At 72.5% G+C, this 55,506-nt stretch carries 52 protein-coding genes, 1 tRNA gene and 1 pseudogene (2 of these 54 cut by a window edge); 27 read left to right on the top strand and 27 right to left on the bottom strand.

Annotation, left to right across the window (positions count from 1 at the left end; all coding sequences use genetic code 11):
* Positions 1-584: the 5' portion of a PQQ-binding-like beta-propeller repeat protein gene (locus tag RAN62_RS10990; protein WP_305784453.1), read on the bottom strand. Its footprint begins 544 nt before the window's first position; the window shows 584 of its 1,128 coding nt (coding positions 1-584); it begins with the start codon at positions 582-584; its stop codon lies beyond the left edge, outside the window.
* A 45-nt stretch (positions 585-629) separates the two neighbouring features.
* Positions 630-1,343 carry an alpha/beta fold hydrolase gene (locus RAN62_RS10995; RefSeq protein WP_305784454.1) on the bottom strand — a complete coding sequence of 238 codons (714 nt, stop codon included), beginning with the start codon at positions 1,341-1,343 and terminating at the stop codon, positions 630-632.
* Between RAN62_RS10995 and RAN62_RS11000 the strand changes: the two genes are divergently transcribed.
* Complete coding sequence (locus tag RAN62_RS11000; protein ID WP_305784455.1) at positions 1,329-1,619, top strand: winged helix-turn-helix transcriptional regulator; 291 nt, start codon at positions 1,329-1,331, stop codon at positions 1,617-1,619. The genes RAN62_RS10995 and RAN62_RS11000 overlap by 15 nt on opposite strands.
* Here RAN62_RS11000 and RAN62_RS11005 read toward each other — a convergent pair.
* The 3 genes from RAN62_RS11005 to RAN62_RS11015 form a co-directional block, all read right to left on the bottom strand.
* Positions 1,585-2,028, bottom strand: a complete 444-nt coding sequence (locus RAN62_RS11005) for a cytidine/deoxycytidylate deaminase family protein (RefSeq protein WP_305784456.1) — start codon at positions 2,026-2,028, stop codon at positions 1,585-1,587. The two genes, RAN62_RS11000 and RAN62_RS11005, sit on opposite strands and share 35 nt — an antisense overlap.
* Before the next feature lie 128 nt (positions 2,029-2,156).
* The gene (locus RAN62_RS11010) at positions 2,157-2,894 is read right to left on the bottom strand and encodes an NADPH-dependent FMN reductase (protein ID WP_305784457.1); all 738 of its coding nucleotides are present in this window, start codon (positions 2,892-2,894) and stop codon (positions 2,157-2,159) included.
* Positions 2,895-2,929: 35 nt separating this feature from the next.
* The gene (locus RAN62_RS11015) at positions 2,930-3,340 is read right to left on the bottom strand and encodes a DUF1810 domain-containing protein (protein ID WP_305784458.1); all 411 of its coding nucleotides are present in this window, start codon (positions 3,338-3,340) and stop codon (positions 2,930-2,932) included.
* A gap of 81 nt (positions 3,341-3,421) precedes the next feature.
* Here RAN62_RS11015 and RAN62_RS11020 point away from each other — a divergent pair, with 81 nt between their 5' ends.
* The gene (locus tag RAN62_RS11020; protein ID WP_305784459.1) at positions 3,422-4,507 is read left to right on the top strand and encodes a sensor histidine kinase; all 1,086 of its coding nucleotides are present in this window, start codon (positions 3,422-3,424) and stop codon (positions 4,505-4,507) included.
* Between the two features lie 76 nt (positions 4,508-4,583).
* Positions 4,584-5,243, top strand: coding sequence for a response regulator (locus RAN62_RS11025; protein ID WP_305784460.1), 660 nt, complete (start codon positions 4,584-4,586; stop codon positions 5,241-5,243).
* Here RAN62_RS11025 and glgX read toward each other — a convergent pair.
* Both glgX and RAN62_RS11035 read right to left on the bottom strand, forming a co-directional pair.
* On the bottom strand, positions 5,234-7,348 hold the full coding sequence (gene glgX, locus RAN62_RS11030) for a glycogen debranching protein GlgX (RefSeq protein WP_305784461.1): 2,115 nt from the start codon (positions 7,346-7,348) through the stop codon (positions 5,234-5,236). The genes RAN62_RS11025 and glgX overlap by 10 nt on opposite strands.
* 252 nt (positions 7,349-7,600) lie before the next feature.
* On the bottom strand, positions 7,601-8,524 hold the full coding sequence (locus RAN62_RS11035) for a DUF2382 domain-containing protein (RefSeq protein ID WP_305784462.1): 924 nt from the start codon (positions 8,522-8,524) through the stop codon (positions 7,601-7,603).
* Positions 8,525-8,854: 330 nt separating this feature from the next.
* Between RAN62_RS11035 and RAN62_RS11040 the strand changes: the two genes are divergently transcribed.
* From RAN62_RS11040 to RAN62_RS11050, 3 genes are read left to right on the top strand one after another with little or no spacing between them, the layout of a single operon-like run.
* A complete protein-coding gene (locus RAN62_RS11040; protein WP_305784463.1) occupies positions 8,855-9,658 on the top strand; it encodes a hypothetical protein in 804 nt (267 codons plus the stop codon).
* Positions 9,655-9,978, top strand: a complete 324-nt coding sequence (locus tag RAN62_RS11045) for a type VII secretion target (RefSeq protein WP_305784464.1) — start codon at positions 9,655-9,657, stop codon at positions 9,976-9,978. The genes RAN62_RS11040 and RAN62_RS11045 overlap by 4 nt, the downstream gene beginning before the upstream one ends.
* Before the next feature lie 55 nt (positions 9,979-10,033).
* Positions 10,034-11,152, top strand: a complete 1,119-nt coding sequence (locus RAN62_RS11050; RefSeq protein WP_305784465.1) for a hypothetical protein — start codon at positions 10,034-10,036, stop codon at positions 11,150-11,152.
* Positions 11,153-11,164: 12 nt separating this feature from the next.
* On the opposite strand, the gene RAN62_RS11055 is transcribed toward RAN62_RS11050, so the two are convergent.
* A complete protein-coding gene (locus tag RAN62_RS11055) occupies positions 11,165-12,589 on the bottom strand; it encodes an MFS transporter (protein WP_305784466.1) in 1,425 nt (474 codons plus the stop codon).
* Between the two features lie 62 nt (positions 12,590-12,651).
* On the opposite strand from RAN62_RS11055, the gene RAN62_RS11060 reads away from it, so the two are divergent.
* Together RAN62_RS11060 and RAN62_RS11065 are read left to right on the top strand one after the other, a co-directional pair.
* Positions 12,652-14,064 (top strand): MFS transporter, encoded by a 1,413-nt coding sequence (locus RAN62_RS11060; protein ID WP_305784467.1) that lies wholly within the window; start codon positions 12,652-12,654, stop codon positions 14,062-14,064.
* The gene (locus RAN62_RS11065) at positions 14,061-15,119 is read left to right on the top strand and encodes a spore photoproduct lyase family protein (protein ID WP_305784468.1); all 1,059 of its coding nucleotides are present in this window, start codon (positions 14,061-14,063) and stop codon (positions 15,117-15,119) included. Before RAN62_RS11060 ends, RAN62_RS11065 begins: the two co-directional genes overlap by 4 nt.
* On the opposite strand, the gene RAN62_RS11070 is transcribed toward RAN62_RS11065, so the two are convergent.
* A complete protein-coding gene (locus tag RAN62_RS11070) occupies positions 15,107-15,856 on the bottom strand; it encodes an AfsR/SARP family transcriptional regulator (protein ID WP_305784469.1) in 750 nt (249 codons plus the stop codon). The two genes, RAN62_RS11065 and RAN62_RS11070, sit on opposite strands and share 13 nt — an antisense overlap.
* A 124-nt stretch (positions 15,857-15,980) precedes the next feature.
* Here RAN62_RS11070 and RAN62_RS11075 point away from each other — a divergent pair, with 124 nt between their 5' ends.
* Together RAN62_RS11075 and RAN62_RS11080 are read left to right on the top strand one after the other, a co-directional pair.
* Positions 15,981-16,388, top strand: coding sequence for a peptidase inhibitor family I36 protein (locus RAN62_RS11075; RefSeq protein WP_305784470.1), 408 nt, complete (start codon positions 15,981-15,983; stop codon positions 16,386-16,388).
* A complete protein-coding gene (locus RAN62_RS11080; protein ID WP_305784471.1) occupies positions 16,385-17,230 on the top strand; it encodes a hypothetical protein in 846 nt (281 codons plus the stop codon). The genes RAN62_RS11075 and RAN62_RS11080 overlap by 4 nt, the downstream gene beginning before the upstream one ends.
* On the opposite strand, the pseudogene RAN62_RS11085 reads toward RAN62_RS11080, so the two are convergent.
* From RAN62_RS11085 to RAN62_RS11095, 3 genes and pseudogenes are all read right to left on the bottom strand, one after another.
* Positions 17,220-17,363 (bottom strand): annotated as a pseudogene (locus tag RAN62_RS11085) (hypothetical protein); the annotation flags it as partial. The gene RAN62_RS11080 and the pseudogene RAN62_RS11085 overlap by 11 nt on opposite strands.
* 34 nt (positions 17,364-17,397) lie before the next feature.
* Complete coding sequence (locus tag RAN62_RS11090; protein ID WP_305784472.1) at positions 17,398-17,841, bottom strand: GNAT family N-acetyltransferase; 444 nt, start codon at positions 17,839-17,841, stop codon at positions 17,398-17,400.
* On the bottom strand, positions 17,825-18,802 hold the full coding sequence (locus RAN62_RS11095) for a glycoside hydrolase family 113 protein (protein ID WP_305784473.1): 978 nt from the start codon (positions 18,800-18,802) through the stop codon (positions 17,825-17,827). Before RAN62_RS11095 ends, RAN62_RS11090 begins: the two co-directional genes overlap by 17 nt.
* A gap of 62 nt (positions 18,803-18,864) precedes the next feature.
* Between RAN62_RS11095 and RAN62_RS11100 the strand changes: the two genes are divergently transcribed.
* Positions 18,865-19,440, top strand: a complete 576-nt coding sequence (locus tag RAN62_RS11100; RefSeq protein WP_305784474.1) for a TetR/AcrR family transcriptional regulator — start codon at positions 18,865-18,867, stop codon at positions 19,438-19,440.
* A gap of 10 nt (positions 19,441-19,450) precedes the next feature.
* Here RAN62_RS11100 and RAN62_RS11105 read toward each other — a convergent pair whose 3' ends face one another.
* Both RAN62_RS11105 and RAN62_RS11110 read right to left on the bottom strand, forming a co-directional pair.
* Complete coding sequence (locus RAN62_RS11105) at positions 19,451-22,222, bottom strand: AfsR/SARP family transcriptional regulator (RefSeq protein WP_305784475.1); 2,772 nt, start codon at positions 22,220-22,222, stop codon at positions 19,451-19,453.
* 77 nt (positions 22,223-22,299) lie between these two features.
* The gene (locus RAN62_RS11110) at positions 22,300-22,965 is read right to left on the bottom strand and encodes an NlpC/P60 family protein (RefSeq protein ID WP_305784476.1); all 666 of its coding nucleotides are present in this window, start codon (positions 22,963-22,965) and stop codon (positions 22,300-22,302) included.
* A 144-nt stretch (positions 22,966-23,109) separates the two neighbouring features.
* Here RAN62_RS11110 and RAN62_RS11115 point away from each other — a divergent pair, with 144 nt between their 5' ends.
* Entirely contained in the window at positions 23,110-24,186 is a 1,077-nt protein-coding gene (locus tag RAN62_RS11115; protein ID WP_305784477.1) for a S1 family peptidase, read from the top strand.
* A complete protein-coding gene (locus RAN62_RS11120; RefSeq protein WP_305784478.1) occupies positions 24,186-25,355 on the top strand; it encodes a sialidase family protein in 1,170 nt (389 codons plus the stop codon). Before RAN62_RS11115 ends, RAN62_RS11120 begins: the two co-directional genes overlap by 1 nt.
* Here the strand turns inward: RAN62_RS11120 and selB are convergent.
* Positions 25,345-27,075 (bottom strand): selenocysteine-specific translation elongation factor, encoded by a 1,731-nt coding sequence (gene selB / locus RAN62_RS11125; protein WP_305784479.1) that lies wholly within the window; start codon positions 27,073-27,075, stop codon positions 25,345-25,347. The genes RAN62_RS11120 and selB overlap by 11 nt on opposite strands.
* A 2-nt stretch (positions 27,076-27,077) precedes the next feature.
* On the bottom strand, positions 27,078-28,361 hold the full coding sequence (gene selA / locus RAN62_RS11130) for an L-seryl-tRNA(Sec) selenium transferase (protein ID WP_305784480.1): 1,284 nt from the start codon (positions 28,359-28,361) through the stop codon (positions 27,078-27,080).
* 68 nt (positions 28,362-28,429) lie between these two features.
* Between selA and RAN62_RS11135 the strand changes: the two genes are divergently transcribed.
* Together RAN62_RS11135 and RAN62_RS11140 are read left to right on the top strand one after the other, a co-directional pair.
* Positions 28,430-28,822 (top strand): nuclear transport factor 2 family protein, encoded by a 393-nt coding sequence (locus tag RAN62_RS11135; protein ID WP_305784481.1) that lies wholly within the window; start codon positions 28,430-28,432, stop codon positions 28,820-28,822.
* Positions 28,819-29,529, top strand: a complete 711-nt coding sequence (locus RAN62_RS11140) for a helix-turn-helix transcriptional regulator (protein WP_305784482.1) — start codon at positions 28,819-28,821, stop codon at positions 29,527-29,529. The genes RAN62_RS11135 and RAN62_RS11140 overlap by 4 nt, the downstream gene beginning before the upstream one ends.
* Positions 29,530-29,548: 19 nt before the next feature.
* Here the strand turns inward: RAN62_RS11140 and RAN62_RS11145 are convergent, their stop codons facing one another.
* The 4 genes from RAN62_RS11145 to RAN62_RS11160 form a co-directional block, all read right to left on the bottom strand.
* Entirely contained in the window at positions 29,549-30,583 is a 1,035-nt protein-coding gene (locus tag RAN62_RS11145) for a hypothetical protein (RefSeq protein ID WP_305784483.1), read from the bottom strand.
* Between the two features lie 211 nt (positions 30,584-30,794).
* Entirely contained in the window at positions 30,795-31,277 is a 483-nt protein-coding gene (locus RAN62_RS11150; RefSeq protein WP_305784484.1) for a hypothetical protein, read from the bottom strand.
* A gap of 43 nt (positions 31,278-31,320) precedes the next feature.
* Positions 31,321-31,416 (bottom strand) — tRNA-Sec (locus tag RAN62_RS11155).
* A gap of 207 nt (positions 31,417-31,623) precedes the next feature.
* Positions 31,624-31,815, bottom strand: coding sequence for a hypothetical protein (locus RAN62_RS11160; RefSeq protein WP_305784485.1), 192 nt, complete (start codon positions 31,813-31,815; stop codon positions 31,624-31,626).
* A gap of 132 nt (positions 31,816-31,947) precedes the next feature.
* Here RAN62_RS11160 and selD point away from each other — a divergent pair, with 132 nt between their 5' ends.
* Both selD and RAN62_RS11170 read left to right on the top strand, forming a co-directional pair.
* Positions 31,948-32,943 (top strand): selenide, water dikinase SelD, encoded by a 996-nt coding sequence (selD, locus tag RAN62_RS11165; RefSeq protein WP_305784792.1) that lies wholly within the window; start codon positions 31,948-31,950, stop codon positions 32,941-32,943.
* Complete coding sequence (locus RAN62_RS11170; RefSeq protein ID WP_305784486.1) at positions 32,943-33,833, top strand: DUF5996 family protein; 891 nt, start codon at positions 32,943-32,945, stop codon at positions 33,831-33,833. The genes selD and RAN62_RS11170 overlap by 1 nt, the downstream gene beginning before the upstream one ends.
* A 373-nt stretch (positions 33,834-34,206) precedes the next feature.
* On the opposite strand, the gene nrfD is transcribed toward RAN62_RS11170, so the two are convergent.
* Genes nrfD through fdh form a run of 3 tightly spaced genes read right to left on the bottom strand, consistent with a single transcriptional unit; the run spans position 34,207 to position 39,694 of the window.
* Positions 34,207-35,289, bottom strand: a complete 1,083-nt coding sequence (gene nrfD, locus RAN62_RS11175; RefSeq protein WP_438874484.1) for an NrfD/PsrC family molybdoenzyme membrane anchor subunit — start codon at positions 35,287-35,289, stop codon at positions 34,207-34,209.
* Positions 35,286-36,389 carry a 4Fe-4S dicluster domain-containing protein gene (locus RAN62_RS11180; protein ID WP_305784487.1) on the bottom strand — a complete coding sequence of 368 codons (1,104 nt, stop codon included), beginning with the start codon at positions 36,387-36,389 and terminating at the stop codon, positions 35,286-35,288. The genes nrfD and RAN62_RS11180 overlap by 4 nt, the downstream gene beginning before the upstream one ends.
* The gene (fdh, locus tag RAN62_RS11185; RefSeq protein WP_305784488.1) at positions 36,389-39,694 is read right to left on the bottom strand and encodes a formate dehydrogenase; all 3,306 of its coding nucleotides are present in this window, start codon (positions 39,692-39,694) and stop codon (positions 36,389-36,391) included. Before fdh ends, RAN62_RS11180 begins: the two co-directional genes overlap by 1 nt.
* Positions 39,695-39,853: 159 nt before the next feature.
* On the opposite strand from fdh, the gene RAN62_RS11190 reads away from it, so the two are divergent.
* Positions 39,854-40,690, top strand: coding sequence for an MEDS domain-containing protein (locus tag RAN62_RS11190; RefSeq protein WP_305784489.1), 837 nt, complete (start codon positions 39,854-39,856; stop codon positions 40,688-40,690).
* On the opposite strand, the gene RAN62_RS11195 is transcribed toward RAN62_RS11190, so the two are convergent.
* Genes RAN62_RS11195 through RAN62_RS11205 form a run of 3 tightly spaced genes read right to left on the bottom strand, consistent with a single transcriptional unit; the run spans position 40,650 to position 43,535 of the window.
* On the bottom strand, positions 40,650-41,375 hold the full coding sequence (locus RAN62_RS11195) for a DinB family protein (protein ID WP_305784490.1): 726 nt from the start codon (positions 41,373-41,375) through the stop codon (positions 40,650-40,652). The genes RAN62_RS11190 and RAN62_RS11195 overlap by 41 nt on opposite strands.
* A complete protein-coding gene (locus tag RAN62_RS11200; RefSeq protein WP_305784491.1) occupies positions 41,372-42,595 on the bottom strand; it encodes an erythromycin esterase family protein in 1,224 nt (407 codons plus the stop codon). The genes RAN62_RS11195 and RAN62_RS11200 overlap by 4 nt, the downstream gene beginning before the upstream one ends.
* 28 nt (positions 42,596-42,623) lie before the next feature.
* Positions 42,624-43,535 (bottom strand): NUDIX domain-containing protein, encoded by a 912-nt coding sequence (locus tag RAN62_RS11205; RefSeq protein WP_305784492.1) that lies wholly within the window; start codon positions 43,533-43,535, stop codon positions 42,624-42,626.
* 27 nt (positions 43,536-43,562) lie between these two features.
* Here RAN62_RS11205 and RAN62_RS11210 point away from each other — a divergent pair, with 27 nt between their 5' ends.
* The gene (locus RAN62_RS11210; protein WP_305784493.1) at positions 43,563-44,066 is read left to right on the top strand and encodes a GNAT family N-acetyltransferase; all 504 of its coding nucleotides are present in this window, start codon (positions 43,563-43,565) and stop codon (positions 44,064-44,066) included.
* A 963-nt stretch (positions 44,067-45,029) separates the two neighbouring features.
* Here RAN62_RS11210 and RAN62_RS11215 read toward each other — a convergent pair.
* On the bottom strand, positions 45,030-46,826 hold the full coding sequence (locus tag RAN62_RS11215) for a SpoIIE family protein phosphatase (protein WP_305784494.1): 1,797 nt from the start codon (positions 46,824-46,826) through the stop codon (positions 45,030-45,032).
* A 583-nt stretch (positions 46,827-47,409) separates the two neighbouring features.
* On the opposite strand from RAN62_RS11215, the gene RAN62_RS11220 reads away from it, so the two are divergent.
* The 8 genes from RAN62_RS11220 to RAN62_RS11255 all read left to right on the top strand — a co-directional run.
* The gene (locus RAN62_RS11220; protein ID WP_305784495.1) at positions 47,410-48,213 is read left to right on the top strand and encodes an ABC transporter ATP-binding protein; all 804 of its coding nucleotides are present in this window, start codon (positions 47,410-47,412) and stop codon (positions 48,211-48,213) included.
* A gap of 17 nt (positions 48,214-48,230) precedes the next feature.
* The gene (locus RAN62_RS11225; RefSeq protein ID WP_305784496.1) at positions 48,231-49,064 is read left to right on the top strand and encodes an ABC transporter permease; all 834 of its coding nucleotides are present in this window, start codon (positions 48,231-48,233) and stop codon (positions 49,062-49,064) included.
* A gap of 76 nt (positions 49,065-49,140) precedes the next feature.
* On the top strand, positions 49,141-50,238 hold the full coding sequence (locus RAN62_RS11230) for an ABC transporter substrate-binding protein (protein ID WP_305784497.1): 1,098 nt from the start codon (positions 49,141-49,143) through the stop codon (positions 50,236-50,238).
* A gap of 80 nt (positions 50,239-50,318) precedes the next feature.
* The gene (locus RAN62_RS11235) at positions 50,319-51,422 is read left to right on the top strand and encodes an ABC transporter substrate-binding protein (protein WP_305784498.1); all 1,104 of its coding nucleotides are present in this window, start codon (positions 50,319-50,321) and stop codon (positions 51,420-51,422) included.
* A gap of 41 nt (positions 51,423-51,463) precedes the next feature.
* The gene (locus RAN62_RS11240) at positions 51,464-52,519 is read left to right on the top strand and encodes an LLM class flavin-dependent oxidoreductase (RefSeq protein WP_305784499.1); all 1,056 of its coding nucleotides are present in this window, start codon (positions 51,464-51,466) and stop codon (positions 52,517-52,519) included.
* Positions 52,516-53,142 carry a cysteine hydrolase family protein gene (locus RAN62_RS11245; protein ID WP_305784500.1) on the top strand — a complete coding sequence of 209 codons (627 nt, stop codon included), beginning with the start codon at positions 52,516-52,518 and terminating at the stop codon, positions 53,140-53,142. Before RAN62_RS11240 ends, RAN62_RS11245 begins: the two co-directional genes overlap by 4 nt.
* Positions 53,139-54,473, top strand: coding sequence for an NtaA/DmoA family FMN-dependent monooxygenase (locus RAN62_RS11250; protein WP_305784501.1), 1,335 nt, complete (start codon positions 53,139-53,141; stop codon positions 54,471-54,473). The genes RAN62_RS11245 and RAN62_RS11250 overlap by 4 nt, the downstream gene beginning before the upstream one ends.
* 1 nt (position 54,474) lies before the next feature.
* Positions 54,475-55,506: the 5' portion of an MFS transporter gene (locus RAN62_RS11255; RefSeq protein WP_305784502.1), read on the top strand. The gene runs 171 nt beyond the window's last position; the window shows 1,032 of its 1,203 coding nt (coding positions 1-1,032); the start codon lies at positions 54,475-54,477; the stop codon falls past the right edge of the window.

The following is a 55,506-nucleotide window of genomic DNA, read 5'->3' on the forward strand; positions in this document are numbered from 1 at the left end:
ACGGGACCGGCGGTGTCCTGCCACGCCGTCGACCACGCCTCGGTGCCGTCGGCCACGCGGACGCCCTGCATCCGGTAGGCGATGTCGGAGATGCAGCCGGGGCAGTTCCCGCCGGTGACCAGGATGCCCCGGTCGAGGACGATGCCGGGCGTACGCCAGGAGCCGTACCGCTGCCACCGCAACGCCCCGGTGGCCACGTCGAGGGCGGCGACCCGGGTGTCCTCGTCCGACAGGTGGCAGGGCTCCTCGACCACAATCAGCAGGTCATCGGCGACCGCGAGCCGGGCGGCCCGGAAGTAGTACACACCCTGCCACGTCCACAATCGTGCCCCGGTGGCGGCGTCGTGCGCGGCGACGCCGTTCGTCGAACGGTCCAGCAGGAACAGCCGGCCGTCGGCGACCACGGGCGGCACAGCCGGCGCGGCGCAGTCGACGACACCGACCGGCGCCGGGATCGTCCACCGGTGGCGCAGCGTGCTGACGGCCGGCGCCGCAGGAGTCCATCCCGTGTTCGCGGGATCGTGTCCCGGCAGCGGCCACGGGGATCCAGCCAGCACCAGAGCGAGCAGCACAGACAGCGACATGCCGTCAGTCTCGCCGCGCTCCCGGCGCCCCGGCGGCGTTATGCCTCACAACAACCCGAGCAGCGCATCCGGCCGGTCCAGCGGGATGATGTGCCCGCACTCCGGGAACACGTGCCCGGCCAGATCGGCGGCGTGCGGTTGCAGCTGGCGGTGCAGGATGTCCCCGACCGGCCGCGCCCCGATCGCGGTCACCGGCACGCTGAGATCCGGCAACTCCGCCCCGAGCTGATCATTGGTCACGCTCATCGCGCGATAGTGCGCAAAGGCGCACCGCAGGCTTTCCTTCCCGCTGTACGCGGCCAGGAACGCACCGCGCACGTCGGCGTCGAGCCCCTTTCCGTCGTACGTGCCGGCGCGCCAGAAGAAGTCGAGGTACTCCGCCTCGTGGCCCGCCAGCACCTCCTCGGCCAGCCCGGGCACCTGGTGGAAGCCGAACCACCACGGGGTGAACCCGGCGGAACCCAGCATCGCCTCCATGACCACCAGCCGGCCGACCCGCTCCGGATACCGGCAGGCGAGCAGCACGGCCGGCGGCACCCCGAGGTCGAGCGCGACCACCTCCGCGCGCGCCACGCCGAGCGCGTCGAGCAGGGCCCGGGCGTCCTCGGCGAGACTGCCGGCGTCGTACCCGTCATCCGCGCGCGTGGTGCCGCCCAGCCCGCGCAGGTCCGGCGCGATCACCCGCCGGGTCTCCGCCAGCACCGGCATCACCCGCGACCAGACCTGCCATGTGTGCGGGAAGCCGTGCATCAGCAGCATCGCCGGCCCGTCGCCCGCGATTGCCACGTTCACGTCGAGGTCTCGTACGCGGATCGTGGTGGTCATGCCGTCTCCCAGACCCTGCGCGCCCTCACCGCCGACGGCCTGGTCACCCGGCGGGTCGAGGCCTCCGTGCCGCCGCGCGTCTTCTACGCGCTGACGCCGCTGGACCGCTCGCTCGACGAGCCCCTGGCCGCCCTGCGCGAGTGGGCCGAGCGCCACATGCCCGAGATCCGCGACTTCAGAGCGCAGGCGCCGCCAGCAGGTGGGCGTTGATCGCGCGGACGGCCGGGGCCAGCTCGGGCAGCTCGACGACCTCGACGCCGGCCGCGCGCAGCGACTCGACGCCGTGGCAGTCGGCGAAGAGGAGCGGTTCGCGCAGGGCGAGGACGACACGCCGGATGCCGGCGGCGAGGATCAGGTCGGTGCAGGGCCGCGGCCGGGAGCGGCGGAAGGTGCACGGCTCCAGGGACGTGTAGAGCGCGGCGCCCGCGCCGGCGAGTTTGGCCAGGGCCGCTTCCTCGGCGTGGAAGTGCTCGACCTCGCCGGTGTAGCCGGTGGCCAGCACGGTGCCGGCCAAGTCCGTGACGACGGCACCGACGGCGTAGTGGGTGGGCGCGGGCGGGGACAGCCGGGACAGGTCGACGGCGGCCTGCAGGAGGTCGCGGTCGGAACGCAGCGTCATGTCTGCAACGATCGGCCTCTTGACTTGAAACTTCAACCACGATCGCTGAGAGCTGCGTCACGCGCCGCCGCGGCAGCGCGCCGGAGCGGCGTGTTACGCCGGCATGGCCCGGCGCGACGGCTCGGAGATCAACTTCCCCAGGGGCCGCCGTCGCCGGGGAAGCGGGGCGGGCCCCACGGGCGGCGGACGGCCGGGCCCTGCGGACCGGGCGGTTGCGCGCGCGGGCCGCCGGGGTGACGACCGGCGGCGGGATAGGCATGCGAGCGGGGCGCCGACTGCGGGCTGATGACCGGGTAGACGCTGGAGACGGCGGTCCACGAGGGCTGCGCGGAGCCGTCGCTCATGGTGAGGACGCGGACCAGGGCGTGCACCATGTCCTGCAGCGCCTGGTGCAGCTGGGGGTCGGTGATCATGCCGCTCAGGTCGACCGCCGCCTGGGTGAGCGGGAGCCGGATGCATGCCGCGCGCAGCAGCCGGGCGCTCGCGTGCCCGAGCACGGTCTCGAGGGTCTCCCGGGCGCCGTCGTCCTGCCCGGCCGGGGCGACCGACAGCCACGCGACCGGCTTGGCCTGCAGGTCACCGCCGTCCACGAGCCAGTCGAGCAGGTTCTTGAGGCTGCCCGGCAGCGAGCCCGCGTACTCCGGTGTGCTGAAGAGCACCGCGTCCGCCGCGTGCACCGCTTCACGCAGCTCGGTGACGGACGCGGGCGGGCGCTGCTCCCCCGGGACGAAGGCCGGCAGCGCGCGCAGGCCGGTGTAGAACGTGGCCGAGATGCCCTCGGGGGCGAACCGGGCCGCCGTGCGCAGGGCGGCGGTGTGCAGGGACTCGTCGCGAGTGCTGCCCGGCACCAGCAGGATGCGCGTCATGGCGCCACACCTTAGTGCCTGTGGGCCCCGGCGCCTCAGAGGCGTTCGAGTGTCGCGGGATCGGGCTTGCCGTCGTAGTAGCGCTCGAGGACCGACTCGAAGAGCTCCGGCTCCCCGGCGGCGGCCGCGAACAGGGTCATGGAGGAGCGGAGTTTGAGGTCGTCGGGCGTACCCAGAATGTCGTAAGCCGTTTTGCCCGGCACGCCGAGCAGGGCCTCGGCGCACTCGGCGAGGCGCGGGCCGAGGACGGGGTCGGCCAGATAGGCCCGGGCCTCGTCGAGGTTCTTGATCGCGTAGCGCCGGGCCGTGGCGCTGAGGCCCAGACCGGCGATCTGCGGGAAGACGAACCACATCCAGTGCGAACGCTTGCTGCCGGCCCGCAGCTCGGCGAGCGCGCGGTCGTACGTGGTCAGCTGGGCGTCGTGGAACCGGGCGAGATCGCTCATGGACCCATCATCCCCCGGACCGACCAACCGACCAGTCTTGCGACGGATGCCCGCAGCGGCCCGGCTCCCTAGGCTCGCCTCATGACAGCGGGAAACCGGCTACGACAGATGGACACGGGCGTCGCGGGGGCGTTGTTCCTCGTCCTCACGCTGCTCGTGATCGTGACACCCGAGGGGCCGCGGGGGCCGCTCGGGCTCGGCGCGGCGATCGCGCTGGCGGGCGTCCAGGCCGGCTCGATCGTCGGCCTGCGGCACCGGCCGGAGGCGGGCATGGCGGTGGCGGTGGCCGCGGGCATCGGGCTCCAGCTCCTCGCGCCCGGCATCGGCTGGCTGGGGCAGGTGTCGGCGGTGCTGGCCTGCTACGCGCGGCTGCGCCCGCCCCGGCGCTCGCTGTGGGTCCTGGCGCTGCTGTCGGGCAGCGCCGTCATCGTCCTGCTGACCGGCGGCGGCACCACCGAGACCCTGCTCGCCGCGGCCGGGCCCGCGCTCGGGTGGACGCTGGGCGAGCTGGCCCGCACCCGCGAGCTGCGCCGCCACGAGGAGCGGCAGCGCATCGTCGCCCAGGAGCGCACCCGCATCGCCCGGGAGCTGCACGACGTGCTCGCCCACACGATCTCGGTCATCGTGGTGCAGGCCCAGGCCGCGGAGGACGTCTTCGAGCGCCGGCCCGAGCACGCCCGCAAGGCCCTGACCACCATAGGTACGGCGGCCCGCGGCACCCTGCAGGAGCTGCGTGTGCTGCTCCAGACGTTGTCCGACGACTCCGGCGGCACCGGACCGCAGCCCGGCCTCGCGCAGTTGCCGGAGCTGGCGGCCTCGCTGGGCACCACGGGGCTCCGGGTCGACCTGCGCGCCGAGCCGGTGGAGCTGCCGCCGGCCGTGGACCTGTCGGCGTACCGGATCGTGCAGGAGTCGTTGACCAACACGCTGCGGCACAGCCAGGCGACGCGGGCGCGCGTGGTCGTGAGCCGCTCGGGGTCGGCGGTCAGCGTGGAGGTCAGCGACGACGGGCCGCCGCGGGTGCAGGGACGGGTCACGGGCAGCCGGCACGGGCTGATCGGGATGCGGGAGCGGGCGCGGTTGCTGGGCGGCACGTTCGACGCGGGTCCCACCGCCGCGGGCGGCTTTCTGGTGCGCGCCGACCTGCCCCTGGAGGTGGCCGCGTGACGATGCTGGCGCAGCTCGGTTCTTCACAGGCGGCGGTGATCCGGGGGCTGATCAATTCTTCACGGGAGGCGGGCGCATGACGATCCGGGTGCTGATCGCGGATGATCAGGAGCTCGTGCGGGCCGGCTTCGCGCTCGTCGTGGACAGCCGGGACGACCTCGAGGTGGTGGGCGAAGCGGCGGACGGGGCCCAGGCGGTGGCCCTGGCCCGCGAGCACCGGCCCGATGTGGTGCTGATGGACGTACGGATGCCGGGGGTGGACGGGGTCGAGGCGGCCCGGCGGCTGGCCGCCGAGCGCAACCCCGCGCGGATCATCATGCTGACCACGTTCGACCTGGACGAGCCGGTGGTGGCGGCGTTGCGCGCCGGGGCGAGCGGCTTCCTGCTCAAGGACATCCGCCCCGACGAGCTGGCGCAGGCCGTCCGCCTCGTGGCGCGCGGCGAGGCCCTGCTCGCCCCGACGGTGACGCGCCGGCTGCTCGACCGCTTCGCCGCGGCGCCGCCGGTCGGGCGGTCACCGCGGCTGGAGGTCCTCAGCGAGCGCGAGCGCGAGGTCCTCGCCCTGGTCGCCCGCGCGCTGTCCAACGACGAGATCGCCGCCGAGCTGCACCTGAGCCGGGCCACCGTCAAGACCCATCTGTCGGCGATCCTCACCAAGCTCGGCCTGCGCGACCGCGTCCAGGCCGTCGTCGTGGCGTACGACGCCGGCCTGGTCCGACCGGGTGATCAGGCGTGATAGCGGCACTTCAGGACGACCATGGTGTGGCCGCCCACCTCGAACGGAGTACCCGCCTTGAGGCTGCGCTTCTTGCTGGCCAGCAGCGGGTCGGCCGTGTCGATGACCCGTTCCCACGCCGTGCCGTAGTCCTTCGGCGGCAGAGTGAAGGTGACCTGCTCGCCGAGGGGGTTGAAAAGCACGAGGAACGAGTCGTCCGCGATCGCCTCGCCGAGGGCGTCGGTCTCGGGGATGCCCGCGCCGTTGAGGAAGACGGTCATGGTCATGCCCGACTGCTGGTTCCAGTCCTCGGGGGTCATCGGCTCGGCGTCGCGGCGCAGCCAGGCGATGTCCGGGATCTTGGAGTCGCCCGCGGGCTCGCCGGTGAAGAAGCGGCGCCGGCGGAAGATCGGGTGCTCGGCCCGGAGCTCGGTGACGCTGCGGGTGAAGCGGGTGAGCACGTCGTGGTGGCGCGCGTCCTCCCAGTCGACCCAGCTGAGCTCGTTGTCCTGGGCGTAGACGTTGTTGTTGCCCTGCTGGGTGCGCCCCAGCTCGTCGCCGTGGGCGACCATCGGCACGCCCTGCGAGAGCAGCAGCGTCGCCAGGAAGTTGCGCTGCTGGCGGGCGCGGAGCTTGTTGATCTCCGGGTCGTCGGTCGGGCCCTCGGCGCCGCTGTTCCAGGAGCGGTTGTGGCTCTCCCCGTCGCGGTTGTCCTCGCCGTTGGCCTCGTTGTGCTTCTCGTTGTAGGAGACGAGGTCGGCCAGGGTGAAGCCGTCGTGGGCGGTGACGAAGTTGATGCTGGCGATGGGCCGGCGGCCGTCGATCTCGTAGAGGTCGGACGAGCCGGTGAAACGCGACGCGAACTCGCCCAGGCTGGAGGGCTCGCCGCGCCAGAAGTCGCGGACGCTGTCGCGGTACTTGCCGTTCCACTCCGTCCACAGGGGCGGGAAGCCGCCGACCTGATAACCGCCGTCGCCGACGTCCCAGGGCTCGGCGATCAGCTTGACCTGCGAGACCACCGGGTCCTGGTTGACCAGGTCGAAGAAGGCCGCGAGCCGGTTCACCTCGTGGAACTCGCGCGCCAGCGAGGCGGCGAGGTCGAAGCGGAAACCGTCCACGTGCATCTCGGTCACCCAGTAACGCAGCGAGTCCATGATGAGCCGCAGCGACTCGTGGTGCCGGACGTTCAGCGAGTTGCCCGTGCCCGTGGTGTCGTAGTAATACTGCTTGTCCTCGTCGACCAGGCGGTAGTAGGCCGGGTTGTCGATGCCCTTGAAGCTCAGCGTCGGGCCGAGGTGGTTGCCCTCGGCGGTGTGGTTGTAGACCACGTCGAGGATGACCTCGATGCCGGCCGCGTGCAGGGCCTTGACCATCGACTTGAATTCCTGCACCTGGCCGCCGCGCCCGCCGAACGAGGAATAGTCGTTGTGCGGGGCGAAGAAGCCGATCGTGTTGTAGCCCCAGTAATTCGTGAGGCCCTTGTCGATCAGCGTGCTGTCGTGCACGAACTGGTGCACCGGCATCAGCTCGACCGCGGTGACCCCGAGCTTCTTGAAGTGCTCGATCATCGTGGGGTGCGCGAGGCCGGAATAGCTGCCGCGCACGTCCTCGGGCACGTCCGGATGCCGCTGCGTCATGCCCTTGACGTGCGCCTCGTAGATGACCGTCTCCCACATCGGGATCCGCAGCGGACGGTCGTTGCCCCAGTCGAAATAGGGGTTCACGACGACGGACTTCATCGCGTACGGCGCGGAGTCGGCCTCGTTCGTCTGCCCGGGATTGCCGAACTCGTACGAGAAGAGGGCGTTCGTCCAGTCGTTGTGCCCCTCGATCGCCTTGGCGTAGGGGTCGAGGAGCAGCTTGTTCGGGTTGCAGCGCAGGCCGCGCGACGGATCGTAGGGGCCGTGCACGCGGTAGCCGTAGCGCTGGCCGGGCACGATCCGCGGCAGATAGCCGTGCCACACGAGCGCCTCACGCTCGGGCAGATCGATGCGCGTCTCCTTGCCGTCGTCGTCGAACAGGCACAGCTCGACCCGTTCCGCGACCTCGGAGAACAATGCGAAATTCGTCCCGCCGCCGTCGTACGTCGCGCCGAGCGGGTAAGGGTTCCCCGGCCAGATTTTCATCCCTCAATCACACCAGTAACCGGGTGGTCCCGCATTGTTCGCCGGGCCGGATCAAAATCACAAGACAGAAGCGCATGTCGTAGGTTCGAGGGGGGTAGAGCCTTCGGTCCTGTCCGGGTGGCGGGCGGGGCGGTCGGACGGGGGTACAGAGCGTCGCTCATGCCGAGGTGCCCGGCGGAGTGCGCCAGGCGACTTCGTCCCCTGAACGGCGCACCCCACCGGACCACGTGCGTGATCCGAGACCTCGGAAGATCAACGGCGGCGGTCGTCGGGGCCGTCGTAGTCGATGCGCTCCTTGCGGACCTCTCCCTCGACGCGTTCCTCGTCGCGGACGGTCTCCTTGCCGAGGCGCACCCGCTCCACCGGCACGGCCTCCGTGTCGACGACCGGGCGCTCGGCGCGGAGGGTCACCTCGTGCTCGCTCTCCTGGATGGCGGGCCCGGAGAGCGCCGCGTCGCGGTTGGCGTCGGTGATCGGCTCGCGCTCGAGGCGTACCTCCTCGCGCTGGACCGGGACGCTGACCTGCTCCTGCTCGGTGACCACGTACTTGCGGAGGCGGGCCTTGCCGGCCTCCTCGGTCTGCGCGCCGGCGACCAGGCGCTCCTCCGAGCGGGTCATCGCGTCGCTCCCGGCCGTGGCGCGTCCCGTGTCGCCCCGGTCCCGCTCGCTGTACTCGCCGCGGTCCCGCTCGGTGTACTGGCTCTGCTCCCGCTCGCTGTACTCGTCGCGGTCGCGGTCTTTGTCGTCGCCGCGGTCGCGGTCGGTCACGGCGTCCTTGATGCGCTCCTTGACGCCGCGACCCTCGCGGCGCTCGGTGGTCTCGGTCCGGGCGTGCCGGCCGCCCTCGTCGACGACGCCGCCCGTCGAGCTGAACCCGTAGTGGCGGTAGAGGTCGTCCTCCTCCTGGTGCGACAGCTGCCCGTCCGGGTCGATCCGCGGCGCGTCCTTGACCTGCTCCTTGGCGAACGGCACCTGCACCCGGTCCGCGCTGATGTCGGCGCCCCGCAGCGGCACGAAGGACTGCTTCAGCCCGAAGAGGCCGGTCTTGACGGCCAGCCACTCCGGCTCGCCGGTGCGGGCCTCCAGATAGACGTCGTCCACGGAGCCGATCTTGTCGCCGTCCCGGCCGTAGACGTCGCGGCCGTAGAGCTGGGAGATGTCGGTGCGGTTCACCATGGCTTGCCCTTTCCGAGGGGGTTGCTGCGGTACACCAGGAGATTTGCCGACGGGTACGGCCGACAAACAGTGGATCATTGCTCATATCGGACACTGACGAGCCGTTACCTCTGCACTACAGCGGGTACGGAGTTGTCCTTTGCGCCGCGCCGGTGGTGTGCCCTTCCCGCGCCGGCGGTTTGCCCTTTGCCCAGGGCGATGCCTTTTGTCCGCGGCGCCGGTGTGACCCGGGCATGCCAAAGCCGGTGGCCCGGCGGGGACGGGGTTGCCGCGGCCGTGGCGACGGTGGGACCGTGACAGTCTCGTCGCCGCTCACGATCGGGGGATGTGATGGCGCTTGACGAGGAGCGTTTCGCCGCTCTGCACCGTTCGGCGGTGGGGCTCGGGCAACGACTGGCCGCCGCCGCGACGGCCGCCGCCGCTCCGACGACCGGCAGCGACGACACCGGCTGCGTCACCGCCGAGGTGCGCGCCGACGACCAGCCCGTCACGATCCGCCTCGCCGGGGACTGGCGGGAAGCCGTAGGAGCGCGCGCCCTGGGCCGCGCCGTCGTGACCGCCCTGACGAACGCCTCCGCCGCCCGCCTGACCGCCTGGGCCGGAGCCATGACCGCCCACAGCACCCCGGCCGCCGACAGTGCCGCGCCCGCTCCGGCCATCGGGGCGGCTCTCGGTGCCCGAGCCACTCCCGGTGCCGGGACCATTCTCGGCGGGGCGGATCCCGGCGGCGACGGATCGGCCGGCGGCGCGTTGGGGGATCCCGGGTCGCGGCAGTCCGGCTACGCCCAGCGCGACCTGATCGAGCTGATCCTGCAGGTCGGCGAGCAGTTCCCGGCGGCCGCCGCGGCAGCCGAGGCCGCCGCCCGGCAGGTCACCGCCACGAGCGCGACCGGCACCGTCCGGGCCACGGCGACCGGCGGCATCGTCACGGCCGTCGACTGCGACGAGGAGTGGGCCGCCCGCGTCCCGGAGGCCCGGCTGGCGGCGGCCCTCACCGAGGCCGTCAACGCCGTGCGGCGCCGGGCGGCCGAGGAGCGCGACCGGGCCCGGCCGGCGACCCCGGCCCTCGACCGATTGCGCCGGCTGACGGACACGCCCGAGGAGCTGTGGCGCGAGACGGGACTGCTGCGATGAGCCCGGCGCCGGACCAGGGCTTCGAGGTCACGCCCGAGGAACTGCAGGAGAAGGGCGACGAGTTCGAGGAGCTGTCGGAACAGTTCCGGGTGGTGCAGCAGGCCGCGAACGCGGCACTGCTCGACGCCGGCCAGTTCTCCGTGCTCGCCGCCATGACGGGCACCGACGCCGCCTACGCCGCCCTGCAACAGGAGTTCTCCCTCCTCGCCGACGCGGGAACGCACGCGCTGGCGGACATCGGTCAGTCCCTGAAGGACGCGGCCACCGGCTACCAGGGCGATGACCAGAACGTCTCGCGCCGCTTCAAGGAGGTCAACTGATGCTGCTCCCCACCGGCGACCCACCCGCCGCCCGGCGCCACGACGAGGTCGGCTGATGCCGCTCGCAACCGACGGCCCGGCCGTCTCCCCGGGCGAGTGGGACGGCCTGATCGGCAAGCTGGAGTCCACCCTGCGCGCGGTGCAGGACCACGTCGAGCAGCTCTTCGCCGGGGTCAACAGCGTCGTCGCCAAGCTGCCCGCCGTCCTCGCCGACGCCCTCAACGAGGCGCTGACCCAGCTGGCCGAGCTGATCAGCGAGTTCTACCGCCGGATCGCCGAGGCGCTCGCCGGCCCCGGCCTGCCGCCCGCCCTGGCCGCCACCGGCCGCACCTGGCGCGAGCAGATCACCGAGCCCGTGACCGCCCTGGTCACCCGGCTCAAGCCCGAGCCCACCTGGCGCGGCCCGGCCGCCGAGGCCTTCGCCGCCACGCTGCCCGCCCAGCAGCAGGCGCTCATCGCCCTCCGGGAGACCGCGAGCTCCGTGAGCAACGCCCTGCACAAGACGTCCGGCGCCCTCGTCGCCCTCTGGACCGGCATCGCCGCCGCCGTGACCCGCTACGACTCCGAGCTCCGAGTCGCCGCCGCGGGCGCGGGCACCATCGTGGGCGCCCCGATCGCCGCCACCAACGCCGCCACCGCCACGATCCGCGTCACCAAGTCCGTGGCAACCGGCATCGCCGCGTACGCCCGGCAGACCGCGGGCATCACCGCCACCTTCATCGAGCTGCGCGCCGGGCTCGCGTCCGGGCCCCTCGCCGGCGGCTGGCCCGTCGCCGTCGCCCCGGCCACGGGTGCGGGCGCCGCCGCCGGTGCCGCCGCAGGGGAAACCGCGGGAGCAGTAGCCGGAGGAGCCGCGGGAGCCGGCGCAGCGACAGGCACCGCCGCCGGCGAAACCGCAGGAGCAGCCGCCGGAGCAGCCGCAGGGGCGGAAACGGGAGCAACTGAAGGCACGGAGACCGAAGCAGCCACTGGCACGGATGCGGGAGCAGCCAAGGGCACGGAGACTGGAACAGCCGAAGGCACCGCCGCCGGAGCAGCCAAGGGCACGGAAGCCCCGCCGCCCGCGACGGACAAGACGACGCCCGCGGACGACGCGCCGCCGCCCGCCACCGAGAAGACCGCGCCCGGGAGCAAGCCGGCCCCGCCCGAGCGCACGGCGTCCGGACGGGGCTGAGCAGCGCCGCGATCAGGCGGCGGACAGCGGCTTGGCCAGGCTTTCGAGGCTCTGGCGTTCGGCCTTGACGCCGAGGACGGCTTCGACCAGGCCGGCGGCGATCATGAGGACGGCGCCGATGACGAAGGCGAGGACGGTGTCGCCGACCTCGCCCGTGCCGACCAGGTCGGCGAAGAGGAGGGGACCGGTGACGCCGCCGACGGCCGTGCCGATGGCGTAGAAGAAGGCGATGGCCAGGGCGCGGGTCTCCATCGGGAAGATCTCGCTGACGGTCAGGTAGGCGGAGCTGGCACCCGCGGAGGCGAAGAACAGCACCACGCACCAGCACGCCGTCATCGTGACCGCGTTCAGCACGCCGGCCGAGAACAGCCAGGCCGTGCCGAGCAGCAGGAGGCCCGAGAGCACGTACGTGCCGGTGATCATGATCTTGCGGCCGATGCTGTCGAAGAGCCCACCGAGCAGCACGGGGCCGAGCAGGTTGCCGACGGCGATCACGGCGAAGTACCAGCCGGTGCTCCCGGACGGGACGTCGAAGAACGTCTGGAGGATCTGGGCGTACCCGAAGGTGACCGCGTTGTAGAGGAACGCCTGGCCGACGAAGAGCGCCAGCCCCAGGCCCGCGCGCTTGGGATAGTGCCGCACGAGCGTCTTCGCGATCTGCCCGAAGCCGATCGTCTTGCGCTGATGGATCTCGATGTACTGGCCGGCGGGTTCGAGGGGACCGCCGACGGAGGACTCCACGTCCTTGACGAGGGTTTCCGCCTCGTCGCCGCGGCCGTGGATGAAGAGCCAGCGCGGGCTCTCCGGGACGTGCCGGCGGACCAGCAGGATCACCAGGCCGAGGACGACGCCCAGGCCGAAGGCGACGCGCCAGCCCCAGCTGACGGGCAGGGCCGTGAGCACGGGTACGGTCAGCAGCGCCCCGAACGCCGCCCCGGCCCAGTAGGTCCCGTTGATCACCAGGTCGACGCGGCCGCGATGGCGCGCCGGGATGAGCTCGTCGATGGCCGAGTTGATGGCCGCGTACTCGCCGCCGATGCCCGCCCCGGTCACGAAGCGGAAGAGGAAGAACCACCAGGCGTCGAAGCTGAAGGCCGTCGCCGCCGTGCCGACCAGGTAGACGCCGAGGGTCAGCATGAACAGCTTCTTGCGGCCGAACCGGTCGGTGAGCCAGCCGAAGAAGAGCGCCCCGAAGCAGGAGCCGAGGACGTAGATCGCGGCGCCGATGCCGCTGACCTGACTCTGCGTGATGTCCAGCCCGCTGCCGGGCTCGGACAGGCGCCCGGAGAGGTTGCCCACGATCGTCACCTCGAGCCCGTCCAGGATCCAGACGGTGCCCAGCCCGATGACGATCATCCAGTGCCACCTGGCCCAGGGCAGGCGGTCGAGCCGTGCGGGGACGTTCGTCCGCACGGTCCCCGTGTCGGTCATGCTCATGTGACGAGGGCTACCCCGGAGAACGCTGCATTATGCAGTGTCACCGAGGGTACAAATGCACAGTGCGCCGAAACAATCTGATCCTCGCGATCTGTTGCATCAGCCTGTTCATCGTCGGGCTGGACGTGACGATCGTGAACCTCGCGCTGCCCTCGTTGCGCACCGAGTTCGACTCGTCGGTGTCCGGGCTGCAGTGGGTCGTCGACGCGTACACCCTGGTCCTGGCCAGCCTGCTGGTCCTCGGCGGCTCGACGGCCGACCGGATCGGGCGGCGCCGGGTCTTCCAGACCGGGCTGGCGCTCTTCGGCCTCGGGTCGCTGCTGTGCAGCCTCGCGCCGAGCCTGGGCTGGCTGATCGCCTTCCGGGCGGTGCAGGCCGTCGGCGGCTCGATGCTCAACCCGGTCGCCCTCTCGATCATCACGAACACGATCACCGAGCCCCGCGAGCGCGCCCGCGCGATCGGCATCTGGGGCAGCGTGGTCGGCCTGAGCATGGCCCTGGGCCCGGTGCTCGGCGGCGCCCTGGTCGACGCGTTCGGCTGGCGCTCGATCTTCTGGATCAACGTGCCGGTGGCGGTGGCGGCGATCGTGCTCTGCGCGCTGTTCGTGCCCGAGTCGCGGTCGGAGCACGCGCGGGCCGCGGATCCCGGCGGCCAGCTGCTCGTGCTCACTCTGCTCGCCACGGTCACCTTCGGCATCATCGAGGGCCCGAACCTCGGCTGGACCCATCCGGCCATCCTGGCCTGCTTCGCGGCCGCTGCGATCGCCTTGGCCCTGCTCATCCCGTACGAGAACAGGCGCCCGCAGCCCCTCCTGGATCTCCACGTCTTCCGCAGTGTGCCGTTCACCGGGGCCAGCCTGATCGCGATCTGTGCGTTCGGCAGCCTCGGCGGTTTCCTGTTCCTGAACGCGATCTACCTGCAGGACGTCCGCGGGCTGTCCCCGCTGCACGCCGGTCTCTGGACCCTGCCGATGGCCCTCACCACCGCGGTCACCGCCCCGCTGGCCGGCCGGATCGTCGGCGCGCGCGGGCCCCGGCTGCCGCTGATCCTGGCCGGCTCGGCGATGTCGATCGCCCTGCTGCCGCTGACCCAGCTCACGGCCACCACCCCGGTCTGGCTGCTGCTGGCGTCGTACTTCGTCTTCGGGTTCGGGTACGGCATGGTCAACGCGCCGATCACCAACACCGCGGTGTCGGGCATGCCCCGCAGCCGGGCCGGCGTCGCCGCGGCGATCACGTCGACCAGCCGCCAGACGGGCAGCGCGATCGGCGTCGCGGTCATCGGCGCCGCCGTCGTCTCCGGCCTCGGCGGCACCACGGCGGGCGGCTTCGCGCGGGCCTCGCACACCGGCTGGTGGATCATGGTCGGGTGCAGCCTGGCCGTCCTCGCCCTCGCCCTGCTCACCACGTCGGCCCGGGCCCGCGCGACGGCCACCCGCGTCGAGACCCGCGAACCGGCGTTGATCAACTCGTGAGCGACCTCCTCGACATCCGCCGCATCTACGCCGAGCCGGCCGCCGTCGCCCTGCCGCGCGGGCGGGAGATCCTCGCGCGCTGGCCGGACGCCACCATCGTCGAGATCGAGCGGCACGACCGCATCCCCGAGGTGTACGGCGACGAGACGAACGTCCGCCGCTGGGTGCGCATCAAGCAGGAGGCGCTCGTCCTCGGCGTGAAGAAGTCGCTGACCGCCCGCCCGAACGGCCGCTCCGCCGACTTCATCGCCCCGTCGACGGCGAACGGCTGCGCCATGGCGTGCGCCTATTGCTACGTGCCGCGGCGCAAGGGCTACAGCAACCCGATCACGGTCTTCGCCAACATCGACAAGATCACCGGGTACGTGCGACGCCACGCGGCCCGGCAGGGGGTCAAACCCGCGCCCAACGAGTGCGACCCCGTCGACTGGGTCTACGACATCGGCGAGAATTCCGACTGCTCGCTGGACGCGCGGGTCAGCGACAACGTCCGCGACCTGGTCGAGACGTTCCGATACCTCCCCAACGCCAAGGCGAGCTTCGCCACGAAGCACGTGAACCGTGACCTGCTGTCGTGGGACCCGGGTGGGCGTACCCGGATCAGGTTCTCGCTGATGCCGCAGCGGGACGCCAAGCTGCTCGACATCCGCACCTCCCCGATCGCCGAGCGCATCGCGGCGATCGACGACTTCGTGGCGGCCGGCTACGAGGTGCACGTCAACTTCTCCCCCGTCGTCGTCCGCGACGGCTGGCTCGAGGACTGGGCCGCGCTGCTGGCCCAGCTCGACGACGGCATCGGCCCCGAGGCGAAGAAGCAGCTCGCCGCCGAGATCATCTTCCTGACCCACAACCGCGACCTGCACCAGGTCAACCTCGGCTGGCACCCCAAGGCCGAGGACGTCCTCTGGCGCCCCGACCTCCAGCAGGGCAAACGCTCCGAGAACGGCGCCTGGAACGTCCGCTACCGCACCGGCGAGAAGGGCCGCTACGTGGCCGCGCTGACCGAGCAGATCGAGCGCCTCACCCCGTATTTGAGGATCCGCTACGCCTTCTGAGCGGCCGCGCTGATCGGCTCGTCCTCGATGATCCGCCGGTACGCCAGCCGCAGCTCCGGCCCGGGATCGACGCCCAGGTCGTCGGCCAGCGCGCGGCGGGTCCGCTCGTACGTGACCAGGGCGTGCCCCCGCCGGCCGACCCGGACCAGGGCCGCCATCGCCGCCAGCGCCAGCCGCTCCCGGCACGGCCACTCGTCGAGCAGGTCCAGCATCTCGCCGAGCACGCGCCGGTGGCGGCCGAGCCGGACCTCAAGCTCCAGCCACAGCTCGCGCGCCTCCAGCCGCCGGTCGGTGATCCAGCGCACGCACGGACCGGCCGCCGGATCGCCACGCCACAGCCCGAAGGCCTCGGACAGCCTCGCCGCCGCCGTCCCGGGATCGTCGGCGACCACCGCCTCGGCCCGCTCGACCAGCGCCTGGAACGACTGGACGTCGCTCGTGCACCCCGTCGCCGACAGCACGTAGCCGCCGGGGGCCGTGCTGATCAGATCGGCCGGGGCCCCCGCCGCGGCGAGGGTGCGGCGCAGCCGGGACACCAGGTCCTGGATCTGCCGTCGTGCGGTCGCCGGCGGCTGCTCGGGCCAGACCAGATCGACCAGGCGATCGACCTGCACGACGCGGCCCCGGTCCGACACCAGCGCCACGACGACGCTCTCCTGCCGCGGGCCGGCCAGCGGCACGCGGGCGGCGCCGGCCCGGATCTCCACCGGCCCGAGGATCTTGAACTCGACCTCCACGAGACCACTACAGCAAGAGACCTCCCTCGATCGCCACCCCGCCCGCGAGGACGGGACGAGGACGACACGAGGACGGCCGCCCCGAGACTCGTCCGCATCGCATTCCATCGACGGAAGGAACACCATGCGGTTGCGTACGACCATCCGGGCAGCGGCGGTGGCTGCCGCGATCGCCGGGGGCACGCTCGCCGTGTCCGCCCCGGCTCAGGCGGACAAGTCCGACTGCACCACCGGGCGCGCCTGCCTGTGGAGCAACGCCTACTACAACGGCACCGGCCAGCCGGACAACCAGTTCTGGCAGTGGCCCAATGCCGAGCCGGACCTGCTGGAGAACATCGACGACAAGGCGTCCTCGGCCCGGAACAACGGCACGCGGTGCCGCGCCGATTTCTACACCGGCGCGAACTACACGGGCGACAGGCTCACCATGCATTTGCAGGACTTCCGGGACAACCTGGCGCTCGACCCGCGGGGCAGTGGCACCTGGAACGACGTGATCACCTCCCTCAAGTGGGTCTGCCCGGACCAATGACCGGACCCCACCCTGGCGCCACGGCCCTGACGCTGGCCGTGCTCGCCGTGGGCACGCTCACCGGCTGCGGATCCCCGCGGCCGGTGGGCGGGCCCGCCACCGTCGACATGATCACCGATTCCGGCGGCTACCCCGCCCGCCGCCAGCTGATCGACCGGGCCACCGAGCGCGCCACCAGCACGTGCATGGCCGCGGCCGGATTCGCCTGGTCGGGCTTCGCCGGTGAGCCCGGTCCCGGTCCCGGAAACCGCGCGCGGGACGGTTACGGCATCACCGCCCCGGCCGTGCCGCCGCCCGGCAACGCGACCGGCGGCCCGGAGCTGGCCGCGCTGATCGGCAGCCCACCGCGCCGGGCGACGCTGAGGCTGCCCGGCCTGGCGCAGTACACCTTCCCCGACAGCGGCTGCCTCGCCGAGGGCCGCGCCGCCGTGGCCGGTGACACCACGGCCTGGGCCCGGCTGGCCTATCTGCCCGGTGAGCTGAACAAGCAACTCTCCCAGCGCGTCGCCGGGGACCCGCGCCTCGTCGCCGCCCGGGCGGCCTGGAGCGGGTGCATGGCCGGTCACGGCCACCGGTACGCGGCGCCGGACGACATCCCGGCCGCCCTCGCCGGCCGGCTGCGCGCGCACCCGGAGCAGCGGGCGGCCCTGCACGCCGAGGAGACCGCCCTCGCCGGCCTGGACGCCCGGTGCAATCAGCGGACCCGGCTCAGCCGCACCGAGCTGGACCTGCGGCGGGCGGCGGTCCCGGGCCTCGGCGCCGCCCGGCTCGAGCAGGCCGGCGAGCTGACCGGTCTGGCCGAGGCGGCCACCGTACGGGCCCGGAAGATCCTCACCCGGTGATGTCGAGCCGGGAGCCGGCGGCGATGGTGACGGTGTGGCCAGGGGTGTTCTCGTCGTAGTCAAACGGGTCCACGGTGTCCACGACGAGGGCGAGCGCGTGGCCGGCCGGCACGTCGTACGCGGTGGGGCCGAGGTCGACGTCGACGGCGCGGTCGCCGCCGGTCGAGCTACTGCCGGCCGGCCTCGCCCCCGATCGGGAGCGCGAACGCGGCCATCTCCTGCTCCTCGTGCGGGATCAGCCCCAGCGACCGGTAGAACGGGTGGGCCGACCGGGCGCCCTCGGTGCCCGCCCGGTCGGTGGAGAGAACGAAGAAGCGGCAGTGTGCGTACCGGTGCTTGAGCTCTTCCATGAGCGCCCGCCCGACGCCTTGCCGGTGCGCGCCGGGATGCACGAGCACGTCCTGCACGTAGCAGACCGTCTCCCCGTCGGACACTGTGCGGGCGAGGCCGAGCAGCCGCCCGTCGTCCGCCCGGGCCGTGAGCAGTGTGTGCGAGCCGGCGAGCCCGCGCACGAGCCGATCGAGATCGTCGAGGTAGCTGTGCCAGCCGACGGCGGCGTACAGGTCGCGGGCCTCCGCGCGATCGAGCCCGGCCTCAGCGGCGATTCTCATCCCGCGACGCTACAGCGGCCAGCGCGGCGAAGGCGGCCTTGGGCTCCCACTCACCCGACTCGAGGACCTTGACCAGCCCGTACGACGCCTGGTCGAGATCGGCGCGGCCACCACCCGGCCGGTGCGGCAGGTTGCGCGACGCGAAGGTGCACCAGAAAGCGGCCGCGATGCCCTCCGCCTCGAACGTCTCGACGAGGTCGCGCAGATAGGTCGCCTGCTCCTCCTCGTCGCGCTCGACGTCAGCGGTGAGACCCCGGGCCACTTGACCGTCCCAGTCGACGAGGGCCATCGCCTTCGCCCCGAGATCGGCGCCGCCGCGGACCGCCGTGCAGCCGAACTCGGTGATCGCCACGGGCTTGCCGATCTCGGTGAGGACGCGCAGCGCGTGGACGTACACCTCGGCGTTCTCGGGGGTGCGGTAGAGGTCCATGCCGACGATGTCGAACGGCGTCCAGTCGACGCGCTCGGACGGCAGGGCGGCATAGGTGATCCGCCCGCTGAAGTGTTTGCGGACCGTGGCGGCCGCCTCGGCCAGGAACGCGTTGAGCCGGTCCGTCGGCCGGGGGCCGCGCAATCCGGCGATCCGCTCCTCCAGGGTGTCGCCGGGCAGCAGACCCCGGAGGAAGAGGGTCAGCTCGGCCCCGGTGACCAGGACGACCTCGGCGCCCGTGATCTTCTCCGCCCGCCGGGCACAGTCGGCCAGCGTGTCCAGCAGTTCCTCGGGCGGCTGGTCGCTGGTGAAGGGCGACAGCCACACCTCCAGGCCCGCGTCGGCGGCGAGCTGGGCGGCGAGCTCCAGGCGGTCGACCAGGCCCCCGGTCACGCGTACGGCGTCGCAGTGCAGCTGATCCCGGATCGCGATCATGTCGGCGCGGACGACCTCCGCGTCGAAGGGTTCGTACGTCGTCGGGCCCGGCCCGGAGGTCCAGCCGGTGTCATAGGTGATCCCGTAGGTCTGCATGCGCCATAGGGTACGCGCCGTACCGTAAAAAGGGTACCGCCCGTACCCTATAAACTGACCGCATGAGACGCCGCCGCGGAGCCGCCCTGGAGGACGCGATCCTGCAAGCCGCCGCCGACGAGCTGACCGCCTCCGGCTACGCGGGCCTGACCATGGAAGCCGTCGCCCGCCGCGCCGGCACCAACAAGAACGCCGTCTACCGCCGCTGGCCGGGCCGCGCCGCCCTGGGCGTGGCCGCCTACCGCCGCCTGACCGTCGCCGCGACCGACATCCCCGACACGGGCAGCCTCCGCGACGACGTCCTGGAACTCCTCCGCCGCGTCAACCGCCAGTGGTCCTCCCCGCTGGGCGCCGTCCAGCGCGACCTCTTCGCCGCCGCCGCCCACGACCCCGATCTGCTCGCCCTGATCCGCGAAGGCTCTGCCGACGCCGGCTCCACCCTCTGGCTGACTGTCCTCGAGCGCGCCGTCGCCCGCGGCGAGGCCCCGGCGGCGGCCCTCCACCCCCGCGTCGCCACGACCGCCATCGTCCTGCTCCGCAACGAATACGTCACCCGGGGCGAACCCACCGCCCCCGACGAAGCCCTCGTCGAGATCGTCGACGAGATCTACCTCCCCCTCATCCGCGGCCGAGGCTGAGGTCGCGGGGTCAGGTGAGTTTGGCGGCGAGCGGGGCGGCGTCGGGGTGGCCCAGTTCGTCGAGGATGGTGTGGGCGGCCTGCCAGGCGGTGCGGGCGGGGGCCGGGTGGCCGGCGGCGGCGTGGGTGTTGCCGATCAGGACGAGGCTGTCGGCGACCAGGAGGCGTTCGCCGGTTTCGCGGCGCAGGGCGAGGGCCTGCTCGAAGTGGTGCAGGGCGCCGGCCGTGTCGCCCAGGGCGGCGTACGCGAGTCCGCAGCCCTCCCACGCGACCGCCTCGCCGATGCGGTCGCCGATCTGGTGGTAGGCGGCGACCGCGGCGCGGCAGACGGCGGCGGCGCGGGCGTGGTCGCCGGTCAGGTAGTGGACGCAGGCGAAGAGGTAGAGGGCGAAGGCCGGGCCGGAGCGCAGCCCGGCGGTGGCGGACACGTCGAGGACCTTGCGGATGTGGTGCAGGGCCTCGGGGTGTTCCGACCGGCGCCAGTGGAGCATGGCCAGGTCGCGGTGGGTGCGGGCCTGGCCGATGCGGTCGGACTCGGTCTGGTAGAGGGTGAGGGCCTCGCGGGCCAGGGCGGCAGCCTCCGCGTAGCGGCCGAGGCGGACGTAGGCGGTGCCGAGGACGCGCAGCACCTGGCCCTGGGCGAGCGGGTCGCCCAGGCGGCGGGCGGCGTCGAGACCGCGGCGCAGGGCGGCGACCTCGTCGTCCCAGTAGCCGCGGCGGTCGAGAAAGGTGACCAGGGTCAGGGCGAGGCGGAAGGCGTGGCCCGGGAAGCCGGCTTCGAGCGCCTGGTCGACCACGGCGAGCAGGGTGGGGCGTTCAGCGGCGAGCCACGCGGCCGCGGCGGGGCCGGTGCCGAAGGTGCGCGGGGTGACGCCGTCGCTCGGCGGGCCGAGGTCGATCTCGTCGCGGTGCGGATAGAGCTGGCCGTCGGCGGCGTACGCGCTGTGCAGGTAGTAGTCGAAGAGGCGGCGCAGCGGCGCCTCGGGGTCGCCGGAGAGCCGGTCCGCGGCGTAGGCGCGCAGCAGGTCGTGCTGGCCGAAGCGGCCCTCCGCGTGCTCGACCATCAGGTGCGCGTCGGTGAGCTCGGCGAGCAGCTCGCTCGCGCGGCGTGGCGGCACGCCGAGCAACGCGGCGGCGGCGGGCACGGTGATGTCCGGCCCGCGGTGCAGGCCGAGCAGGCGGAAGAGCGCCGCGGCGGCCGGCGTCAGGCCGTCGTAGGACCACGAGAACACCGTACGGATGTCGATGCTGCGATCCACGCTGGACAGCGCGTCGAGCCGGTCCTCCGCGGCGCGCAGCTCCCCGGCCAGCGTGGCCAGCGCGAACCGGCGGTGCGTCGCGGCGCGCGTGGTGACGAGGGTCATGGCCAGCGGCAGCCGGGCGCAGTGGTCGATGATCTCGTCGACCGGCCGGGGCTCGGCCGCGACCTGGCCCGCGCCGAGCCGGGCCGCGAGCAGCTGGCGCGACTCGCCGACGCTGAGCAGGTCGAGCGGCAGCGGGTAGGCGCCGTCGGTGACGACCAGGGCGGGCATGCGGCGACGGCTGGTCACCACGGCCAGGCTGCCGGGCGAGCTGGGCAGCAGCGGCCGTACGTGCTCGGGGTCGCGCGCGTTGTCGAGCAGCACCAGCACCCGCTTGCCGGCCACCAGCCGCCGGTAGAGGCTGAGCTGCGCGGCGAAGGTCAGCGGGATGTGCTGCGGCGGCACGTCGAAGGCCTCCAAGAAGCCGCGCACCGCCTCGGCCGCCGTGGTCGCCGTGCCGCCCGGTTCGTAACCGCGCAGGTTGACGTGCAGGACGCCGTCCGGGAAGCGGCTCGCCACGGTGGTCGCCCAGTGCACGGCCAGCGTGGTCTTGCCGACGCCCGCGGTGCCGGAGATGACGATCAGCGGGCGGTCCACGGCGGCGTCGAGGCGGTCCAGCTCGGCCCGGCGGCCCACGAAGACGGGCAGGTCCGGGGGCAGCTGGGCGGGCGGCACCGGCTCCCGGGCGGCCGGGGTGGTGCCGGTGGGGGCGCGCGGGTCGAGCGACGGGTCCTGACGCAGCATCGCCTGGTGCAGCTCGGCCAGCGCGACGCCGGGCTCGACGCCGAGCTCCTCGTCCAGCGCGGTGGCCGTACGCCGATAGGCCGCCAGCGCGTCGGTCTGCCGGCCCGACCGGTAGAGCGCGAGCATGAGCAGGGCGACGAGCCTTTCCCGGTACGGATGCCGCTTCACCAGCAGCGTCAGCTCGCCGACCAGCTCGCCCGCGTCGCCGTCGGCCAGGTCGAGCTCGAGGCGCTGCTCCGCGGCGTGCAGCCAGCGCTCCTCGAGCCGCGCGGCCTCGTCCTCGATCGGGTCCAGCTGCTCCGCGCCCCCGTACGCGGGCCCGCGCCGCAACGCCACCGCCTCGGCCAGCGCCTGCCGGGCGAACCCCGGCTCGTCGCGCGCCAGGGCCTGCTCGGCGGCCGTGCACAGGGCCGAGAACCGGTCGGTGTCGATCCACGCCCGGTCGGCGTGCAGCCGATAGCCGGGGCGCCCGTTGCCGCTGATCAGCGCCTCGCCCAGGACGCGCCGCAGACCGTGCACATAGGTGCGCAGATTGTTGCGGGCCGAGCTGGGCGCCCGGTCGGTCCACAGTGCTTCGATCAGCTCGTCCGACGGCACCTCGACGCCGGGCCGGCAGAGCAGCAGCGCGAGGAGGGTGCGCTGCTTGCGTGGCCCGATGGCGACGGTCGAGCCGTCCACGGCGACGACCATCTCGCCGAAGGCGTGGATGCGGACCTCGCGAAGATCACTTTCGGCCACCACCCGAACATAGACCGTTGTCGCCACATGCACAGCGGCCCCGGTCCACAAAGGGGCCGGGGCTGCTGTGAGAAGAACTACTTGCGGATCGAGTCGTACCGGTAGGGCTCGTAGCCGGAGTGCCGGGCGTCGATCACGTGGATCTTGCGCCGGTTCATGTCGCTGGCGGTGCTGCCCTCCTCGTAGATCCAGAAGTCCGCCTTGGTGTCCTCGTCGACCCAGCGCTCGAAGAGCTGCACGTGCGTGCCCTTCTTGAGCAGCGCGTCGCCGGGCAGCAGGTCGTTCCAGTTGATGACGTGCGACACCGTGTCCAGCGAGCGGGTGGTGAGGCTGGTCTTGAGCTTCCAGGCCATCGAGACGAAGCCGGAGCAGTCGGTGCGGTAGCGCTTGCCGGCGCCCTTGTCGGTGGCGGTGGCGCTCTGGCTGTAGGGGATGTTGCGGTTGTACCAGTTGATCCCGCGCTCGAGGACGTCGGCCCGCTGGATGGGCTTGCCGTAACCCGACGCGGTCAGCTCCGCGTCGTCGGCGACGGTCAGGACCTCGGTCGCACCTTCGCCGGCCGCCCCCTCGGGCGTGACCGTGTCGGGGAACTCGTCGTCGGCGGCGGCCTGGACGACCCCGCCGGCGGTGGCCGCGGTGGTGGCCGCGAAGGCCGGGATGGGAGCGGAGAGGACACCCGCCGTGGCGGCGAGCGTCGCCGCGATCGCGGCCATCCGGATCCGGCGGTTCGTGAGCTTGCGCATCTGCTGCTTTCCCTTCGGAGTCGATGCCTCGCTTGGCATCGGCGGAAAGCTATCGACGCCGCGTACACCGGGCGCATATGCGCGTACGGACGGTTCATGTACGCCGGCTTCCTAGCGTCGGCGCCACGAGAAGGGGAGGCAGACATGCCGAAGAAGTTGCTCGCGGCCGCCGGGGTGCTGGCCGTGTCCGCGGTGCTGGTGCCCGCGCCGGCCCAGGCGCGAACCGCGGCCGCCACGCCGATGCGCGCCGACGCGGCGGGGGCTTTCGCCGCGCGGCTCGGTGACACGCGTACGGGCGGAACCTATGTGGACGCCGAGGGACGCGCGGTCGTGACCGTGACCGACGCGGCGGCCGCGCAGTCCGTGCGGGCCGCCGGCGGCGTGGCGCAGGTGGTCTCGCACAGCCTGGCCGAGCTGCGGACGGCCACCACCGCGCTGGACGACTCGGCGCGCATCCCGGGCACGTCGTGGGGCGTCGACCCGGGCACCAACCAGGTGACCGTGGAGATGGACAGCACGGTCACGGGTGCGCGGCTGGCGCAGCTGCGGGCCGTCACCGACCGGCTCGGCGACAAAGTCAAGGTGACGAGGATCGCCGGGGAGCTGCGGCCGACCGCCGGCACGTTCACCTCCGGCGGCCAGGGCATCCAGGACAAGGCCGAGAACACGAAGTGCTCGATCGGCTTCAACGTGAAGAACGCCGCCGGGGCGCGCTTCTTCGTGACGGCCGGCCACTGCGGCAACGAGGTCACCGCGTGGGACAAGGCCGCCGACGGCACCTATCTGGGCACCGTCAAGGAGAGCAGCTTCCCCGGCAACGACTACGCGATCGTGACGTACAAGAACCCGGACGTCACCCCGTACGGAACGGTGTGGGTCAACGGGGTGGAGGAGCAGATCAGCAGCTCCCGCTATCCCGTCGCCGGCGAGCCGGTCTCCCGGGCCGGCACCGCCAGCACCGACCTGGTCGGCAAGGTCCTGACGCTGAACAACACGGTCAACTACTCGCAGGGTACGGTCACCGGCCTCGTGAAAACGACGCTCTGCGCCGAGAACGGGGACAGCGGCGGGGCCCTGTTCAGCGGCACGGTCGCCCTCGGCATCACCTCCGGCTCCACCAACCCGGGTCAGTCCTGCTCCGACAACGTGGCCGGCGAGCAGCGCACCTACTACCAGCCGGTGCAGGAAGTCCTCGACCACGCCGGCCTGACGGTCTACTGATGCGACTCCTTCTGGCACTTCTGCTGGTGACCGGCACGCCGGTCGTCACGGCGCAGCAACAACAACACAGTGAGCTTCTGCTGTTCGACGGGGGCAGCGAGACGCTCAACGGCACGACCTATCACTCGTTCCGCATTCCGTCGTTGCTGCGCACCACGAAGGGCACCCTGCTCGCCTTCGCCGAGGGCCGCGCGGAGTCCAACGCCGACTTCGGCAACATCAACACGATGGTCAAGCGCTCGACCGACGACGGCAGCACCTGGTCGGGGCTGGGCGAGGTGATCGGGACCGGACAGGGCACGTGGGGCAACCCGACGAGCGTGGTCGACCGCGACACCGGCACGATCCTCCTCTTCCTGTCCTGGAACGCGGCCGGCGTGAGCCAGGACACCGTCTCCGCGTGGGGGGACCGGCGGGTCAAGCTCTTCACGAGCAGCAAGGAGGAGGACGGCACGGTGTGGCACGGGCCCACCGACCTGACGGCGGCGGTCACGCCGAAGCAGCACGCCGACGGGTCACCCTGGGCGTGGGACGCGGTCGGGCCGGGCGCCGCCGTCCAGACGGCGTCGGGGCGGATCGTCGTCCCGGCCACCAACCGGAACATCTACAGCGACGACGGCGGCCGGACGTTCCGCAGCGCCCCGATGGCCCGCGGGCAGGAGGTCACCGGCGAGAGCACGGTGCTCGAGCTGACCGACGGGCGGCTGATGCGCAACGACACCGCGATCCGGTCGCGCTGGGAGACGGCGAAGAGCCGGTGGGTCGCGCGCGGCACGATCGAGGGCGGCTTCGGCGCGTACGCTCCGGAGCCCGCCCTGCCCGATCCGCACGCCGAGGCGTCCGTGCTGCGCTACAACCTCGACGCGACGCCCCGGATCATGTTCCTCAACTCGGCGAGTGCGGTGAACCGCCGGGCCATGACGATCCGGGTCAGCACCGACGAGGGCGTCACGTGGCCGGTGAGCCGCACGCTGGCCGACGCTCCCCTGCCGGCCTGGCCCCAGCTGGGCCCGGGCAACGTCGTGGAGGGCGGCTACTCGAGCATGGCCAAGACGGCCGACAAGGCGGTCGGTGCGCTGGTCGAGGTCAACGAGGACGCCGACGCGAGCGACACGTCGCACCGCTCGATCGTCTTCCGCAAGATGAACCTGCCCTGGATCACCGGCTGACCTCGCGGCGGTCGTCGGGCAGGCGGCGGGTCAGGCCCCGGGTGTCGAGGAGGCCGAGCAGCGGCACGGCGACCCGCCGGGTGGTGCCGAGGGCCTGGCGGGCCTCGCTCAGGGTGAAGGGCTGCGGCAGATCCGCGAGGACGGCGGCGGCCTCCTCCGGGGCGGTGGGCGGCAGCACCACGCCCCCGCCCAGGTGGACGAGCAGGCCGGCGCGGGCGGCGGCGGCGATCTGTTTCGGGGTCAGCGTCAGGTCGTTGGCCTCGGGAGCATCGAACCGGTGGCCGGCTAGCGCCTTCCCGACCGCCTCGGCCAGCTCCGCCGGGGTGCCCGCGTCCGCTGTCGACACCCGGCCGGCCCGCAGGACCAGGGGCGGGCGGACCAGGGCCTCGACCAGGGCGCGGTCGGGGAGGCCGAGGCGGTGGCGCAGGGCCTCGACGGGGGCGCCGGGCTCGAGGGGGTTGTCGCGCGCGTGCGCCGCCACCTCCTCGGCCAGGCGCTCGCCGAGGGCGGCCCAGTGCCCGGGGTCGGCCAGCCAGTCCCCGGCGACCGGGGGCGCGTCGACGGTCACGCCCATCCGTTCCAGGTCGCCGGAGCGGGCGAGCCGGCGCCTGCGCAGCTCGCCGCCGAGGTCCGGGGTGCCGTCGAGTCCGGCGAGGACCTCGGCGCGCGCGGCGGCCGCTCCGCGGCGGGACAGGCCGGGCGGGACCACGTCGAGCACGGTGACGCCGCCGGCAACGTGGTGGCGGCCCGGGTCGCGGAGGAGGGCACGGTCGCCGAGGCGGAGCGGTAGGGGGCGGGCCAGGCGCAGGCGGGCGGTGTCCGGGCCGAGAGGCCGCACCCGGGCCGCGACGGCGGCGGACCCCAGGTGGAACATCAGCGTCGCGGGCAGGTCCGCCACCGCGTCCCCGTGCACGCGGACGTCCAGCAGCTCGGTGAGCAGGAACTTCCCGGGCGTCAGCAGAGCCTCGCCGCGGCTCACGTCCTCCTTCGCCAGGCCGCGCAGGTTGACGGCGACCCGCGCCGGGGCGGCGATCTCGGTCACCGGCGCGCCGAGGCTTTGCAACCCCTTGACGCGTACGGGCCGGGGGTGCCCGGTCAGCTCCAGCTCGTCGCCGACCGCCAGCCGTCCGGCGCCGAGCGTGCCCGTGACGACGGTCCCGGAGCCCTTGACCGTGAACGCGCGGTCCACCCACAGCCGCACCGGCCCGGGAACCTCCTGGGGCAGCGTCGCGACCAGCCTCGTCAGCGCCGGCCGCAGATCGTCGAGCCCGGCGCCGGTCACCGCGCTGACGGCGACCGCTTCGACGTCGCGCAGGCCGGTCGGCGCCAGCTCGAGCCGGGCCTCCTCGATCGCGAGGGCGGGATCGGCCAGGTCGCTGCGGGTCACCACGAGCAGCCCATGGCGTACGCCGAGAGCGTCCAGCGCGGCGAGATGCTCGGCGGACTGCGGCATCCAGCCCTCGTCGGCCGCCACGACGAGCAGCGCGGCGGGCACCGGGCCGATGCCGGCGAGCATGTTCGGCACGAAGCGCTCGTGCCCCGGGACGTCGACGAAGGCCACCGTGACGCCGGGCGTGAGCTCGGTCCACGCGAAGCCGAGGTCGATGGTCATGCCCCGGCGGCGTTCCTCGGCCCAGCGGTCGGGCTCCATGCCGGTGAGCGCGCGGACCAGGGTGGACTTGCCGTGGTCGACGTGCCCGGCGGTCGCGATGACGTGCACGGTCAGAGGCTTCCGATCGCGGCGATCAGCTCGGCGTCCCGGTCGGCCGGCACGCACCTGAGGTCCAGGAGGAGGCGGCCCCGCTCGACCCGTCCGACCACGGGGGGCGTGCCTGTGCGCAGCGGCTCGGCGTACTTGTCGGAGAGGGCGAGCGCGTAGGACGGCAACTCCAGCTCCGGGGCGCCACCGCCACCGACCACGGCCACGGCCGGGACGACTTCCGCCTCGATGCCGGCCTCGGTGAGGGCTCGGTGCGCGTGCTCCGTGCGTACGAGCAGATCGGCGGGAGGGAACCGCAAGGCCTGCCACGTCGGGGTTTCCGGGCCCGTCAGGGTCGCGTGCAGCGCGGCCAGGGTGAGCTTGTCGACCCGCAGCGCGCGGGCGAGGGGGTGGCGGCGCAGACGCTGGACGAGCTCCGCGCCGCCGAGCAGCAGACCCGCCTGGGGGCCGCCGAGCAGCTTGTCGCCGCTGGCGATGACCAGGTCGGCTCCGGCCTGGAGCGTCGTGGCGGCGTCGGGCTCGTCGGGCAGCAGCGGATCGGGCTTGAGGAGTCCCGAGCCGATGTCCGCGACGACCGTGGCTGTTAAATGGGACAAATCCTCCATGTCGGGCGCGCTCGTGAAGCCGCGGACCACGAAGTTCGACGGGTGCACCTTGAGGATGAACCCCGTCTCCGGCCCGATGGCGCTCTCGTAGTCGGCGAGCGACGTCCGGTTCGTCGTCCCCACCTCGCGCAGCCGGGCGCCGGTCGACACGAGCAGGTCGGGCAGCCGGAACCCGTCGCCGATCTCCACCATCTCGCCCCGGCTCACGATGATCTCCCGGCCCGCGGCCAGCGCGGTCGCCGCCAGCACCAGCGCCGCGGCGCCGTTGTTGACCACGTGCACGTCGCCCGCGTCCGGCACCGCGGCGGCCAGGGCGGCCAGGGCGTCGCGCCCCCGCTTGGCCCGGCGGCCGGTGGTGAGGTCCAGCTCGACGTCGGTGTGCCCGCCCGCCTCGGCCACCGCCCGCACGGCCGCCTCGGACAGCGCGGCCCGCCCCAGGTTGGTGTGCAGCACCACCCCGGTCGCGTTGAGCACGGACCGCAGCCCGGCGGCGGTCGGCGGCAGCGCGGCGAGCGCCTGCTCGGCCACCTGACCGGGGTCGATCTCCCCGGCCCGGGCCCGCTGCTGCGCGGCGACCACGGCCGCCTTCACGGTGGCCCGCCCGAGCCGTCCGGCCGCCGAGGCCAGGCGCGGGTCGGCCAGGACAGCATCGGTACGGGGCACAAGCCGGCGTGGATCCACCCGCCAACAATAGGACGGCCCCGGAACACCGACACACTGTTGTCGCACCGGCACCCGAGGGTGGAGTCATGACCGACAGCACCAACGCACTCGACCTGTGGCTGACCATGTGGAACTCCGACGGCGCCCTCGCCCGGCGGATCTGCGCCGACGACTTCCGGATCCACTTCGCGGTGACCGAACCCGACGGGTCGACCCCCGCGGACGAGATCCGCACCGCCGACGACTTCGCCCGCTATCTCGACTGGTGGCACGAGCAGAACCCGGGCGTCGTCTTCACGAGGATCGCCGATGCCGTCGACGGCGAGCACGGCCGGCTGCTCTGGGACGTCGACGCGGGCGGCAAGCGGGCGGGCGGCGTCGACGTGTTCGACTTCGCCGCGGACGGCCGGATCCGGCGCGTCTGGTCCGTCGGCGGACAGCGGAGCATGCGGTCCGCCTCTGACAGACTCGGGGAGTGAAACGCGCCGAGCGGCAGTACGCCCTGGTCGACCTGCTCCGCGGGGCGCGCCGGCCCTGGTCCGCCGCCCGGCTCGCCGGCGAGTTCGGGGTGTCCGCGCGCACCATCGAGCGCGACATCGGATCACTCCAGCTCGCCGGGGTCCCCATCTATGCCGACCACGGGGCGGCGGGCGGCTACTCGATCCTCCGTGAGTACTCGCTGCCGCCCCTGAACCTGTCCGCCACCGAGTCGCTGGCGGTGCACGCCGGGCTCGCGCTCCTCGACTCCTCGCCCTACCAGGGGGCCGCCCGCCGCGCCCGCGCCAAGCTCACCGCCGTCATGGCGGAGGAGCACCGCGGGCCCGTCCGCGAGCTCCTCGGCACGATGCGGGTCATCGACGCCGTAGCCGCCACGGACGACGTGGTGCCGCTCGGGATGCTCGCCGACGTGATCGCCGCCCGGCGCGTGGTGCGGCTCACCTACCTGGGCGAGCGCGAGGATGACAGCACGGTCCGTGACGTCGAGCCGATGGGGCTTCTCCGCGCGGGCGACGCCTGGCTGCTGACGGGGTGGTGCCGGCTCCGGGACGCCGTCCGCGGCTTCCGCATCGAGCGGATCACCCGGCTCGAGATCCTCGGCGAGGTGCCGCCGCCGCGGGACCCGGCGGTGCTCGAGGCGGACCTCGCCCGGTGGCCGACGCGGCGGCTCGCTCCGCCCCTGCCCTGACCGCCGCTCCCCGCTCCGTCTAGCTGCGGCGGGCGGTCAGCCCCTGGCGCACCTCGCGGGCCACGCGGCGTTTGATGCGCGTGAGGACGGGCACCTCGGGCCGGTCCGCCCGCTCGCTGACCTTGTCCGTGTAGCCCAGCAGCCCGACGATCGTGTCCAGCGCCGTGTCGAGCAGCTGCGCGTCGGTGAGGGCGTCGGGCTCGGTCATGCCGTCGCGCGGGGGCGCCGGCTCCAGCTCCGCAAGGTCACCGGCCACCCGGCACGGATAGCCGGCCAGCTCGCGCACCTGCTGCTCGGAGACCTCGGCCACCCAGCGGGCGCGGTCGGGCCCGAGGCCGTACCGGAGGGTGTTGGGGGCTTGCTTCAGCACGGGGTTGACCAGGTGTCGCAGGACCACCTTCCGGTACGGCGTCCGGTGCGGATACTTCTCCCCCAGCCGATGGTTCACCCGGCGCAGCAACTCGATCTCGGCGGCGCCCAGCGACAGGTTCGCCGTGTCCTCCGTGATCTCGCACAGCCCGCCGGCGATCCCGAGAACCGAGGCGAACCGCTCCCACAACAGCAACCGGGGCGCCCCGGCCGGCGGCACGGTGACGAAGTGCCGCCGCTCGGCCGGCACATGATCACCCCACGTCCGCAGCATCCGCGGCGCCGTATGGTTCCAGAACGCGTCGTGCCGCCCCGACTCGATCGCGGCCAGGAACTCGCCGAAGCTCCACAGCCCCCGTGATCGGATGCTCTCCTGCCACATCGACGGCAGCGTCCGCCCCAGGTCCCGCCCCACGACCACCACATGCACCTCGGCCGGCGCCAGACTCGCCACGGCCCGCCCGGCCTGCTCCGCCGTCGCCCCGCCGAGCCCCTCGTTCGTGATGACCACGTCCCCGTCGAACGCCGCGGCCTCCCGGACCAGCGCGTCCCACGTCCACGTGGCGCCCGGGTCCCGCCACGACACCTGACGCAGATCCATCATCGCCTGGTCGTGCGCCTTCCAGCCCCCGCCCGGCAGCAGAATCCCCGCCGCCCGCAACGCCGGCGCATTCCCCCACAACACGTTCTGCACAAAGGTACTGCCCGTCTTCGGCGCCCCCACATGCAGAAAAACGCGTCTCGCCACTCCTGAACTCCCCTACTTCACCGCCGCGGTCAAGATTCCGAGCGTGGCACAGCGCCCGCGGCTTTCGGGCTCCCAGTCCAACCTTCACCGAGCGTTCACCGGGGCTACTTCTCGAAGACGGCGAGCACATTGAGCGCGAGGCCGGACCTCAGCGTGCCCACGAGACGCAGGCCGTGCTTGTGGCCGCGCCAGATCGTGGACCACGCGTAGACTCCGGTGTCGTAGGCGCCCTGCCCGCGCAGCGACAGGTTATGCCGTCCTCCAGAACCTTCATCGCCGTGCGGGCGCTGTAGTTCTGGGCGTACCACTCCCAGTACTTCCGCGTGTCCGCGGGATTGCTGTCGCTCGGATAGGTCGGCGGAAGATGCCGGACGCGCTGCGACGTCAGCTCGGCCAGCCGCTCGTACAACAGCACCACCTTCCCCGCCGGCAGTTCGACGGCCACCGGGATGACCGGCCGGCCCGCCGGCAGGTCGACGAAGACCAGCGGCCGCGGGCTCAACGTCGGATCGATCCCGTCGGCTGCGCTCCAGTCGGCACCCGTCACGGACAGCGTGCGATGCGGCAGGTTGACCGAGTAGTGCAGGGCGAGCTGGACCAGCTGGCGCTGAGGCGTCCGGATCGGCCGCAACTCGATGGTGTCGCGGGAGGGACGAGCGCCGGTGCCGGCTGGTTGGCGGAGGCGGACGGGAATCGAACCCGCCTGACCCGGATGCCGGGTCACAACGATTTTGAAGACCGCGAGGGGCACCAGCCACCTGAACGCCTCCGCCGATCACCCTAGCGCCTGGCTCCGGAGGTGCTGGTGGCACGGTCGCCGGGCGGGCATCGTGGGCCGGCTTGTGGCGGCGGCTCCGGGGGGCGGGAGGAGGCCATCGCCGCCTCCGTGCGGGGCGACCCGGGCGGCCGAAGGCGCGGCGGCAAGCCGCTCGGGCAGCCGCAAGGCGGCGTGGCGAACGGTGCCGATCGGCGGGCGGTCAGCCGCGGTCGTTGCCCATGAGGCGGCGGATCTTGTCGATCAGCTCGGTCTCGAAGGCGGCGACGCTGCCGTCGACGACGCCGGTGCGGTAGTCGGCGCCGGTTGCCGGGTCGGTGGCCCGGTCGGCGTCGGGCCGGCGGGCGGCACCGTCGGCGTGGCCGGCGGTGTAGGCATCGATCGCATCATCCACCGACGGACTCTCGCATGCGGCGTGAGCTGGGGATACCCGCCGTACGGGGGATGTTGATCGAGCCGTTTCGGCCGGGCGCCGGCGGCCGTTCCGGCCGGGGCGTGGCAGAGTGCAGGGGTGACTGCGACGGAGATGCGACGGCTCACCCAGTACGCGCACGGCGGCGGCTGTGCGTGCAAGATCCCGCCCGGGGAGCTCGAGGCCGTGGTGGCCGGGCTGACCGGGGGCGGGCTGCCGGAGGGGCCGGGCGAGCTGCTCGTGGGGCTCGACGACGGCGACGACGCCGCCGTGGTGCGGCTGGCGGCCGGGACGGCGGTGATTGCCACGGCGGACTTCTTCACGCCGGTGGTCGACGATCCGTACGACTGGGGGCGCATCGCCGCCGCCAATGCGCTGTCCGATGTCTATGCGATGGGCGGCGTCCCGGTGGTTGCCGTCAATCTGCTCGCGTGGCCGCGGGACCTGCTGCCCATGGAGCTGGCCGCCGAGGTGCTGCGCGGGGGGCTCGACATCGGGCGGGAGGCGGGGTGCCACGTGGCGGGCGGGCACAGCGTCGACGACCCCGAGCCCAAGTACGGGATGGCCGTCACGGGCGTCGGCGACCCCGGGCGGCTGCTGCGCAACGACGCCGGGGTGGCCGGGGTGCCGCTCACCCTGACCAAGCCGCTCGGCATCGGCGTGCTCAACAGCCGCCACAAGAGCACCGGCGAGGTCTTTCCGCAGGCCGTCGCGGCCATGACGCAGCTCAACCGGGCGGCGTCCGAGGCCGCTCTCGCCGCCGGGGCCGTGTGCGCCACCGATGTGACGGGGTTCGGGCTGCTCGGACATCTGCACAAGCTGGCGCGCGCGAGCGGGGTGACCGCACGGGTGGACAGCTCCGTGGTCCCGTACCTGGACGGTGCTCGTCAGGCCCTGGCCGACGGCTTCGTGAGCGGCGGCACCCGGCGCAATCTCGACTGGGTCCGCCCGCACCTCGACGCGGACGGCGTCAGCGAGGACGAGCTGCTGCTGCTCGCCGACGCGCAGACGTCCGGCGGGCTGCTCGTCGCCGGGGAGATCCCCGGGCATCCCGTGATCGGCGAGCTGCTGCCGGCCCGCGCCGACAGCCGCACGCTCGAGGTCCGCTGATGGCGTGGCCGCGCCTGCGGGCCGGCGACTGGACGGCCACGCGCGACACCCTGCACATGTGGACGCAGATCGTGGGGAAGATCCGCATGGCGTACGCCCCGGCGGTCAACCACTGGTGGCACGTCACCCTCTATCCGAGCGCGCGCGGCCTGACCACCTCCGCGGTGCCGCACCCGGACGGGCTCTTCGAGATCGAGTTCGACTTCGTCGACCATCAACTCCGCATCCGTACGGACGACGGCCGCACCGCCTCGATCCGGCTGGAACCCAAGACCGTCGCCGCCTTCTACCGCGAGACGACGGCGGCCCTGGCCGCGCTCGGCCTCGAGCCGGACATCCACGCCGTGCCCAACGAGGTGGAACGGGCGATCCCGTTCGCCGACGACGAGGAGCACGGCGACTACGATCCGGCCGCCGCCCGGGCCTTCTGGCAGCAGCTGGTCCACGTGGCCCGCGTCCTCGAGCGCTTCCGCTCCGGCTTCGTCGGCAAGGCCAGCCCGGTCCACTATTTCTGGGGCGCCATGGACCTGGCCCACACCCGCTTCTCCGGCCGCCCCGCCCCGCAACACCCCGGCGGCGCGCCCAACTGCCCGCCCGGCGTGATGCACGAGGGCTACTCGCACGAGCTGGCCAGCTTCGGCTTCTGGCCGGGCGGCGGGACGGAGGGCGCCTTCTACGCGTACGCCTATCCCGAGCCGGCCGGCTACCCGGACCAGCCGGTGAGCCCGTCCGGCGCGTACTACGACAAGGACGCGCGCGAGTTCCTGCTCCCGTACGAGGTGGTGGCCGGCTCCCCCGACCCGGAGGCCGCGCTGACCGCCTTCCTCCAGTCGACCTACGAAGCCGCCGCCGACCTGGCCGCCTGGGACCGCGAGCAGCTCGACCGCTGACGCCCGCCCCGGCGCCGATCCGGCTCAGCGCACCGGGCCGTGGCGCCCGACCGGCGCCGCATCGCGGGTTCGGGCCGACGGCCGGCGAGGACCGGCGACGGCGGATCCCGCACGATGCTTCGACCGCGTGGGCAGGCACCCCCCACGACCGCGCCGCGACAGCAAAAAGCACGACTGTGCGACGACCGGCAGTCGAGACGTCGGGCACGGAAAAAGCACGACCGTGCGAAGAAGGGCAGCCGAGGCGCGGGGCACGGAGAAGCACGACCGCGCGAAGACGGCCAGCCGAGGCGCCGGGCACCGAAAAAGCACGACCGTGCGAAGACGAGCGGCCGGGTCGTCCGGCGCGCGGAGGCCGAGTGGGTTCCCGGGCTCAGGCGCCGGGAGCCAGGGGACCTGCGGGCGGCGTCGGGGCGTCGGCGGGCGTCTGCTTCGGGGCGTCAGCGGGGCCGCGAGCGGCGAGGCGTTCGCGTTGCGGGACGACCGTGTACTTCGGGTCGCGGGCCGAGGCGAGCCCCGCCTCGAAGACGCCGAAGCGGGTGGCGATCGAGCCGGCCAGCAGGGCGAGGCCGGACAGGGCCGACACCGTGCGGCTGCGGCGGCCGAGGAGGGCGCCCACTCCCCCGGCGGCGGTGAGGAGGCGGGCGGCCTTCATCAGCTTGCCGGCCCTGCCCTGGTGGAAGGGCTCGCTGACCAGGCCGTAAGCGTTCTCGACGCGGTGACCGGCGGCCAGCTCGAGGGCGGCGCCGGCTACGGCGAGGCGGCGGGCGGGGGCGGTTTCGGCGGGCGGGGCGGCGATCAGGCCCACGGCGGCGCCGCTGGCCAGGGCGCTGCCGGCGAAGAGGAAGGGCAGGTCGGGGTAGGGCTCGTGCCAGCTCGGCGTGGCGGTGTCGGCCAGCAGGACCGCCGTGTACGTGGCCAGGGCGGGCGCGACGATCGCGGCACCGTAGCCACCGGCGGTGCCCAGCGGGGTGACGAGGTGCCGCAGCGACGAAGGGAGCAGCGGGGCTGCCTCGGCGACTCCGGCGACGCCGGCGCCCGCGGCGAAGGCGCTGAAGATCCAGGTGCCCATGGACATGGGTGAGGTGGGCTTGGCGACGCGGAGCATGTTGATGAAGCGCTCGGGGCGGCCGAGGTCGTTGATGAGGAAGTAGCCGCTGGCGGCCACGGCGCCGAGGGCGGTCACGCGGCCGGCGCGGCGCAGAGCCGGGCGGCCGGTGGCGGAGCCGCCCGCGGCGAGGAGGGACGAGCCCGCGGCCAGACCGCCGGTGAAGAGGTACGCCGGGATGTCGTGGTGCCACGGCGCCGGCTTGACGATCGGGCGGCCGTAGTAGGAGCGGAAGTCGGCCGGCGGGACCATCGAGCGGTCGCCGCGGCGCCGGGAGGATGTGGCGGCACCGTCCCGGCGGCGAGAGGACCGGCGCCGATCGGAGGAAGAGGAGGCGGACGTGCTCATGAACGGCTCCCCAGGAACGAGACGACCGCCGTGGCGGCCATGGCGAGGGCGGCCAGGCCGGCGCGCTTGTACATGGCGGGCAGGTCGCGGGTGGTGACGACCGGGTCGGGCGGCAGGCCGTACACCTCGGGCTCGTCGAGGAGCAGGAAGAACGCGCCGTCGCCGCCCACCCCGTCGTCCGGCTCGTTGCCGTAGAGGCGGGCCTCGCTCACGCCCTGCTCGTGCAGGGCGGCCACGCGGGCGGCGGCGCGTTCACGAAGCTCGTCCAGCTCGCCGTACTGGATGGACTCGGTGGGGCACGCCTTGGCGCACGCCGGGGTGAGCCCGTCGCCGATGCGGTCGTAGCAGAGGGTGCACTTCCACGCGCGGCCGTCGTCCTCACGGCGGTCGATGACCCCGTACGGGCAGGCCGGAACGCAATAGCCGCAGCCGTTGCAGATGTCCGACTGCACGACCACCGTGCCGAACTCGGTGCGGAACAGCGCGCCGGTCGGGCACACGTCGAGGCAGCCCGCGTGCGTGCAGTGCTTGCACACGTTGGACATCATCAGCCAGCGGAAGTCCTCCCGCGGCGCGTCCAGCGTGCGCCCCGGAAGGTCCGAGCCGGGCATGCCGAGGAACTGCGAGCTGCCCGATTTGTCCAGGATGGATGATGTCGTAGCCGCAGCGGCCAGCGCGTCGAACGCCGGCCCGATTCCGGGTGCTGTCCCCGTGTCGGGAACGGTCTGGGACGCCACGGCCGCGGAGTGAGCGCTGGCCGAGGGACCGGACGGCAGGCCCGCGAAGGCACCCGGGGTGGTAGTGGCCTGCCCCGAGGAGCAGCCCCCGCCACAGCCGCCGGACGACGAGCCGGGCTGCTCGATGAAGGCGACGTGCCGCCAGCTGTTCGCGGTGAGGCCGCCCGTGTTGTCGTACGACTGGCCCAGGAGGTTGAAGCCGTCGTCCGGGACCGCGTTCCACTCCTTGCACGCGACCTCGCACGCCTTGCACCCGATGCACACGCTCGTGTCGGTGAAGAAGCCCATCCGCGGCGGCGCGTCGACATAGCCCGCGTCGGGCGCCGGGTCCAGCGGCCCGTAGAAACTGTTCGGCCCGGCCACTAGCTGTCCCCGTCCTCGTCCGACGAGCCGTCGGCGGCGCCCGATGCGTCCAAGGTCGCCTGGTCCACGGTCGTCATCGGCTGCTTGTGGTCCGGTGCGAGCCCCGCCCGGTCACGGAAGCTCTGCACGTACGCGGTCAGCTCCGCACCGGTCGGCCGCCGCCCCGCCCGTACGTCGCAGGTGCCGACCTTGCTCTCCTGGATGAGCACGTTCGGATCCAGCGTGATGCCGATCAGGTCGTTGGCCGCGTCCCCGGTGACCAGGCCCTCGTGCCCCCAGTGGTAGGGCAGCCACACCTGGTGCACCAGCCTGTCCTCGATCCGCAGCGGCCGCATCCGGTCGGTCACCATGACCCGGGCCTCGATCGCGGATCGCGCCGTCACGATCGTCGCCCAGCCCAGGTGCTCCAGGCCACGCTCGGCGGCGAGCTGCGGGGACACCTCGATGAACATCTCGGGCTGCAGCTCCGACAGGTACGCGAGCTGCCGGCTCATGCCCCCGGCGGTGTGATGCTCGGTGAGGCGGCTGGTGCTGAAGACGTACGGGTAGACGTCGGTGTGGGCCTCGGGCGCGCTCGGGTTGGTCAGGTTGTCCGAGCGGTCGTAGATCTTCCGTGTTGGGTTGGCCTGCTGGTCGTAGAGCGGGTTGCGCACCCCGGACTCGGCCGGCTCGTAGTGCGTCGGCATCGGGCCGTCGATGAGCCCGCTCGGCGCGTAGAGCCAGCCCTTGCCGTCGCCCTGCATGATGAACGCGTCGTCACCGGAGATCGCCTCGACGCCCGTGGCCCCCTCCGGCGGACGGTAGGACGGCGGCTTGGTCTTCTCGAAGTCCGGCACGTCGTAACCGGTCCACTCGCCGGCGTCGGAGTCCCACCAGACGTACTTCTTCTTCTCCGACCACGGCTTGCCCTCGGGGTCGGCCGACGCGCGGTTGTAGAGCGTGCGCCGGTCGGCGGGCCACGCCCAGCCCCACTCGCGCGCCACCCAGTCCTGCTCGGTGCGCGGCTTGCGCCGGGCGGCCTGGTTCACCCCGTCCTTGTAGACGCCGGTGTAGATCCAGCAGCCGCCGCTCGTCGACCCGTCCGGCTTCATCTCCGTGAAGCTGGACAGCAGCTTGCCGGTCTCCAGGTTGTAGCCGTTGATCTCCTGCAGGACGATCTCGCCCGAGGGCTCGTCCCCTTCGGGCACGTAGTGGTCCCAGGTGAGGTTCAGGAGCCCCTGGTCGCGCGGCAGCGTGGAGTCCGCCAGGCGCTCTCTGAGAAGGCGCCCGAGATGGTAGAAGAACCACAGCTCCGAACGGCAGTCCCCGGCCGGCTCGACGGCCTTCTCCCGCCACTGCAGCATCCGCTGCGTCTGGGTGAACGTGCCCTCCTTCTCCACGTGCGAGGCCGCGGGCATGAAGAACACCTCGGTCTTGCACGTTTCCGGCGTGATCTCGCCGGTGGCGACCTCGGGCCCGTCCTTCCAGAACGTCGCGCTCTCGATCATGAAAAGATCCCGGACCACGAGCCAGTCGAGGTTGGCCATGCCCAGGCGCTGGGCGCGCCCGTGGGCGGAGCCGACCGCCGGGTTCTGGCCGAGCAGGAAGTACCCCTTGATCTTCCCGTCGATCATGTCCAGGACCTGCCGGTACGTGCCGTGGTCGCCGGTCAGGCGGGGCATCCACCCGTAGCCGAAGTCGTTGTCCTTGGTCGCGGCGTCGCCGAAATAGCTCTTCAGCAGGCTGACCGCATAGGACTCCGCGTTGGCCCAGAAGCCCTTCTGGCCCGGGTGCCGGATCGCGTCGATCCACTTCGAGAAGGTCTCGTGCTGCTCGTGGTGCGGCATCGGCAGATAACCCGGCAGCAGGTTGAACAGCGTCGGGATGTCCGTGGAGCCCTGGATGCTGGCGTGCCCGCGCAGCGCCATGACGCCACCGCCCGGGCGGCCCATGTTGCCCAGGAGCAGCTGGATGATCGCGCCGGCCCGGATGTACTGCACGCCGACACTGTGCTGGGTCCAGCCCACCGAATAGACCAGTGCGGTTGTCTTCTCCCGGCCGGAGTTGCTCGTCCAGGCCTCGCAGACCTCGAGGAACTTCTCCTGGGGTACGCCGCAGAGGCGCTCGACGACCTCGGGCGTGTAGCGGGCGTAGTGCCGCTTGAGCACCTGGTAGACGCAGCGCGGGTCCTGCAGCGTGTCGTCACGCGGGACGTCGGCGGGGATCGGCGGGCCGTGCGACTCCTGCTCGAGGCCCGAGGCGGTCTCCCGGTCGACGTGCGAGGCGCCCTCCTCCTGCCCCTCGTCACCCTGGCCGGCGTACTGCCAGGTGCTCTGGTCGTACGCCTTGAGCTCCTCGTCGTAACCGGAGAACAGCCCGGCGAGGTCCTCGGTGTCCTGGAACCCCTCGTGCACGAGCATGGCCGCGTTGGTGTACGCGAGCACGTACTCCCGGAAGTCCTTCTCGTGGCTGAGGATGTAGTTGATGACGCCGCCGAGGAACGCGATGTCAGCCCCGGCGCGTACGGGCACATAGCTATGCGCGAGCGCGCTGGTGCGCGTGAACCGGGGGTCGATGTGGATGACCTTGGCCCCCCGCTTCTTGGCCTCCACGACGTACTGGAAGCCGACCGGGTGTGCCTCGGCCATGTTCGAGCCCTGGATCACGATGCAGTCGGCGTACTCCAGATCCTGGAGGAAGTTGGTGGCCCCGCCGCGGCCGAACGAGGTCCCCAGACCGGGGACGGTGGCGGAGTGTCAAATACGCGCCTGGTTCTCGATCTGCACTGCGCCCATCGCCGTGAAGAGCTTCTTGATGAGGTAGTTCTCTTCGTTGTCCAGCGTGGCGCCGCCCAGGCTCGAGATGCCCAGCGTGCGGTTGAGCGGGCGCCCGTCGGCGTCGGCGTCCTCCCAGGTCTCCTCGCGCGCGGCGAGCACCCGGTCGGCGATCATCTCCATCGCGGTGTCGAGGTCGAGCTCTTCCCAGTCCTTGCCGTACGGCCGGCGGTAGAGCACCTTGCGCTGCCGGCGGTCGCTGGTGACCAGGCTCTTGCTGGCCGAGCCCTTGGGGCACAGGCGGCCCTTGGAGATCGGGCTGTCCGGGTCGCCCTCGATCTGGACGACCTCGCCGTCCTTCACGAAGACCCGCTGGCCACAGCCGACCGCGCAGTAGGGACACACCGATTTCGCGACGGAGTCGGCGGTCTCGGTGCGTGCGGTCAGCGACTTCGAGCGCGCGGACTGTGCCGCCGCGCCCCGGCCCAGAGGGTCGGTGCCGGTCAGCTGCCGGTAGACCGGCCAGCCCTCGATCCACGTCTTGACACCCACGAGATCAACATACGCCTCCCCGTACGCCCCCGCACGGCGAGCGGCCCCGCGGTGCCGCGTCACCCGCCCGGGTGTTTGTGCCGCCGATCACGGTTTGACCTGCGTAATCTACGCGCAGGCCGCCGCGGGGGTGGCGGGTCACGCTCAGGGGACGGGTGCATGGACACTTCGCCGCTCGGCCGGCTGCGGCCCGGGGACCACGTCTGCTGGACACACGCCGACGACGGGGAGCAGCGCCGGGTCGCCGCGGCCCACGTGCGGGCCGGGCTGCGCGACCATCACAAGATCGTCTGGTTCACCGGTCCCGCCGGGCGCGCGGCCGCCCTCGCCGGGCTCGCCGCCGACGGCATCGACGTCGCCGGGGCCCTGGCCACCGGCCGCCTCCAGGTCGCCACCGCGGCCGCCGCCCATCTCAGCCGCGGCCACTTCGACCCCGAGCAGACCTGCGCACGCTGGGCGGCGGCGATGCGCCGGGCCCGCACCGAGGGGTACGCCGGCCTGCGTGTCCTGGGCGACATGAGCTGGGCCGCCGGCCCGGTCCCCGGCGCCGAACGGGTCGGCTGGTTCGAGCGGCGCCTCAACCGGCTGGTCGCCGACGGCTTCGGCCTGGCCATCTGCCTGTACGACCGGCGCCGCTGCCCCGGCGACCTGCTCAGCGACGTCACCCGCGCGCATCCGGCCACCGTCACCGCCCGGGGCCCGGAGCGGGAGCCCCGGCTGCGCATGGCCCTGACGGCGGCCGTCCTCCGGCTCACCGGCGAGGCCGACGTGTCCAACCGCGACGCCCTGGCCTCTCTGCTGCGCCACCTGGTCGAGGACACGGGACCGGTCACGATCGATCTGGCCGGGCTGCGCTTCGCCGACGCGTCGACGTGCGAGCTCATCGTGGACACCGGGCGTACGGCGGGCGGGCGGCTGCGGACGACGGGAGCGCGCCCGCAGATCCACCGCCTCCTCACGCTGCTGGGCGGTGGTCTGGTCCCCGGTCTGCTGTGAGCACACCGAGGTCGCGTTCGGCGTAGTCGCGGTGGCACCACTCCTCGTTGAGCACCGTCTGCAGGCACTCGAGGACGGGATAGCTGTCGGCCGGGGGCCAGCCGGGCCCCTCGACCGGCGTGGTGCTGCTGGTGAGGTAGTCGCCGGTCAGCCCGTCGAGCACCTGCCGGACGCCGTCCATCCGATCGCGGCGCAGGGCGAGCACCTCGTCGAGCGACGGCCGGACGTTCCGGTCGCGGGGCACGCCGGGGGCGTCCGCCGCTTCGTCGTACGGCAGGTCGAGCGGGTGGAACGGCGCGGGGTCACCCTGCAGCACGCGCCGCACCCAGATGTCCGTGGCATAGAGAAGGTGGCGTTGCGTCTCGATGAAGGACCACTCCCCGTCCACGGACTCGTGCAGGAGGCTTTCGTCCAGCGTGCGGGCGCGCGCGACCGTGGCGGCCCACCGCGCCTCGACCACGTTCCACGCCTCGCGCAGCCCGGCCGGCGTGGTGGCCCGCAGGAGCTTGCGCTGCGGCTCGCGCCGGTCGAGCTCGGCCTGCACGAGCGGCCCGATGTCGACGCCGTTGACGGTCACGTTCTCCAGCTCGCCACTGATCGCGACATTGGTCAGGTAGGCGCCGCGGATCTCGACGTTGTGGAGCATCGCCTTGTCGATGCGCCGGTCCTGCATGCGGAAGCTCATACGCCCGAGGGATACGTCTCGGGCTCGCGCGTGTCAACCCGGGCCGTGTGCAGCGGGCGCAGCGCGGTCGTCTCGTCGAACCACAGGAAGGCGTCGTAGCGCTCCCCCAGCACGGTCGGCACGTAATTGCCCCAGCGCTCCCGCTCGGGCCGGTAGACCACGCCGATCGCCCGGTGGGAGATCTCCTCGGTGAGATCATCCGGCAGCAGGAACAGCGCCCGCGGCGGCGCCGTGGCGTGCAGGACGTCCTCGAGCGAGCCGGGGCGCCCGGGCGGCACGCCCATCACCTCCATCGGCTCACCCCACTGCGGCGCCGCGATCACGGTGCCGCGGTGGCTGCCCATGCCGGCGAGCAGCACCTGATCCGCGCCGTACCGCCGGCGGGCCAGCTCGCCGATGGTCACCTCGCCGTGCGCCGACTGATCGGTGGCCCGGGAGTCGCCGACGTGCGTGTTGTGGGCCCACACGACGGCCTTCGCTCCGGGCCCGTAGTGGTCGAGCAGCCGGGCGAGGGTCTCGTCCATGTGCCGGTCGCGGATGTTCCAGGCGTCCGGCCCGCCCCGGATCATGGCCCGGTAGTAGCTCTCGGCGCCGGCGACGATCTCGGCGTTCTGCGCGAGGTCGAGGCTGTTCGAGACCCGCATCCTCGTCGCGGCCAGCAGCTCGGCCACCTCACGCTCGCAGGTCGCGCCGACGAAGCGGGTCGCCCACGCGTACGCCTGCGGGTCCTCGCCGAAGGGCTCGAAGCACCTGTACGCGGCCAGCGCGTCCCCGACCGCCCCGGGATCGTGCTCCCGCAGGTGGACCAGGATCGCGCGCATCGACTCCCACAGCGAGTACACGTCGAGCCCGTGGAAGCCGACCGTCGCCGTCCGGTTCCAGTCGCGCAGCCACCGGGCGAAGTCCACGCACTCCTCGTTCGCCCACATCCAGGTGGGCCACCGGTCGTACGCGACCAGCGCCTCCCGCGGATCCGGCCCTTCCCTCGTGGCGGCGTCGACGCGCGCGCAGTCCGGCCAGTCCCCCTCGACGGCGACGAACGAGAACCCGTGCTCCTCGATCAGCCGCCGCGTGACGAGCGCCCGCCACTGATAGAACTCGTGCGTGCCGTGGCTGGCCTCGCCCAGCATGATCACCCGGCACGCGGCCGCCCGCTCGATCAGCGGGTCGAGGCTCGCCGGCCCGTCCAGCGGCATCGCCAGCTCCCGGAAGTGCGACATTCGGGTCGCGTACCCCCCAGGTTTTGTCTTATACGTCCGACTTCCGGACCAGCTCCAGCGTCGCGGGGAGCTGGGAGTGCAGGGGCGACGGCAGCTCCTCCGGCGTGAACCAGCCCAGCTCGTCGAACTTGTGCGGCTCGCCGATCGCCACCGCGGCCGGGTCGACGGTCGCGGCGAAGACCAGGGCCACCCAGTGGGAGCCGGGGCGCAGCACGTTGCGGACGCCCAGCAGGCGGATGTCGCGCGGGGTGGCGGCGTACTCCTCGGTGACCTCGCGGGTGACCGCCTGCTCGAAGGTCTCGCCCAGCTCCAGCGCGCCCGCCCCCGTGTCCCAGGTGCCCGGCTCGTCCCGCGCCCCGGCCGACCGGCGCGCGAGCAGGATCTTCCCGGCGCCGTCGTGGCACACGAACACGCACGACACCTTGGGCCCGGCCGGCTTCGACTCGCCCGGCTTCGGCTCGCCCGGGTTTGCTTCGCCCGGGTTCGGTTCGCCTGGGTTCGGCTCGCTCGGGTCTCGGGCGCTCGGGCTTGGTTCGGTGGGGAGCAGCCGGGGCAGCAGGCGGGCGGTGGTCGCGGCCAGGTCGTGGTCGTAGACCTCTTCCCGGGGTACGAACACCATCGCCCGCCCCTCGCCCAGCACCACATCCTCCTGGCGCGCGTCGGTCACTCCCCCGAAGGCGTGAAAGGTGACCTCGTGCGGGAAGCCGAGCTCGTACGGCCGGGGACCGCTCCACAACGGACGCAGCTCACCCACCGTCAGCCCCGTCTCCTCGAACAGCTCCCGATGCGCCGCCTCGATCGGCGTCTCGCCGTCCTCGATCCGCCCGCCCGGCAGACTCCACTTGTCGGGTGCCGTGGGCGCATGCTCGTCCCGATGCTGCAACAGCACCGCCCCGTCGCCGTTGACGAGCACCACGAGCGACACCTCGTACGAAGCCATCCCGTGATCGTTCCATACGCTGCGCCCATGCTGCTGCGCACCGCCACCGGGGCCGACCTGCCCGGCCTGCTCGCCACCCAGGAGGAAGGCGCCCTGGCCGGCTTCGCCCACATCTTCCCCCCGGCCACCTACCCCTACCCGCGCGCCGAACTCCAAGCCGCATGGGAAGCCGAGCTGACCGATCCCGCCGTCGAGGTCCTGGTGGCCCCTGACGCCGACCGCATCCTGGCCTTCGCAGCCCTCCGCGCCAACGAACTCCTCCACTTCGGCACAGCGGTCGCCACCTGGGGCACCGGCCTCGCCGCAACCATCCACGACGAACTCCTCCCCCGCCTCGCCGCATCCGGCTCCGCCCACGCCAAGCTGCACGTGATGACGGAGAACCACCGCGCCCGCCGCTTCTACGAGCGCCACGGCTGGCAGCCCACCGGCCTGATCACCCGCGAGCCCTACCCACCCCACCCCGACCTGATCGAATACCGCCTCCCCCTCCCTCCCGCCCAGCCGCCGAAACAAGCCAACTCTCAATAACGGCAGCACAATTCTCACGCCCATTCACGCGGCCTTTCAACGCCCTTACCGCCGCAAAGGTCTACGCAATTCCCGGGCCGGCCGCAATGAGGTGAATAACGGACCGAGCACAAGCGGGGCAGGCGGGGCAGGCGGGCAGGCAGGCGGACGGGCAGACGGGCAGGCGGGCGGACGGACGGGCGGACGGCAGGCGGACGCGCGCGGGGAACGAGCAACCTCGCGGACGCAGGTGCAGGGGGCGGACGCGGGCGCGAGACCCGATGGCGACGCGGGAGCACGAGGCGCCGGCCCAAGCGGATCGACCGTTGCGGCCGGGCCCTGGTGCTCAGCGCGAATCTTCGCCGAGTGATCGGAACGCGCGGCACGCCGCCGCCCGACGCGCTGCTCCTCGGCATACTTCGCCGAACGCGTCGCTCCTCAAGGCGCTGCTGCTCGGGACACTCCTGCTCCGCGCGATCCCGCTCAGCACACCGCCGCCCGAAGCGCCGCCGCTCGGCACACTCTCGCTCCACGCGATCCCGCTCAGCACACCGCCGCCCGAAGCGCCGCCGCTCGGCACACTCCCGCTGAACGCGCCGCTTCTCGGCACACTCCCGCTCGGCGCGCTGCTGCTCCTCAGGTGTGGACGGTGGGCCTGAGTCCGGAGCACTGTGGAACTCGCGGTAGAGCGTGCGGGCGTGACGTACCGCCTTGCCCCAGTCGCGATGCCGCGCATGGGCGCGCCGGAACTCGTCGCGCCCGGCGTCACGGCGGCGCGATCGGCCCCGCCCGCGCCCGGCCACCACGCCCGGCCCGCGCACACCCGTCCCGCGCAAGGCCACCACGCCCGGCGTGTCGAAAAGCGACAGCTGCTCCATGCCAACAATTGTCCTCCGCGCGCCCCGCAAATACCGCATCGAAATGACGTCACCAACGCCATACTTTGCGCGCTCAGCAATTGGCGCGAAAAGACGACGGCAAAAGCTAGAAGCGCAAAAAGCCCCGCAGATCGCGCGTCTCGTCGGTGATGGGGCGCAGGGCCAGCAGACACGTGTCGTCCGCCGGGTTGGCGCGGCGCAGGCGACCCAGCAATTCCTCCAGCGGCCGGCGCGGCCTGGCCGCCACCGCCTCGTCCATCGTGCGGCGCACGTCGGCGAGGCCGTCGTCCGGCCCGCGGTGGCGGTGTTCGACCAGGCCGTCGGTGTAGCAGAGGAGCACGTCGCCGAGGCGGAGGTCGAGGACCGCGGCCTCGTAGCGGGCGTCGTCGAGGACGCCGAGGATGGGGCCGGAGGGGCGGGGCAGCGGGGCCGTGCGGCCGGCGCGGTGCAGCAGAGGCGGGGGGTGGCCGGCCTGGGCCCAGACGAGGCGGCGGCGGGCCGGTTCGTAGCGGGCGACGACGGCGGTGGCGGTGGTTTCCGGGAGTTCGCTCTCGGCGGCGAGATCGGCGACCAGGCGGTTGAGGCGGGTGAGCAGCTCGGCCGGGTCGCTCGTGGTGACGGCGAGGGCGCGCAGGGAGTATCGGAGCTGGGCCATCATCGTGGCGGCCGGGGTGCCGTGGCCGGCCACGTCGCCGACGGCGAGGAGGACGGAGCCGTCGCGCTGGGCGGCCGCGTGGTACCAGTCGCCGCCGACCAGGTCGTCGCGGGCGGCGGGGAGGTAGCGGACGGCGACCTTGAGGCCGGGGAGCGGGACCGGCTCGTCGGGGATCGGCAGGATGACCTGGCGCAGGCGGGTGGCGACCTCGTGCTCGGCCGCAGCGGAGCGGCGCTGCTCGGCGAGCTGGCGTTCGACCTCGGCCAGGCGCAGGGCGGCGGTCTCGCGGGCGGTGACGTCCTGGACGATGCCGAAGACCCGCAGCGGCTTGCCGGTGGTGTCGCGGGTGGCGTCGATGACCGCGTGGACGTGCTTGATCTGGTCGCCGACGCGGATGCGGACGGTCATGTCGACCTGTTCGCCGCGGGCGAAGGCCTCGGTGACCGCGGCGTGCAGGGGCCGGTCCTCGGGCACGATCATCGCCTCGGAGAGCGCGTGCGGCATCGGGCCCAGGGCGGGGTCGCGGCCGTAGATCCGGTAGAGCTGGGCCGACCACCGGATGTCCCCGCTGACCAGGTCCCACTCGCCCCAGCCGAGGTTGCCGAGGCGCTCGGTGGCGGCGATGCGGGCGTCCTCGGCCGGGGCGACGTCGAGGCGCTCCCAGGTGACCAGGAGCGCGGAGCCGAGCCGGTGCGCCCGGATCATGTAGCGCCCCTCGCGGGAGGTGAACGGGCCGGTCTCGGCCGGCTCCCCGGTGCTCAGCACGCGGTCGAACATCCGCCAGCGCTCGCTCTCCAGCTCCTCGGGGAACTGGGCGGCCAGCCGCCGGCCCACCATCTCGCGGCTCAGCGTGCCGTCGGAGGTGACGGCTCCGGGCGTGGTCGCGGCGTACTCGAGGTCGACGAGGCGCCCGCCCGGGTCGCGTACCGGAAGCAACAAGGCCGCGTTGCCGGGCAGCGTGTCGAGGACGGCCTGGACCACCGCCAGCCAGGGTTCGGAGCGGCGCAGCCGCACCGCGTCGGGCGGGGGCGGCACCGGGAGCCGGAGTGCGGGGGCGCCGGTGGCCTCGGGCGGGTCGAGCAGGGCGATCACGTCGCGGGCGACGTCGGCGAGCGGGCGGCCCTCGTCGGCGGCCATCTGCAGCAGGTGCCGGTGGGCCTCGGCGAGGCGGCACCGGGTGCGCCCGGCGAGCAGCCCGATCGCCCGGTCCACGACCGCCCCGCCCCCCGCCGGTGCGGCGGAGGTCACGAGTTGTCCCGACGAATGCCACCCACTCAATGCCGACCTGCCCTCCCCGTTCAGGTCTCCTGATTACGCCAGCGGCGGCGCCGCCGTCATCACCCGAACGCCCGGATGACGGGCCGGAGGCCGGGATTGTCACCCGATCGGGCCACAGGGCGCGGGAGTGGCCGAGCGTGGGGATATGCTCACGCTCGGCACATTGATGTCCGTACGGTGTGATCGGCGCAACATATTCGTACCGGCGCGCGGACCAGCGGTATCGCGGCGCAAAAGGTAACGATTACATCACGGCGGACACGGGCCGAAAGCTTCCCGTTGCCGCCCGGACGTCCGATCCGTCCCCGCGCACGACCGTCTATGGGCAGGTCACGGGGCTTCGAGCGGGTTCGATGCCGAGCCGGTCACCATTCCCCGTGTTAACGGACGGGAAACTTCGCTTACTTGCGCCGGAATCATGACCTCCCTAGGTTCCTTGCAGCTTGAGTCCCGCGAAGCCATTCCTCGTATTCGCCTCGCATTCCTCGGCTCCATCGACGCTACCCGTCCACTTGGAGACCGCCATGCCCGCACGCGTCCAGGGCCCGCTCGCATGAGCGTCGCCACGGCAACGTCCATTCAGGTCACCGGTGCCCGCCGGGTGTACCCGTCCGGCGCGGGGGGCGAGCTGGTCGCGCTGAACGATGTGGATCTGAGCGTCCGGGCGGGCAGCTTCGTCAGCGTGATCGGGCCCAGCGGCTGCGGCAAGTCCACTCTGCTGCGCCTGGTCGCCGGGCTCGAGGACCCGGAGCGGGGCGAGGTCCGGGTCTGCGGCGTCAGCCCGCACGAGGCGGCCGCGGCCAAGATGCTCGGGCTGGTCCCGCAGACGCCCGCGCTGCTGCCCTGGCTGTCGGTGCTGGGCAACGTCAAGCTCCCGGCGAAGGTCAACCGGGGCGCGTCCCGCAAGCGCGCCGGCGTGCCCGGTCCCTCCATGGAGGAGCTGCTGCGCAAGGCCGGCCTGCAGGACGCCATGCACAAGCTGCCGAGCCAGCTCTCCGGCGGCATGCAGCAGCGCGCGGCCATCGTGCGCGCCTTCGCGCTGCGGCCCGACGTGCTGCTCATGGACGAGCCCTTCTCCGCGCTCGACGAGTTCACCCGCGAGAGCCTGCAGGAGCAGCTCCTCGACCTGTGGGACGAGCTGCAGGCGACCGTCCTGTTCGTCACGCACTCGGTCACCGAGGCGGTCCGGCTCTCCGACCGCATCGTGGTGATGGCGCCGCGCCCCGGCCGCATCACCGAGGTGATCGACGTGGACCTCCCCCGGCCGCGCGGCTCGGCGCTGCTCAAGACGCCGGAGTTCCACCACTACGAGGACCTGGTCCGCGACGCCCTGCGCGGCGCGTTCCACGGGTCCTGAGCACAGGAGGAGGACCCGTGGCCGAGCAAGAAGTGATCATGCCCCTGCCCGCGGCCCGCCGCCGGACCCGCCGTCCGAGCCTGGGCTTCCTGCACCCGCGCATGTGGCTGCCGCTGGTGCTGATGCTGGTCCTGCTGGGCTTCCTGTGGCAGTGGGGCGCCCACAAGCTGCCCTATCTGCTGCCGCCGCTCGAGGACATCGGCACCACGCTGAAAGAGGACTCGGAGTACTACCTCGACAGCGCCTGGGCGACTCTCAAGGAGGCCCTCGGCGGCCTCGGCCTGGGTCTCGTGTGCGCCTTCGTGCTGGCCATCGTGGTCAGCGAGTTCCCGCTGGCCCGGCGCGCGATCATGCCGGTCGCGGTCATCCTCAACGTGACCCCGCTCGTGGCGATCGCCCCGGCCCTGGTGGTCGCCTTCGGCTTCGGCATGCTGCCCAAGCTCATCGTCACCGGGCTCATCTGCTTCTTCCCGATCCTGATCAACACCTCGATGGGCCTGCGGACCGTGCCGCAGCCGGTGCTGCAGGTCTACCGGACGGTCAACGCCTCCCGGCTCGAGACGCTCTGGTACATCCGGATCCCGAGCGCCATGCCGTACCTCTTCGCCGCGCTGCGCATCGTCTTCCCGCTCTCGATCGTCGGCGCCGTCGTCGCCGAGCTGTCGGCGGCCGGCTCCTCGAAGGGCCTGGGCACGGCGATCAGCCTCGCTTCCTCGATGAACCGGCTGGCCGCGGTCTGGGCCTCCATCGCGATCCTCGCGGTGCTCGGCTCCCTGCTGCTGCTCGCGGTGACCCTGCTGGAGCGCCGCGTCCTGCACTGGCACGAGACCCGCCAGGGTTCCGGCCGCTGATCCCCCGACTCCGCCGGTCGTCCGCCTCGGGCGACCGGTTTGCCCTGCCCGGAGAAAAATCACCAGGAGTGACGACATGAGAACCGGAATCCGAACAACCCTGGCTGTCGCCGCGGCGGCCACGCTGCTCGGCTCCGTCGCCGCGTGCGGCACGTCGGACGACGACGCGTCGGCGTCGCCCAGCGCGTCGAGCGGCTCGGCCATCTCGGCCGAGCGCTGCGAGAAGAACAAGGCCGCCGGCGAGATCACCTACCTGTCCGGCTACCAGTGGCAGGCCTCGGCCTCCATCCTGGAGTACGCCGCGGCGGACAAGCTGGGCTACTTCAAGGACCTGTGCCTGAACGTCAAGCTCCAGCCGGGCACCGGTGACGTCGCCCAGAACACCAAGCTCCTCGCCTCCGGCAAGGTGACCTTCAGCCCGGTCAGCGAGCAGGACATCCTGACCGCGAACGCCAACGGCATCAAGGTGCAGGGCATCTCGTCCTACTCCAACGTCGGCCTCGAGGTCCTCATGACCATGCCCGACGTCACCGACCTCAAGCAGCTCAACGGCACCACGCTGGGCCAGAAGGGCGCCATGCCGGTCGGCGTGCAGGCCATGCTCGTGCAGGCCGGCGCGGACTACAAGAGCATCAAGCAGGTCGTCGTCGGCTACGACCCGTCGATCCTGCCCCGCGGCCAGGTCAAGTCGCTGACGGGCTTCATCTCCAACGAGCCCAACCAGCTCAAGGCGCAGGGCAAGGAGGTCAAGGTCTGGCGCCCGTACGACTACAAGGTCCCGGGCTCGCTCGGCGCCATGGCCGTCAACCCCGACTTCGCCGCCAAGAACCCGACCGCGGTCGAGGACGTCCTGCGCGCCCAGCTGCACGCGTTCGAGTACTGCGAGACGCACGCCGGGGAGTGCGTCGCGGCCGCCGCCAAGCTGACCGGCGCCGGCTACGACGAGAAGGCCAACGAGGGCATCTGGACGACCGAGGTCGACACGATCCGCAGCAGCGTCCCGGCCGGCACCCCGCTGGGCAGCGTCGACACCGCCAACGTGTCCTCGCTCGTCACGATGCTCAACACCTACACCGGCACCAAGATCGTCGACGCGGACGCCCAGGCGGAGTTCGCGCCCCAGTACGTCAAGAACATCTACACCGGCGACAAGTTGATCTGGCCCGCCCCGTAATCACGTACCCCGTGCCAGAACGACCTTTTTAGACCCGAGCCGGCCACCCGTACCGGCCTGAACGCACCAGAGGCGAAACGATGAGAAACCGGATCCGTACCACGCTGGCCGTCGCCGCGAGCGCCGTCCTGGCGGTCACCGCGAGTGCCTGCTCGTCGGACGACGACAAGCCCTCGGCGCAGCGTTCCCCCGGAGCCCTGATCTCGGCTGATCGGTGCGAGCAGAACAAGGCCGCCGGGGAGATCGTCTACCTCTCCGGCTACGGGTGGCAGGCCTCGGCCTCCATCCTCGAGTACGCCGCGGCCAAGAAGCTGGGCTACTTCGAGGACCTGTGCCTGAACGTCGCGCTGGAGCCCGGCACCGGCGACGTCGCGCAGAACACCAACCTGATGGCCGCCGGTCACGTGACCTTCAGCCCGGTGAGCCAGCAGGACATCCTCACCGCCAACGCCAACGGCATCCACATCCAGGGCATCTCGTCGTACTCGAACTCGGGTCTCGAGGTCCTCATGACGATGCCGGACGTCAAGAATCTCAAGCAGCTCGACGGCACCAAGCTGGGCCAGAAGGGCGCCATGCCGGTCGCTGTGCAAGCCATGATGATCAAGGAGGGCGTCGACTTCGACTCGGTCCAGCAGACCGTCGTCGGCTACGACCCCTCCATCCTGCCCCAGGGCCAGGTCAAGTCGCTGACGGGCTTCATCTCCAACGAGCCCAACCAGCTCAAGGCGGCCGGCAAGAAGGTCACCGTGTGGCGCCCGTCCGACTACCAGGTGCCCAGCTCGCTGGGCTCGATGGCGGTCGACCCCGAGTTCGCCACCGAGCACCCGACCGCGGTCGAGGACGTGCTCCGGGCGGCCCTGCACGCCTACGAGTACTGCGAGGCCAACGCCGCGGAGTGCGTCAAGTACACCGCCGAGCTCGACGGCGGCAGCCAGGGCTTCCCGTACGACCAGCAGGCCAACGTGGGCATCTGGCAGACCGAGGCCCAGGTGGTCAAGGAGACTCGGAAGGCCGGCACCCCGCTGGGCACGATCGACCTGGACAACGTGCACGCGCTGGCGGACATGCTGAACAAGTACACCGTGACCCAGATCAGCGCCGACGACGAGCGGGACGAGTTCGCGCCGCAGTTCATCCAGAACATCTACGACGGCGACAAGCTGATCTGGCCCGCCCCGTAGGGGGGCGGGGAGACCAGCGCACCAGAAAGGAGCCGGACACCATGTCGGCCAAAGAATACGGAGTGTTCCTGCCCATCGGTAACGGTGGCTGGATGCTCTCCGAGACAGCACCCCACCCCGAGGCCACGTACGCCTACAACCGCAAGGTCGCGGTCGACGCGGAGGCCATCGGCCTGGACTTCATCATGAGCATGGCCAAGTGGAAGGGCTTCGGCGGCACGACCGACCACTGGGGTCAGACGCTCGAGTCGATGACCCTGATGTCGGCGCTCGCCGAGGCCACGTCCACGGTGAAGATCTGGGCCACCATGCACGCCAACATCCACCACCCCGCGATCGCGGCGAAGATGTTCACCACGCTGCAGGACGTCTCCGGCGGCCGGGCGGGCATGAATATCGTCAACGGCTCGTACGCGGCGGAGTTCGAGCAGATGGGCCTCTGGGACCCGGCGCTCTCGCACGGCGAGCGCTACCGGATGACCGAGGAGTGGACGCAGGCGGTCAGCCGCCTGTGGACCGAGGACAAGGTCACCATGAAGAGCGACTTCTTCACGCTCGACGAGTGCGAGTCGCGCCCGCACCCGGCGACCCGTCCGGCCATCATCAGCGCCGGCCGCTCCGAGTCCGGCCGCGACTTCCAGGCCCGGTACGCCGACGGCGCCTTCCTGTCGGCCGACAATCTCGAGCAGATGCGCGACTTCTCGCGGGACGTCCACGAGCGCGCGATCTCTCACGGCCGGACCGTCAAGACGTACTCGATGCTCACGGTCGTGCTCGACGAGACCGACGCCGCGGCGGAGGCGAAGGCCGAGCGCTATTCGGCGGGGCTCGACAAGGACGCGCTGTTCAACATGCGGACGTCGTGGGGCATCCCGGCCGAGACGGCGCGGGCGTGGGCCGAGGGCGCGAAGGGCACCGACGCGTTCCAGACCCCGTACGTCACCGGCAGCGCCGCCACGGTGATCGAGCACATCCAGAAGATCACGACCGAGGCGGAGCTGGACGGCCTCATGCTGATCTTCCCGGACTACCACGCCGACCTGCTCCCCTTCGGTGAGGCCGTGCTCCCGGCTCTGCGCGCCGCGGACAACTCGTGAGTGCCTCGCGCGACCGGCAGCTCGCGACGCTGCCGGGGCGCCCCGCGCTCATCGTGGTGGACGTGCAGCGGGACTTCGCCGAGCCCGATCGCATCGCCGGCTACGAGCCCGACCTGGGCGCCGTGGCCGCGGCCGTCGAGGGCACCGCGGAGGCCGTCCGGGCCGCCCGGGCCGCCGGCGTGCCGGTGATCTGGGTGGAGCTGGGCAGCGACCCGGCCCACCCGTGGCGGGCCAGCGACTGGTTCCAGGGCATCGAGCCGCAGGACAACCCGTGCGTGGCGGGCACCGAGGGCGCCGAGTGGTACGGCGTCACCCCGGAGCCGGGCGAGATCCGCGTGGTCAAGCGGGGCTACAGCGGCTTCGTCGGCACCGATCTCGAGCAGAAGCTCATGGTCCTGGGCACGGGCTGGGTGGCGGTCTGCGGGCTGACCACCGAGTGCTGCGTGGCGGCCACCGTGGTCGACGCGTTCCAGCGCGACTACCCGGTGCTGGTGCCCCGGGACGCCGTGGCCGCGTACGACCCGGCGGTCAACGAGGCCGCGCTGCACCAGCTGGAGCTCACCGCGGCGGTCCTCACGGACAATGCTGAGCTGGCGGGTCTCTTCAAGGGGGCGGCGGCATGAGCGGCATGCATCTCGCGCTGGACCTCTCGTTCACGCACACCGAGGGCAAGTGGAACCGCGCCGGCTCCTGGGTCGGCCGCGACTTCCCGGACCACCGGATGTTCATGGAGCTGGCCGTCACCGCCGAGCGGGCGGGCATCGACCTGCTCTTCTTCGGCGACGGCACGGGCATCCCGGACACCTGGCACGGCTCGATCGACGCCGCCGTCGAGTGGGGCATCCAGTGGCCGCGGCACGACATGAGCCCGGTCATCGCGGCGATGTCCACGGTCACCGAGCACATCGGCTTCGGCCTGACCTACTCGTCGACCTTCATGCACCCCTTCTACGTGGCCCGGCTGCTCAACAGCCTCGACCACGTGACCGGGGGCCGGATCGCCTTCAACGTGGTCACCTCCACCCGCAGCGCCGACGCCGCGAACTACGGCTTCGACAAGCTGATGGAGCACGACCAGCGCTACGAGCGCATGGAGGAGTTCGTCGACGTCTGCCGGGCCCTGTGGGACTCGGTGGCGCCCGACGCGATCCTGCGCGACCGCGGGACGGGCCGGTTCGCCGACCCGGCCAAGGTGCACGCGATCGATCACCACGGGCGGTTCTTCGACGTCAAGGGTCCGCTGCCCAGCGTGCCCGGCCCGCAGGGGTCGCCCGTACTCGTGCAGGCGGGGGCCTCCCCCCGCGGCATCGCGGCGTCGGCCCGCTTCGCGGACGTGGTGTTCGGCTTCGGCGCCAGCGTGGCCTCGCAGCAGCGGCACCGCGGCGCGCTCGACCAGGCGCTGCGCGACGAGGGCCGCGACCCGTCGTCGGTCGGCATCCTCTGGGCCACCCAGGTGATCGTCGGGCGGACCAAGGAGGAGGCCGCGGCGCGGCGCGACGAGGTGCTCAGCTTCTGGGGCGAGGAGGCGGTGGGGGCGTACCTGTCCCACAACGCCGGCATCGACTTCGGCAAGCTGCCCGCGTCGTTCCCGCTCGGTGAGCTCAAGCGGCAGGCGGCGCTGGCCCAGGCGTCCCCGGCCGGCCTGATCGGCACGCTCATCGCCGAGCACGGCGAGGACTACGAGATGAGCCGGACCGAGTTCTTCGAGCACGGCTGGAAGAGCGCGACCGGCATGGACCACACCCTGATCGGTGACCCCGCCACCGTCGCCGACGCGCTGCAGGAGAACTTCCAGGCCACCGGCGCCCGCGGCGGCTACATGCTGTCCAGCCCGCTCGGCATGCCGTCCGGCTACGCCGACATCGCCGAGCTGCTCGCCCCGGAGCTGCGCCGGCGGGGGGCTCTCGCGCCGCGCTACCCCGGCCGGACCCTCCGCGAGAACCTGGCGGTCTAGGGTGCGCAAGCAGACGCTCCTGGTCTGCGCGCTCATCGCCTCGGCCCAGATGACCTGGGGTGTCGTCGTCCCCGTCCTGCCGCTGCACCTCGACCGCTTCGGCGTCGCGGCGACCCTGCTCGGCACGATCGTCACGGCGTTCGGCGTGGGCCGGGTGCTGGCGAACCTCCCGGCCGGCCTGGCGCTGCGGTGGCTCCCCGCCCGGACGTACCTCCGGGTCGTGCTGGTGGCGCTCGCCGCGGTGACCGCGCTGACCGGCCTGGCCCACACGGCGGGCGCGCTGATCGGTCTCCGGCTCGTCGCCGGAGTGCTCGGCGGCGCGGCGGTGACCATCGGCTTCGCCGTGCTGGTGGCCGGGGCTCCGGCGGAGCGCCGTGGTGCGGTGATGGCGACCGCCACGGTGGTGCAGATGAGCGGCGCGGCGGCCGGCTCGGTGCTCGGCGGGGCCGTCGTCGGCCTGGTCGGCACCAGCGGGACGTTCGTCGTTGCGGCCCTGCCGGTGCTGGCGTGCCTGGTCTGGGACCTGATCAGCCCGGCCGAGCACTACTGGGCGGCCCCGGCACCGCCTTCATCGCCGGGCGCGCCCAAGCTCACGCTGCGCGGTTTCGGTCATGTCCCGCTCCTGGTGGCGCTGTGCGGGGTGTCGTTCGCGACGTTCTTCGCGCGGTTCGCCGGCGAGCAGGGCCTGGTGCCGGTCATGGCGTACGACACGGGCGGGCTCACCCCGTTCACGCTCGGTCTCGCCACCGCGGCCGGCACGGTCGCCGGGCTGGCCACGATGCCGCTGATCGGGCGGTGGATCGATCGGGGCGCCCGCGCGCGACTGCTGATCCCGGCCGGGATCACGACGGCGGTCGCGCTCGTCGCCCTGCCCCTGCTGCACACCCCTTTCGGGTACGCGGCAGCGATCGTCGCCTACTCGGTCGGCACCGGCGTGGTCGGTGTGCTGCCCGGGGTGATCACGGGCGACGCGTACCCGGCGCAGGCGGCCGGGGCGATCGTGGGGCTGACCCGCACCGCCGGGGACCTCGGC

Source organism: Symbioplanes lichenis, assembly GCF_030709675.1.
Taxonomy (GTDB): Bacteria; Actinomycetota; Actinomycetes; order Mycobacteriales; family Micromonosporaceae; genus Actinoplanes; species Actinoplanes lichenis.

What these genes read in the sequence shown, in the direction of transcription:
- RAN62_RS10995 (WP_305784454.1), bottom strand. Translation starts at nt 1,343, where the DNA reads ATGCTGCTGATGCACGGCTTCCCGCACACATGGCAGGTCTGGTCGCGG.
- RAN62_RS11005 (WP_305784456.1), bottom strand. Translation starts at nt 2,028, where the DNA reads ATGACGCTGCGTTCCGACCGCGACCTCCTGCAGGCCGCCGTCGACCTG.
- RAN62_RS11010 (WP_305784457.1), bottom strand. Translation starts at nt 2,894, where the DNA reads ATGACGCGCATCCTGCTGGTGCCGGGCAGCACTCGCGACGAGTCCCTG.
- RAN62_RS11015 (WP_305784458.1), bottom strand. Translation starts at nt 3,340, where the DNA reads ATGAGCGATCTCGCCCGGTTCCACGACGCCCAGCTGACCACGTACGAC.
- RAN62_RS11020 (WP_305784459.1), top strand. Translation starts at nt 3,422, where the DNA reads ATGACAGCGGGAAACCGGCTACGACAGATGGACACGGGCGTCGCGGGG.
- RAN62_RS11025 (WP_305784460.1), top strand. Translation starts at nt 4,584, where the DNA reads ATGACGATCCGGGTGCTGATCGCGGATGATCAGGAGCTCGTGCGGGCC.
- glgX (WP_305784461.1), bottom strand. Translation starts at nt 7,348, where the DNA reads ATGAAAATCTGGCCGGGGAACCCTTACCCGCTCGGCGCGACGTACGAC.
- RAN62_RS11035 (WP_305784462.1), bottom strand. Translation starts at nt 8,524, where the DNA reads ATGGTGAACCGCACCGACATCTCCCAGCTCTACGGCCGCGACGTCTAC.
- RAN62_RS11040 (WP_305784463.1), top strand. Translation starts at nt 8,855, where the DNA reads ATGGCGCTTGACGAGGAGCGTTTCGCCGCTCTGCACCGTTCGGCGGTG.
- RAN62_RS11045 (WP_305784464.1), top strand. Translation starts at nt 9,655, where the DNA reads ATGAGCCCGGCGCCGGACCAGGGCTTCGAGGTCACGCCCGAGGAACTG.
- RAN62_RS11050 (WP_305784465.1), top strand. Translation starts at nt 10,034, where the DNA reads ATGCCGCTCGCAACCGACGGCCCGGCCGTCTCCCCGGGCGAGTGGGAC.
- RAN62_RS11055 (WP_305784466.1), bottom strand. Translation starts at nt 12,589, where the DNA reads ATGAGCATGACCGACACGGGGACCGTGCGGACGAACGTCCCCGCACGG.
- RAN62_RS11075 (WP_305784470.1), top strand. Translation starts at nt 15,981, where the DNA reads ATGCGGTTGCGTACGACCATCCGGGCAGCGGCGGTGGCTGCCGCGATC.
- RAN62_RS11080 (WP_305784471.1), top strand. Translation starts at nt 16,385, where the DNA reads ATGACCGGACCCCACCCTGGCGCCACGGCCCTGACGCTGGCCGTGCTC.
- RAN62_RS11090 (WP_305784472.1), bottom strand. Translation starts at nt 17,841, where the DNA reads ATGAGAATCGCCGCTGAGGCCGGGCTCGATCGCGCGGAGGCCCGCGAC.
- RAN62_RS11095 (WP_305784473.1), bottom strand. Translation starts at nt 18,802, where the DNA reads ATGCAGACCTACGGGATCACCTATGACACCGGCTGGACCTCCGGGCCG.
- RAN62_RS11100 (WP_305784474.1), top strand. Translation starts at nt 18,865, where the DNA reads ATGAGACGCCGCCGCGGAGCCGCCCTGGAGGACGCGATCCTGCAAGCC.
- RAN62_RS11110 (WP_305784476.1), bottom strand. Translation starts at nt 22,965, where the DNA reads ATGCGCAAGCTCACGAACCGCCGGATCCGGATGGCCGCGATCGCGGCG.
- RAN62_RS11115 (WP_305784477.1), top strand. Translation starts at nt 23,110, where the DNA reads ATGCCGAAGAAGTTGCTCGCGGCCGCCGGGGTGCTGGCCGTGTCCGCG.
- RAN62_RS11120 (WP_305784478.1), top strand. Translation starts at nt 24,186, where the DNA reads ATGCGACTCCTTCTGGCACTTCTGCTGGTGACCGGCACGCCGGTCGTC.
- RAN62_RS11135 (WP_305784481.1), top strand. Translation starts at nt 28,430, where the DNA reads ATGACCGACAGCACCAACGCACTCGACCTGTGGCTGACCATGTGGAAC.
- selD (WP_305784792.1), top strand. Translation starts at nt 31,948, where the DNA reads ATGCGACGGCTCACCCAGTACGCGCACGGCGGCGGCTGTGCGTGCAAG.
- RAN62_RS11170 (WP_305784486.1), top strand. Translation starts at nt 32,943, where the DNA reads ATGGCGTGGCCGCGCCTGCGGGCCGGCGACTGGACGGCCACGCGCGAC.
- nrfD (WP_438874484.1), bottom strand. Translation starts at nt 35,289, where the DNA reads ATGAGCACGTCCGCCTCCTCTTCCTCCGATCGGCGCCGGTCCTCTCGC.
- RAN62_RS11190 (WP_305784489.1), top strand. Translation starts at nt 39,854, where the DNA reads ATGGACACTTCGCCGCTCGGCCGGCTGCGGCCCGGGGACCACGTCTGC.
- RAN62_RS11195 (WP_305784490.1), bottom strand. Translation starts at nt 41,375, where the DNA reads ATGAGCTTCCGCATGCAGGACCGGCGCATCGACAAGGCGATGCTCCAC.
- RAN62_RS11200 (WP_305784491.1), bottom strand. Translation starts at nt 42,595, where the DNA reads ATGTCGCACTTCCGGGAGCTGGCGATGCCGCTGGACGGGCCGGCGAGC.
- RAN62_RS11205 (WP_305784492.1), bottom strand. Translation starts at nt 43,535, where the DNA reads ATGGCTTCGTACGAGGTGTCGCTCGTGGTGCTCGTCAACGGCGACGGG.
- RAN62_RS11210 (WP_305784493.1), top strand. Translation starts at nt 43,563, where the DNA reads ATGCTGCTGCGCACCGCCACCGGGGCCGACCTGCCCGGCCTGCTCGCC.
- RAN62_RS11220 (WP_305784495.1), top strand. Translation starts at nt 47,410, where the DNA reads ATGAGCGTCGCCACGGCAACGTCCATTCAGGTCACCGGTGCCCGCCGG.
- RAN62_RS11230 (WP_305784497.1), top strand. Translation starts at nt 49,141, where the DNA reads ATGAGAACCGGAATCCGAACAACCCTGGCTGTCGCCGCGGCGGCCACG.
- RAN62_RS11235 (WP_305784498.1), top strand. Translation starts at nt 50,319, where the DNA reads ATGAGAAACCGGATCCGTACCACGCTGGCCGTCGCCGCGAGCGCCGTC.
- RAN62_RS11240 (WP_305784499.1), top strand. Translation starts at nt 51,464, where the DNA reads ATGTCGGCCAAAGAATACGGAGTGTTCCTGCCCATCGGTAACGGTGGC.
- RAN62_RS11250 (WP_305784501.1), top strand. Translation starts at nt 53,139, where the DNA reads ATGAGCGGCATGCATCTCGCGCTGGACCTCTCGTTCACGCACACCGAG.